Annotated in this window: 51 protein-coding genes (2 of these 51 cut by a window edge); 31 read left to right on the top strand and 20 right to left on the bottom strand. The window is 56.8% G+C overall.

The features are described from left to right. A protein-coding gene (locus SIAM614_RS26320; protein WP_006939243.1) for an extracellular solute-binding protein crosses the window boundary here: on the bottom strand, positions 1 to 359 show its beginning. Its footprint begins 895 nt before the window's first position; only the first 359 of its 1,254 coding nucleotides appear in the window; it begins with the start codon at positions 357 to 359; its stop codon lies off the left edge, out of view. A 169-nt stretch (positions 360 to 528) separates the two neighbouring features. Here SIAM614_RS26320 and SIAM614_RS26315 point away from each other — a divergent pair, with 169 nt between their 5' ends. After that, on the top strand, positions 529 to 1,671 hold the full coding sequence (locus SIAM614_RS26315; protein ID WP_006939242.1) for an ROK family protein: 1,143 nt from the start codon (positions 529 to 531) through the stop codon (positions 1,669 to 1,671). A gap of 140 nt (positions 1,672 to 1,811) precedes the next feature. On the opposite strand, the gene SIAM614_RS26310 is transcribed toward SIAM614_RS26315, so the two are convergent. The 3 genes from SIAM614_RS26310 to SIAM614_RS26300 all read right to left on the bottom strand — a co-directional run bounded on the left by SIAM614_RS26310 (position 1,812) and on the right by SIAM614_RS26300 (position 5,559). Next, positions 1,812 to 3,713: a PhoX family protein gene (locus SIAM614_RS26310; protein ID WP_006939241.1), complete on the bottom strand. Its 1,902-nt coding sequence runs from the start codon at positions 3,711 to 3,713 to the stop codon at positions 1,812 to 1,814. A gap of 331 nt (positions 3,714 to 4,044) precedes the next feature. Next, positions 4,045 to 4,596 (bottom strand): hypothetical protein, encoded by a 552-nt coding sequence (locus SIAM614_RS26305; RefSeq protein WP_040441173.1) that lies wholly within the window; start codon positions 4,594 to 4,596, stop codon positions 4,045 to 4,047. Positions 4,597 to 4,683: 87 nt separating this feature from the next. Beyond that, positions 4,684 to 5,559 carry a M48 family metalloprotease gene (locus tag SIAM614_RS26300; protein ID WP_081455358.1) on the bottom strand — a complete coding sequence of 292 codons (876 nt, stop codon included), beginning with the start codon at positions 5,557 to 5,559 and terminating at the stop codon, positions 4,684 to 4,686. Positions 5,560 to 6,096: 537 nt separating this feature from the next. Here SIAM614_RS26300 and repC point away from each other — a divergent pair. The 3 genes from repC (at position 6,097) to SIAM614_RS26285 (ending at position 8,817) form a co-directional block, all read left to right on the top strand. Continuing rightward, positions 6,097 to 7,449, top strand: coding sequence for a replication initiation protein RepC (gene repC / locus SIAM614_RS26295; RefSeq protein ID WP_040441172.1), 1,353 nt, complete (start codon positions 6,097 to 6,099; stop codon positions 7,447 to 7,449). Positions 7,450 to 7,581: 132 nt separating this feature from the next. Then, positions 7,582 to 8,025, top strand: coding sequence for a hypothetical protein (locus SIAM614_RS26290; protein WP_006939237.1), 444 nt, complete (start codon positions 7,582 to 7,584; stop codon positions 8,023 to 8,025). Positions 8,026 to 8,052: 27 nt separating this feature from the next. Continuing rightward, positions 8,053 to 8,817 (top strand): LEM-3-like GIY-YIG domain-containing protein, encoded by a 765-nt coding sequence (locus SIAM614_RS26285; RefSeq protein WP_157140101.1) that lies wholly within the window; start codon positions 8,053 to 8,055, stop codon positions 8,815 to 8,817. 7 nt (positions 8,818 to 8,824) lie between these two features. Here the strand turns inward: SIAM614_RS26285 and SIAM614_RS26280 are convergent, their stop codons facing one another. From SIAM614_RS26280 to SIAM614_RS26265, 6 genes are all read right to left on the bottom strand, one after another. Continuing rightward, positions 8,825 to 9,766: a helix-turn-helix transcriptional regulator gene (locus SIAM614_RS26280; protein ID WP_006939235.1), complete on the bottom strand. Its 942-nt coding sequence runs from the start codon at positions 9,764 to 9,766 to the stop codon at positions 8,825 to 8,827. Between the two features lie 369 nt (positions 9,767 to 10,135). Further along, positions 10,136 to 10,696 carry a hypothetical protein gene (locus SIAM614_RS32250; RefSeq protein WP_157140100.1) on the bottom strand — a complete coding sequence of 187 codons (561 nt, stop codon included), beginning with the start codon at positions 10,694 to 10,696 and terminating at the stop codon, positions 10,136 to 10,138. 31 nt (positions 10,697 to 10,727) lie between these two features. Further along, positions 10,728 to 11,117, bottom strand: a complete 390-nt coding sequence (locus SIAM614_RS33600) for a DUF6636 domain-containing protein (protein WP_407636316.1) — start codon at positions 11,115 to 11,117, stop codon at positions 10,728 to 10,730. Between the two features lie 27 nt (positions 11,118 to 11,144). Further along, on the bottom strand, positions 11,145 to 11,594 hold the full coding sequence (locus tag SIAM614_RS26275; protein ID WP_006939233.1) for a hypothetical protein: 450 nt from the start codon (positions 11,592 to 11,594) through the stop codon (positions 11,145 to 11,147). Between the two features lie 147 nt (positions 11,595 to 11,741). Next, complete coding sequence (locus tag SIAM614_RS26270) at positions 11,742 to 12,689, bottom strand: hypothetical protein (RefSeq protein ID WP_006939232.1); 948 nt, start codon at positions 12,687 to 12,689, stop codon at positions 11,742 to 11,744. Between the two features lie 881 nt (positions 12,690 to 13,570). Beyond that, positions 13,571 to 13,948 carry a MerR family transcriptional regulator gene (locus SIAM614_RS26265; protein WP_006939231.1) on the bottom strand — a complete coding sequence of 126 codons (378 nt, stop codon included), beginning with the start codon at positions 13,946 to 13,948 and terminating at the stop codon, positions 13,571 to 13,573. 86 nt (positions 13,949 to 14,034) lie between these two features. Between SIAM614_RS26265 and SIAM614_RS26260 the strand changes: the two genes are divergently transcribed. Then, a complete protein-coding gene (locus SIAM614_RS26260) occupies positions 14,035 to 14,823 on the top strand; it encodes an alpha/beta fold hydrolase (protein WP_040441210.1) in 789 nt (262 codons plus the stop codon). 396 nt (positions 14,824 to 15,219) lie between these two features. Here SIAM614_RS26260 and SIAM614_RS26255 read toward each other — a convergent pair whose 3' ends face one another. Further along, positions 15,220 to 16,101 carry an NmrA family NAD(P)-binding protein gene (locus SIAM614_RS26255; protein ID WP_006939229.1) on the bottom strand — a complete coding sequence of 294 codons (882 nt, stop codon included), beginning with the start codon at positions 16,099 to 16,101 and terminating at the stop codon, positions 15,220 to 15,222. Positions 16,102 to 16,318: 217 nt separating this feature from the next. Here SIAM614_RS26255 and SIAM614_RS26250 point away from each other — a divergent pair, with 217 nt between their 5' ends. After that, positions 16,319 to 17,269 (top strand): AraC family transcriptional regulator, encoded by a 951-nt coding sequence (locus SIAM614_RS26250; RefSeq protein WP_006939228.1) that lies wholly within the window; start codon positions 16,319 to 16,321, stop codon positions 17,267 to 17,269. Between the two features lie 787 nt (positions 17,270 to 18,056). Here the strand turns inward: SIAM614_RS26250 and SIAM614_RS26245 are convergent. After that, entirely contained in the window at positions 18,057 to 20,348 is a 2,292-nt protein-coding gene (locus SIAM614_RS26245) for an AAA family ATPase (protein WP_006939227.1), read from the bottom strand. Between the two features lie 282 nt (positions 20,349 to 20,630). Here SIAM614_RS26245 and SIAM614_RS26240 point away from each other — a divergent pair, with 282 nt between their 5' ends. The 3 genes from SIAM614_RS26240 to SIAM614_RS26230 all read left to right on the top strand — a co-directional run bounded on the left by SIAM614_RS26240 (position 20,631) and on the right by SIAM614_RS26230 (position 26,033). Beyond that, positions 20,631 to 21,809 (top strand): metallophosphoesterase family protein, encoded by a 1,179-nt coding sequence (locus SIAM614_RS26240; protein WP_006939226.1) that lies wholly within the window; start codon positions 20,631 to 20,633, stop codon positions 21,807 to 21,809. After that, the gene (locus SIAM614_RS26235; RefSeq protein ID WP_006939225.1) at positions 21,806 to 25,210 is read left to right on the top strand and encodes an AAA family ATPase; all 3,405 of its coding nucleotides are present in this window, start codon (positions 21,806 to 21,808) and stop codon (positions 25,208 to 25,210) included. The genes SIAM614_RS26240 and SIAM614_RS26235 overlap by 4 nt, the downstream gene beginning before the upstream one ends. A gap of 418 nt (positions 25,211 to 25,628) precedes the next feature. After that, positions 25,629 to 26,033 carry a hypothetical protein gene (locus SIAM614_RS26230; RefSeq protein ID WP_006939224.1) on the top strand — a complete coding sequence of 135 codons (405 nt, stop codon included), beginning with the start codon at positions 25,629 to 25,631 and terminating at the stop codon, positions 26,031 to 26,033. A gap of 166 nt (positions 26,034 to 26,199) precedes the next feature. Here SIAM614_RS26230 and SIAM614_RS32245 read toward each other — a convergent pair whose 3' ends face one another. Further along, positions 26,200 to 26,901, bottom strand: coding sequence for a helix-turn-helix transcriptional regulator (locus SIAM614_RS32245; protein ID WP_006939223.1), 702 nt, complete (start codon positions 26,899 to 26,901; stop codon positions 26,200 to 26,202). Between the two features lie 136 nt (positions 26,902 to 27,037). On the opposite strand from SIAM614_RS32245, the gene SIAM614_RS30895 reads away from it, so the two are divergent. Next, complete coding sequence (locus SIAM614_RS30895) at positions 27,038 to 29,614, top strand: vWA domain-containing protein (protein ID WP_006939221.1); 2,577 nt, start codon at positions 27,038 to 27,040, stop codon at positions 29,612 to 29,614. A gap of 323 nt (positions 29,615 to 29,937) precedes the next feature. On the opposite strand, the gene SIAM614_RS26215 is transcribed toward SIAM614_RS30895, so the two are convergent. The 6 genes from SIAM614_RS26215 to SIAM614_RS33595 form a co-directional block, all read right to left on the bottom strand. After that, positions 29,938 to 30,471, bottom strand: a complete 534-nt coding sequence (locus tag SIAM614_RS26215; protein WP_006939220.1) for a hypothetical protein — start codon at positions 30,469 to 30,471, stop codon at positions 29,938 to 29,940. 85 nt (positions 30,472 to 30,556) lie between these two features. Continuing rightward, on the bottom strand, positions 30,557 to 31,375 hold the full coding sequence (locus tag SIAM614_RS26210) for a hypothetical protein (RefSeq protein WP_006939219.1): 819 nt from the start codon (positions 31,373 to 31,375) through the stop codon (positions 30,557 to 30,559). A 113-nt stretch (positions 31,376 to 31,488) separates the two neighbouring features. Then, complete coding sequence (locus SIAM614_RS26205) at positions 31,489 to 32,280, bottom strand: transporter (protein WP_006939218.1); 792 nt, start codon at positions 32,278 to 32,280, stop codon at positions 31,489 to 31,491. A gap of 238 nt (positions 32,281 to 32,518) precedes the next feature. Next, entirely contained in the window at positions 32,519 to 33,958 is a 1,440-nt protein-coding gene (locus SIAM614_RS26200; RefSeq protein WP_040441195.1) for a DUF1254 domain-containing protein, read from the bottom strand. 228 nt (positions 33,959 to 34,186) lie between these two features. After that, on the bottom strand, positions 34,187 to 35,800 hold the full coding sequence (locus SIAM614_RS26195; protein ID WP_006939216.1) for a DUF1254 domain-containing protein: 1,614 nt from the start codon (positions 35,798 to 35,800) through the stop codon (positions 34,187 to 34,189). A gap of 64 nt (positions 35,801 to 35,864) precedes the next feature. After that, a complete protein-coding gene (locus SIAM614_RS33595; RefSeq protein WP_006939215.1) occupies positions 35,865 to 36,260 on the bottom strand; it encodes a helix-turn-helix domain-containing protein in 396 nt (131 codons plus the stop codon). A gap of 87 nt (positions 36,261 to 36,347) precedes the next feature. Between SIAM614_RS33595 and SIAM614_RS26185 the strand changes: the two genes are divergently transcribed. The 21 genes from SIAM614_RS26185 to traI all read left to right on the top strand — a co-directional run bounded on the left by SIAM614_RS26185 (position 36,348) and on the right by traI (position 56,859). Further along, positions 36,348 to 37,370, top strand: a complete 1,023-nt coding sequence (locus SIAM614_RS26185) for an AraC family transcriptional regulator (RefSeq protein WP_006939214.1) — start codon at positions 36,348 to 36,350, stop codon at positions 37,368 to 37,370. 1,516 nt (positions 37,371 to 38,886) lie between these two features. After that, complete coding sequence (locus SIAM614_RS26180) at positions 38,887 to 39,132, top strand: hypothetical protein (protein ID WP_157140098.1); 246 nt, start codon at positions 38,887 to 38,889, stop codon at positions 39,130 to 39,132. Continuing rightward, on the top strand, positions 39,126 to 39,884 hold the full coding sequence (locus SIAM614_RS26175) for a nucleotide-binding protein (protein WP_006939211.1): 759 nt from the start codon (positions 39,126 to 39,128) through the stop codon (positions 39,882 to 39,884). Before SIAM614_RS26180 ends, SIAM614_RS26175 begins: the two co-directional genes overlap by 7 nt. Beyond that, on the top strand, positions 39,881 to 40,342 hold the full coding sequence (locus tag SIAM614_RS26170) for a hypothetical protein (protein ID WP_006939210.1): 462 nt from the start codon (positions 39,881 to 39,883) through the stop codon (positions 40,340 to 40,342). Before SIAM614_RS26175 ends, SIAM614_RS26170 begins: the two co-directional genes overlap by 4 nt. A 12-nt stretch (positions 40,343 to 40,354) precedes the next feature. Beyond that, the gene (locus SIAM614_RS26165; RefSeq protein WP_006939209.1) at positions 40,355 to 40,693 is read left to right on the top strand and encodes a TrbC/VirB2 family protein; all 339 of its coding nucleotides are present in this window, start codon (positions 40,355 to 40,357) and stop codon (positions 40,691 to 40,693) included. A gap of 14 nt (positions 40,694 to 40,707) precedes the next feature. Beyond that, positions 40,708 to 41,031 (top strand): hypothetical protein, encoded by a 324-nt coding sequence (locus SIAM614_RS26160; RefSeq protein ID WP_006939208.1) that lies wholly within the window; start codon positions 40,708 to 40,710, stop codon positions 41,029 to 41,031. Then, complete coding sequence (locus SIAM614_RS26155; RefSeq protein ID WP_006939207.1) at positions 41,031 to 43,382, top strand: VirB4 family type IV secretion system protein; 2,352 nt, start codon at positions 41,031 to 41,033, stop codon at positions 43,380 to 43,382. Before SIAM614_RS26160 ends, SIAM614_RS26155 begins: the two co-directional genes overlap by 1 nt. Then, a complete protein-coding gene (locus SIAM614_RS26150) occupies positions 43,364 to 44,185 on the top strand; it encodes a hypothetical protein (protein ID WP_157140096.1) in 822 nt (273 codons plus the stop codon). The genes SIAM614_RS26155 and SIAM614_RS26150 overlap by 19 nt, the downstream gene beginning before the upstream one ends. Before the next feature lie 2 nt (positions 44,186 to 44,187). Next, positions 44,188 to 45,207: a type IV secretion system protein gene (locus SIAM614_RS26145; protein ID WP_040441170.1), complete on the top strand. Its 1,020-nt coding sequence runs from the start codon at positions 44,188 to 44,190 to the stop codon at positions 45,205 to 45,207. Between the two features lie 52 nt (positions 45,208 to 45,259). Further along, complete coding sequence (locus tag SIAM614_RS32240; RefSeq protein ID WP_006939204.1) at positions 45,260 to 45,427, top strand: hypothetical protein; 168 nt, start codon at positions 45,260 to 45,262, stop codon at positions 45,425 to 45,427. After that, entirely contained in the window at positions 45,427 to 46,146 is a 720-nt protein-coding gene (locus SIAM614_RS26140; protein WP_157140095.1) for a VirB8/TrbF family protein, read from the top strand. Before SIAM614_RS32240 ends, SIAM614_RS26140 begins: the two co-directional genes overlap by 1 nt. Continuing rightward, complete coding sequence (locus SIAM614_RS26135; RefSeq protein WP_006939202.1) at positions 46,143 to 47,129, top strand: TrbG/VirB9 family P-type conjugative transfer protein; 987 nt, start codon at positions 46,143 to 46,145, stop codon at positions 47,127 to 47,129. Before SIAM614_RS26140 ends, SIAM614_RS26135 begins: the two co-directional genes overlap by 4 nt. Before the next feature lie 2 nt (positions 47,130 to 47,131). Then, positions 47,132 to 47,470 (top strand): hypothetical protein, encoded by a 339-nt coding sequence (locus SIAM614_RS26130; protein ID WP_040441169.1) that lies wholly within the window; start codon positions 47,132 to 47,134, stop codon positions 47,468 to 47,470. Positions 47,471 to 47,472: 2 nt separating this feature from the next. Next, on the top strand, positions 47,473 to 48,573 hold the full coding sequence (locus tag SIAM614_RS26125; protein WP_006939200.1) for a TrbI/VirB10 family protein: 1,101 nt from the start codon (positions 47,473 to 47,475) through the stop codon (positions 48,571 to 48,573). A gap of 10 nt (positions 48,574 to 48,583) precedes the next feature. Beyond that, positions 48,584 to 51,049 (top strand): hypothetical protein, encoded by a 2,466-nt coding sequence (locus SIAM614_RS26120; RefSeq protein ID WP_157140094.1) that lies wholly within the window; start codon positions 48,584 to 48,586, stop codon positions 51,047 to 51,049. A 111-nt stretch (positions 51,050 to 51,160) separates the two neighbouring features. Then, positions 51,161 to 52,117: an ATPase, T2SS/T4P/T4SS family gene (locus SIAM614_RS26115; protein WP_006939197.1), complete on the top strand. Its 957-nt coding sequence runs from the start codon at positions 51,161 to 51,163 to the stop codon at positions 52,115 to 52,117. A 6-nt stretch (positions 52,118 to 52,123) separates the two neighbouring features. Further along, positions 52,124 to 53,989 (top strand): type IV secretory system conjugative DNA transfer family protein, encoded by a 1,866-nt coding sequence (locus SIAM614_RS26110; RefSeq protein ID WP_006939195.1) that lies wholly within the window; start codon positions 52,124 to 52,126, stop codon positions 53,987 to 53,989. Continuing rightward, the gene (locus SIAM614_RS26105; RefSeq protein WP_006939194.1) at positions 53,986 to 54,186 is read left to right on the top strand and encodes a hypothetical protein; all 201 of its coding nucleotides are present in this window, start codon (positions 53,986 to 53,988) and stop codon (positions 54,184 to 54,186) included. Before SIAM614_RS26110 ends, SIAM614_RS26105 begins: the two co-directional genes overlap by 4 nt. 53 nt (positions 54,187 to 54,239) lie before the next feature. Beyond that, positions 54,240 to 55,451 carry a DUF5710 domain-containing protein gene (locus SIAM614_RS26100; protein WP_006939193.1) on the top strand — a complete coding sequence of 404 codons (1,212 nt, stop codon included), beginning with the start codon at positions 54,240 to 54,242 and terminating at the stop codon, positions 55,449 to 55,451. Further along, positions 55,448 to 55,780, top strand: a complete 333-nt coding sequence (locus SIAM614_RS26095; protein ID WP_006939192.1) for a hypothetical protein — start codon at positions 55,448 to 55,450, stop codon at positions 55,778 to 55,780. Before SIAM614_RS26100 ends, SIAM614_RS26095 begins: the two co-directional genes overlap by 4 nt. Then, positions 55,777 to 56,859, top strand: a complete 1,083-nt coding sequence (gene traI / locus SIAM614_RS26090; protein WP_006939191.1) for a TraI/MobA(P) family conjugative relaxase — start codon at positions 55,777 to 55,779, stop codon at positions 56,857 to 56,859. Before SIAM614_RS26095 ends, traI begins: the two co-directional genes overlap by 4 nt. A 154-nt stretch (positions 56,860 to 57,013) precedes the next feature. On the opposite strand, the gene SIAM614_RS26085 is transcribed toward traI, so the two are convergent. Further along, positions 57,014 to 57,671 carry the 3' portion of a GntR family transcriptional regulator gene (locus tag SIAM614_RS26085; protein WP_006939190.1) on the bottom strand. The gene runs 17 nt beyond the window's last position, so the window shows 658 of its 675 coding nt (coding positions 18–675); its start codon lies beyond the right edge, outside the window — the gene reads right to left on this strand; the stop codon is at positions 57,014 to 57,016.

The raw sequence follows: 57,671 nt of genomic DNA, 5'->3' as shown, positions 1-57,671 counted from the left end.
GGAGACGGCTTGCCTTCCTTGTAGGCGGCATCCAGCTGAGGCAGGCCGACGTTGGTCTCGACCGAGTTGAAATGGACCTTGATACCGTACTTCTTCTCAAAAGCCGGAATGATCTGGTTCTGGAAGACCACCAGCGGCGCAGGCGGCCAGTAGCTGTAGAAGGTCATTTCGCCGTCCTTCTTGGCCAAAGGCACCAGGACGTCGTAGAAATTTTCACGGGTGAGCTGGCTCAGATCAACCGATGTGTCGGTGACATTGAAAGTGTCGCCAAACGCCGGGCCGGTCACATCTGCGGCGTGGGCCGCTCCCGTCATGGCAGCAATCACCGCGGCAGAGGCGGCAAGACATTTCAGTTGCATTCTGGGCTCCTTGAGCAAGGTCGGTGGGCTTCCTGATTGCGGAATGGCCACAGGGATAGACCCGGTCAATGACAATTACATTACATAAAGAAAATTAGTGAAGCGGTTGTATTCCGCGTCTTCCGCTGCCAGAAAGGATGATCTGAATCGCCCGTCCCTGAGAGACGCCATGCTGACGCCGAAGTTTTCGCTTGGTCACAATCACCGCAGAATTCTCGACACGCTTCGGCTGAACGGGCCCCTGTCACGCATCGATGTCGCCGAGATCACCGATTTGCAGCCGGCAACCCTGACACGGCTGAGCCAGGACCTGATCGACTGGGGCATGCTTGAGGACGCGAGCCACGAGAGCGTCGCGCAGACACGTTCGGCGGCAAAGCGCAAGACGAGACTGCTGCGCCTCGACAATTCCAAGCTCCGCACGGCAGGCATTGCCTTCACCGTGGACCGGATCGCCTTTTCCCTCAGCTCCCTCACCGGCGAGATTATCGCCGAACAGATGGTGGACACTGAGATCCGGGATCCGCAGGATGTGGCCGCCCTGACCAAGGCGACGCTGGAGAATCTGCTTAAAACCGCAGGCGTGAACAGGAGCCAGTTGCTGGCAGCGGGCATCTCGCTGCCCATCAATTTCAGCGACAACAAGGACCGTTTCTTTACACCGTCCGAGTGGCCGCTTTGGCGCAAGTCCCGGCCCCGGGAGCTATTCGAGCAGGTCCTGGGCGTTCCGACCTGGGTCGAGAACGATGCCCATGCGGCCGCTCTTGCCGAAGCCTACTTTGGTGCAGGCGCAGGCATGGAGAATTTTACGCTTTTTTATTTTGCCTACGGGCTCGGCGGAGGCAACATCATCCATCGCCGGCTTTATCGCGGCTCTTTTGGAAATGCCGCCGCCTTGGGCGGGCTCTTCCCTCAGAACATGCCGCGCCCAAGCGGCAGGGATTTGATGACATTCCTCGCCGATCTCGGAGAAACCCATCAGAGCCTTTTCGACCTTGACGAAGACCTGGGCGACGATCCGCGCATCGCGCCCTGGATTTCACGCGCCTGCGACCAGATCGCTCCGCTGGTACGCCATGCCCAGCTCTTTCTGGACAGTGAAGCAATCGTACTTGGCGGACTGCTGCCACAAAGCGTGTTCAAGGCGATGGTGAAGAAGCTGAACCAGATCGCTTCCGGGTTTATCTCCGATACGCAGATCCTCGTCTCCACCATCGACCGTGCCTGCTTCCATATCGGCGCTGCCAGCATTCCCCAATATGAGGTAACAGCTCCTCACAAGTACAATGGCAGGGTGGTGAAAGGGTTTTGAGGTCAAGTCGGGGGCAGTTCCGGTTGGAGCCGAAGTGACACCTTGTGCAAATCTCAAGGCGGAGTGGACGCGACGAACTGTCCGCCACTTTGAGGAAACGCCTCCGGACGCAGGTCCGGAGGCATCTCTGTGTATAGGCGTCAGCCGATTAGGCCGTTGTCCGAACGCTTGATTGCGATCACGGAGGAGCGTGTCAGCTTGCCTCCGTCCGGCCAGTTGGAGCCCGGATGCTGGATGCCGACAAACATTGTGCGCCGGTCGGCCGACCAGCAAAGTCCGGTCACTTCACAGCCGTTCGGGCCGGTCATGAAGCGAGCGATCTCGCCGGTCACCGGGTCGCCGGCGAGCATCTGGTTGTTGCCCATGCCGGCGAAGTCGCCCTCGTTGCTGTCGTCGCCGTCGGTCTGGATCCAGACGATGCCGCTGGAGTCGAAGGCCATGCCGTCCGGTGAGTTGAAGAGGTTGCCCTCGTTCACGTTTTCTGATCCCGCATAGGCATCCTTGTGGACGGTCGGGTTGCCAGCCATCACATAGAGATCCCAATCGAAGGTCGTCGAACCATGATCGTCCTCGCGGGGGAACCAGCGGACGATCTGGCCGTAGTTATTGGTTTCGCGCGGGTTCGGTCCGCCGACCGGCGTTTCATCGCCACCGGCGTTGGTCTTGACGCCGCGGTTCTTGTTGTTCGTCAGGCAGCAATAGGCTTCGACCGCATGTGGATTGGCAGCCACCCACTCAGGCCGGTCCATGGTCGTCGCGCCGACCTTGGACGCTGCGATGCGCGAATAGACGAGGATTTCGGCAAGGGGCATGCCGGTGGTGTCCGGCGTCAGCGCCAGCCACTCGCCGGACTGATCGTCGTTAAACTTCGCGACATAAAGCGTGCCGTCGTCGAGCAGGCCTTCGGTCGGACCGCCCGGCACATAGCTGCCGTTGGAGACGAACTTGTAGAGGAACTCGCCGCGCTCGTCGTCGCCAAGGTAGACAACCACACGGCCATCGCGGGAGAGAACGACTTCGGCGTTCTCATGCTTGAAACGGCCAAGGGCGGTGCGCTTGACAGGCGTGTTGTTCGGGTCGGTCGGATCGATCTCCACAATCCAGCCGAAGCGGTTCGGTTCGTTCGGATTTTTGGAGAAATCGAACCGCGGGTCGAATTTCTCGTAGCCGTAGCGGCCTTCGTTGGCGATGCCGTAGCGGTCGTAACCGAAGGGGCGTTCAATCGGCTTCTGGTCCTGAGAGGCTTCGGTGGTGCCGAAGTAGGTGTTGAAGTTCTCTTCACAGGTCAAATAGGTGCCCCAGGGCGTCTTGCCCGAGCCGCAGTTGTTCATGGTGCCGAGAGCAGACGTTCCGGACGGATCGGCTTCGGTCTTCAAGAGGTCGTGGCCGGCAGCCGGACCGGAGATCTTCATCGGCGTGTTCTGGTGGATGCGGCGGTTGAACGGGCTGTCGACCACGATCGACCAGCCGGAATCGTCTTCCGCGATCTCGATGACCGAGACACCCTGCATATTCTGCAGTTTCAGCGCATCTTCCGCAGTCTCGGTCTCGCCACCGGTCAGCGGCAGATTGATCTTCGGATTGACGTATTCGTGGTTGATGGCCAGGAGCTGGTGGCCATTGTAGACAAAGCTCTCCATGCCGTCGGTGTTTTCGCCGAAGACCTTGTCGGAAGCCTCCAGGGAAACGCCGGTTTCCGGATCGAAGGCATCGACGCCGGAGAAATAGGGATCGCCCCAGCGGGCCAGCAGCTTCCAATCGTAGCCTTCCGGCACATGCACGGTGCCGTCTGTCTGGGCCGCGATCGGCGTGAAGGCAAAGCGAGAAGCCGCCTGAGCCTGTGCCGAGGTGCTATCCAAAAGCCCGGTTCCCATAACGGCCGCGCCTGAACCAAAGGCGAGCACGCCGCCCAGGAAGCCGCGGCGGGAAATCGCGCGTTCGACGACGCGGTCGAACTCGTTTTCTTCTGCGCGGGGGAAATTGTGCTCGTCCAGTTCGTCGAACGACAGATCGGAGAGGTCGGTTTGGCGATTTCCTGTCATGGTGGCTCCTTGTGGCTTCCGGATAATCATCCTTTCGTCCGGTCAGGCCAGCCTGAGGAGGCTGCCCGCACGGCGGCTCTCCTCAAGTAATGTTATTAAATCACAGATTGATGAACTTCTGACGTATTCCAGCGCACCATATCCAATGTCGGCCTTAGGCGTGCTACTGCCGGGCTTGAATAGCTGAATGGTATCCTTGTCCGGCGTCAGCACCTATGGCCCAGATTTGGGTTTGTGATTTAAGGAGGATTTGGGTTTCGTCGTAGTGACGAAGGAACGAAGATGAAGCTCAAATCTGGCAGTTCGTCGTGGAGGTGTGACGTCGGGCGGCTCAGTCGGAAAAGCCTGGAATGATCCACTGTGGCACCCGAAACAGGAGCACGCTGCTTGTCCGGAAATAATGCGGCTGCAAGCTGGAATCCGTGACCCTCAAGAACGGCTGGCCTAGGCTGTCTGCATCGTCCAGATCGATCATTGCGGTTCGAACCGGCTCCCTTTCACCGCCTTCCTTTTCCGCCACACACCAAAGTTGGATTGGTCCGGCCAGGTTGGCGCAGTGAACCGAGACCGGCGCCGGTTCGTCCTCATCTTCTTCTCGTCGTTCCGCGTACTCAACGATGCTGAGTTCTTCCATATCGGGTGTCCAATGCGTCAAGCGTCGGGCATTGAGCGCAACAACCTCTTCGACAGTCTGGAAGATGACGAACTGCCTCTCATTGTCTTCGGACCAAAGGCGGTTTTCCAAATACTGGACCGACTTTTCAGCCAGGCGAAGGGAGAGTTCGGTGCCGTCATCGAAGACGAAGTTTACCGGCACACACCAAGTTTTCGTTTCAGGGGTCTTGGGGCGTTTCGGGCGGCGCGGAAAGGCAGTGATATTCATTGTTTTCGCTTTGAGTCAGTAATGGGGACGGGGCACGGCGAGAGAAGGTCAACGTGCTGTGAAAGATCCAGAATGTGGGGGGAGCAGTTACCGGGCTTCGCGCGTCAGTTCGTCGTGTCGGAGCTCGGTCGGCGGATGGGTGCGCATGAGCCAGTCGGAGAACTTGTCGCCCGGCAGTTCGCTCATGTGCGAAATGTCCTCCAGAAATTCCGATATTCCGACGCCGTTCATCAGCTTTCCCGCAAACCTGTCGGCCTGGTACTCCTGAAACTGTGACGTGGACCCGTTCAGGAAGTGCGCGATGTCGCATGGAAGCCTGAAGACGACCGTTACCAGAGTAAAGAGCAGCCCAATGAACGGAATTCGGTTGATGGTGGTGTTGGCGAGGCCAATTCCGAAATTCACCGGCAAGGTCATGTAATGCAGGAGCATGTTGATCCTGGTATCCCAATTTCGCAGGTGCCCGATCTCATGGGCCGCAACACCGGCCAGGCGCTCGATGCCCGCCTGGGTGTCGCCGTACTTGTGCAGGATGCCCTTGCTGAAGCACACCCGGTTATGCGCGTAGGCCATGGCATTGATTTCCCCAATGTCCTGAACCCGCCAAACGATCTGGGGCAGTTTGATCCCGCTCTTTTTTGCACAGTCTTCGAGAACGGCTTCGACCTTGGCGACGAGTTCTTTTTCGCGCTGAGACAGTCTGCGTGTCGAAAAACGAATGTCGAAGGCGCTGGCGGCGAAAGACGGAACGTAGGCAACGAAAACGGCCGGCGCCACAGCGATAGCCGCGGCAATAGCTGTTAATAGCCACTCCTCAATCGGCAAAGGGCCATAAAAGAGAGAGTAGGGAACATTGAGCAGTGAAATTGAAAATGCGGTGAGCAGAAAGGCTGATGCGGCCCCTGCTGCAAGGGCGATTAGACGCGTCACCTCAATAACTGCAACCCTGAATACGGGGCTCATCTTTTGGCTCTCCTTTTGACTAGAGAGATTCTATCAATGATTGCAACTGCTAACAAGTATTTGTTGATTGATTTTTGCTGAAATGGTGACCACTAATAGAAATATATTACGAACGGTAAATAAGTAAAATTTGTTGGGTCGTATACGGGTTATCGTAAGTTAATAGTAGCTAGTAAAATTTAAGATTACTTCACAGAAAAGTTGCGAAAAAAGCTCCGCCGTTCTCAAACAAAATTGAAAGTTGCTCTCACTATTGCCAGTCAAATGAACGCAAGGTTGCTGAGCTGATTCGCTGCAATTCAGCGAGTCAATCTGGTGACTTTGAATGGAAATAGGACACAAAAGACCCCGTTCAGGGGGCTGAAATGGAAACCCCCAGACCCGACAAGTCGGATCCAGGGGGAGAGCATTACCGAGGTATGTCTAGAACGCTGGTTTTGTAGCTCTCCCCGGACAATTTAACAAGCTTGGCCGCAATTTTTGCGGGCGGACTTCTATTGTCTATCCACAACCGTAGGGTAGGGGGCGGAGCTGGACTTGAGCAATTTGGAATACCCTACGCATCCGGACTGGATCGACGCGGCAGAAGCTGCAAAACATCGCCCCGCGTTTTCATCCGGAATACTCATTCCCTCAATCGGTCTGCCAAAAGGCAAGACCAAAATCGACGTGGTCAAGGCTCTCAAACGGGCGCGTTGTGCGCTCGATCTAAAGCCGGCCGTTTTTGCGTACCTTGAGCACCAAATTTGCATGACGCAGGCCGAGGACTGGGAGCAGGGGAGAGCACCGGTTGCCTTCTCCCAGGTCAAGACCCTTGCCGCTTACTTCGGTGTTGAGGAGCGGACGATCCGAAATTACGAGGCCAGTCTTGCCCGGAAAGGCCTGATCTTCTGGAACGATTCTGGAAACCGTCGGCGATATGCCAAGCGCGACGAGACCGGGAAACTCGTGGACGCTTACGGCATCGTGCTCACGCCGCTCATCGAACGGTTTGCGGACATCGAAAAGATGGGCGAGGCGGAAGATTATGACCTCAAACTGCGCACTTCCGAAATCGGCCGCATCAGATCCTTGCGCCGTGTGTTGAGCTATCTGGCGCAACAGGCTCATGCGCATGACTGCAGCGCCGATCTCATCAGATCGGCCGAAATCCTCCTTGGCAGGATCCCCGGGCGGAGCTTCAGCAAGAAGGCCTGGCCGACGATTGCCGTGTGTTCACTCCGGTTGGAACTGGAGGACGAGATTGCGCGCCTGAAACAAGCTTTGACCTCGGTTCTCGATCAAGAAATTTCCGCCCAGGCGGAACAGGATTTCCGGCACCAATATACGGAAGATACAAGGCAAAATCCCGTAGGGACTTGTAGTGGCGAACGGACATCGCCGGACGGCGATGAAGTTATCCTGCAAACGGAGCCCGCTAACGCGGGCGGCATGGAAGAAGGGAGTAGGGGGCAGACGCACCGCGAAAATATGCCCACTGGTGCGAAGGCGAGGCCGAAGGCCGGTATTACCAGCACCGGGATCGAACACATCCGGCTCGATCAGGTGATGAATGTTGCCAGCCCGCTCATGCAGGACATGATCCAACTAGAGGCCGGAGAGAGGGAGGCAAACTGGACGGCCCTGGACAGGGCCGCCGCGAAAGCGGCCGGCTATCTGGGTCTTAGTCCGGCGCTCTGGACAAGCTTGCGCCGCGAAACAGGTCCGGCCGCCGCGTCCGTTTGCATCGTCGTCACCGAACGCCGCCTCTCCGACCCGAACAACCCCGTCGCCAATCCAGGCGGGTTCGTGTCCGGAATGCTGACACGTGCCCGCCAAGGCAAGCTCTACCTTCACAAATCCGTCTTCGGGCTCTTGAAACAGCCCCAGCCGGAAAGCGGACTGACCTGATGGTCAGGCTGATATCCGGTGCGCGGCGGACTGGCGTTCCGCCAGACAAATTGCAAGGGAAGGGGGCTCGCCCCCACGTTCCGGCGACGGAACAATTGAAATCCAGCTCCCCAACACGAGGACCGCAAACTTATGAGAAAATTCCTGATCGCATCATGCGCGGCTGCCTTCCTGGCGGCATGTCAGACCACCGATGGCGGTACCACCGCCTTCTCCCAGGCAAACAAGCCCACCGTCGTAACATCCAAGAACTTGGCGTCCGCCAAAGCCGCCTCAAAGGCCATTTTCACGCGGCCGACCCTTGGCTTCAAGGTTGCCCGTGAAACGGACAGCAAGGTGCTGTTCAACAAGACGCTCCCGGCCAACGTCAACGACAATAACCCGCTGAAGGACCGGACCAAGGGGGCGCCGGTTTCGTTCCTTGAACTCACGTTCCAGGCCGAGGGCGGCACAACCCGAGTGACCGGTGACAACTGGCTTGTGCTGAACCCGAAAGAGGCAAACAAGGACGTGTTCAATTTGCTCGCGACGCCGGACGGTGCCCGCCTGCAGAACAAGCTCAACGAGTTGCGTTGACAGGCTGCTTGATGATGGAGACAGATGATGCGGTTTACGGAAGAAGTTTGCGAAAAGCTCGGGAACTATGTCTATCGATTGATCGATCCAAGGAATGGCGAGACGTTTTATGTTGGCAAGGGACGAAACAATCGCGTTTTCGATCATGCGGCCGGCCGGCCGGGAATGTCCTCAGAGAGTAATGAGACACTTGGCGCTAAACTCGATCGAATTCGCGCCATCCAAAATGCTGGCCTTGATGTGATCCACGTGATCCACCGCCATGAAATCCCGAATGATGCCGTTTTCGAGGTTGAAGCAGCACTCATCGATGCATATCCGGGCCTTACAAACGTTCAGGGTGGGCACGCCAGCAGCGACCGGGGGCCAATGAACCACCTGGAGCTGATCACCAAATATGACCTTCCAGAACTACCGGTTGACCCGGAGCACAGTTTGATACTCATCAACATAAACAAGCTTGAAAATCGCAGTAATCGAAAGGCGATTTACAATCTCGTTCGCTACTGTTGGCGCATTTCTCGGCAACGTGCTGAAGCGGCCGAATATGTTCTCGCCGTTGTGCGTGGCGTCGTGGTTGGGGCATTTCGTCCGGAACGCTGGATGCCGGCCACCCCGGAGAATTTCCCGGACATCCCGTATGCCGACGGGTCAGAGGCCCACCGCGTTGGCTTCGTCGGCACGGAAGCTCCCACCGAAGTCTGGGAACTATACGTGGGGCAAAATGGAAAACGCGTGGTACAATCGGAGCTGAAGCACATCCAGAATCCAGTTCGGTTCTGGAAATGCTGATTGCTTTCTAGCGATTTTCCAGTTGTTGCGCTTCGTTTTCGTACTCTTCCAACATGCTCTTGTGCACATCGATGATGTCGAGCAATGGCAAGTCAATCAGTGCGATATTCGCGGCCGGGAAGAACGATTCAAACTCACCGAATTGATGGGATAATTCAAATGCGGCCGGGGGCTCTCCCTCGCCCGCGTCAATTGCGTTTATCGCATCGTAGGCATTTTGCTCGTCCACCCAATAGGAGGTTTCGTGGCCGCCGATGTCGTAGATGTGGGCGCTATGGACAAGGTCTAGCGCACTCTCTTGGTCCAGATTTTTTTCAGAGACAAAGGCGGCAATGGCAGAGCGGTACTTCTTGGAGGTGCCTTTCTGCCAGGCTTTTTCGTCGTCGCATGAAGCCCATTCACTAAGGCCGCGGTACAGTTCGAGAGGCCATCCCGTGATCGCGTCGCCGACGTCCACAAAATCTCTGTTCTCTGGTTCGTCGTGTTCTTCTGCAAGCAGCCAGATCCGGCGCATAGCTTTAGGGTTCACGATCAGGGCGCGATTGTTGAGCGTTGTGACAGTGAACCACTTCACTTGCGTCTGAAGGATTTCGCCGTTCAGGGCGTCTCTGATCTCGTCGCGCTGCGAGGCAGAAATCGGATACCATTTGATATGTTTCCGGTCCCTCATTTTGAGACCCAGGTTCCCCCAACAGCCGTCGAACTCTTCGGCCAGCGCGTCTGCATGTGAAATTGAAACGGTGAGCTTGTTGCTCGGGCTTATCCCTTCAAGCCCGAGAATGTCGTCAACGCTGCAACCGAAAATCATTGCCATGTCGCGCAGGGCCTCGATGCCGGGCTCTGTCGCTCCGCTCTCCCACCTGGACACAGTCTGTTGTGTCCTGCTGAGCAGTTTCGCCAACTCGCCTTGGCTCCAGTTCATCTTCTCACGCAGCTCTTTGATTTTCATGTCCGCCTCACGCAAATTTAGTGTGTATGGACACGGTTAGCGTGTTTTAAGGCGTTACGCAATATTCGTGTTCCAAACGCGTTTTTGTTGTTTTCTACCGTGGCGACGACCTGCGGCTATGAATGTCGGGCCCAAACATGCGGTCTCGCGCGTACCACGAAGCGAGCGTTCGTTGTACGGCGAGCAAAGGTCTTTAGTGGGCGGGGAGCGGTTATTCGCTGTGGTCGGAATGAATGTCAGCTCCGGCTATGCAGCAGTGATACAATTCGAAAAAGGTGATCTAGATGTAGGCTTTCAATAGGTTGTCCATGAGGATCAGTGCGAGAAGACTGAAGTTACCAACACTTCAAATCAACCACGCCCTCTACCTCATTCGGCAGGACGAACAGCATGAACCTCAAAATAGAAACTGCCAACATCATCGACACGAACCTGGGTGGATACATTTTGACTATCAAAAACACCCGCGAGAGAAGTCCGGTTCGCTGTTGAATAATATCGTTTCAGATCGTTTGACATTCCTGTTTCATTCGGAAAATCGATAACACCGCCAACTTGCTGAACATCGGGAAGAGTTGAAAGATGTCGCGAAATCGTCTCGGATAACTCCGATCTTTCTGAAACTACAGAGAGTGAGCAGTGTAGAAAATCATTCTCTACGCCTGCATGCCTTATCGCCGTAAATTGCTTTTTCCCTCCAGGAGAAACGGAGAAATACTCAAAGAAACCGGTGTTTACTTCCTCGCGGATAATCCATTCCCAACTTGGAATATTTCTGTTCGATCGATCTAAAAACTCAGCAGGATTATCGAGAAACTGCTGACATTTTTGAGTGAACAAGTCCCATGCCGTTTCAACTTGCCCGGCTTGGGCACTGCTAGCTAGAATAGATGTCGCAACCATCACGGAGGCGGCGTACAAGGTTTTCATCGTATTCAAATCCCCAAATAATATTTTGCAATCAAAATACGAGTTGTTTACGGCGGGACAAAAAGAACCCGTGGCCGTCAGCATTGGTACATGTGAACCCGGTTTTTTCCGAGCGGCAGTTCACACTTCCGAATTCCCCTGACACTCCGTAGTGAGCGATGTCTGTGTAGTCCACGGTTTCAGGTCGTTGGCTACAAATCATTTTCACTCGGCCGAATGCCTCTATGTAGAACTCGTGTCCCCAGTATCCATTGCATGAAGCGGGCTTCGGAAGAGGTGTGGGGCCGCTGCGATTGATAATCGTGCAGTACAAATGACCGCCGCCAGTTACTCCTCCGTTACAGAAAATATTTTTCGAGGGTGTCATGAAGCCCAACCCGTCGGCCTGGACATTGGTTGGAACAAGAACGCAAAGAGCCAAAAGAATGTTTCTCAAAACGTCTACTCCTCAATCAACCTTGGTTACATACATATTGAAAATCGTCGCGTAGTTTTTCTTGATGTCTACAATAGAGATTATTTGAGGATCCTCGAAAACGCCATAAACGTTGAAAGACAGCGCCACCCCGCAACCTGTAAAATTCTCAATCTTCTGGGGAGTGTCTGACAGGTACTGCATCTGACCACCGTCGACAGTAAGGCGCTCATTGATTGCAATGTGTTCTTTCAGCTTTGCCGCCTCCAAGGCGGGATCAATATTTGATTGGCTGTAGGTTATCCCGACTGTACAACTCACAGACATCAATTCAGGGCCGAAAGAAACTTCCACTGCTCCCGACTCCGTGTAGTCCGAGGATGCCCAGCCATACGCAAGCCTAGTTCCAGCTTCTGATATGCCGAGCACATGCCCTGGCTCTTTGATTGGAAAATCCGCAAGCATGGCCTCTTTGCTGGTCATTAGGCTTCCGCAATTCTTTAGATATCGCTCCCAAAGATCAGTAATCCCGGTCCCTGCTTGCGAATTCAGAACAGATCCGAATAGAACGGGTATTGCGATTGAAACAGAATAAGCAACTTGTCGAAAATGCATAAAAACCTCAATAATTCATTCTGAAGACATGCAGCCAATGACATAGGCGGTTGACCTGTAGCTATGGGTTCTTCCACTGGCATCCAGAAGCTCACCTCGTACGATGCCGTGCCCAAGTAGCTGCTCACCGCCGGATCCCAGAACATGTCCGCGAAAATGAACAATTTCGCCGTAGATCTGAACCATTTCGTTGGCTTCATGGCCCTTGAGGCGCTGGTTCTTGGCAGTGAAAGAACCGCTGATCGTGAACTCACCATTACCAGACAACTTGACAGACAGTTCGCCCCGAGCTTCTCCGTAGTTGTGTCCAGCGCCTTCGATTAGGGATACTGAGCCATCGGTGCCAGTGAAAGACGCGTCACCGTAAATGTCCCCAAAGCCGTTTGTGATGAGTCCATCGGGGAACGTGTTCGAACCGGTGTCTGCTTGCGTTATGTTCCGAATCCCAAACAAGAGTTTGGCTGTCGGCTTCATCGGGGCCGGACTTGTCACAGGAATGGTGTACCCATTGATCCAGGCAGTTCGTTGGCCTGGCACCTGTTTCACCGAAGAACCGTTTGCCCAGAACTGGAAACTTTCAACGTTGTCTTGAGTGCAATTCGGCGCATTTTGATCTCCAGTGATCTCAATCCGATCCCTCTGATACTCATTTGCACCGGAGGCTAGGTCTTCGAACTTACGGCCGTTTCTGCTCTTAGCGGTCAACTCAAGGTTATACAAAGTCTCGGCAGCAACGGCTGTTCCGGTTTCCTCATTCAGACAGAGATCGCTAAGACGCGGTATTCCGGAGGGCTCATATCTGAGCCATCCAAAGCCTCTTGTGCCTTCACAGTTGTCTATCTGATAATCGATCAGCGGATCGCCGGAAACGGGAGCGATGGGACTTGCAGTTTGCGAAACGGCCGGAAACTGGAAACCAACGAAAAACAAAAGAAAAGAGATCAGCGCTTTTGTAATTTCCATGTTTTCTCCAAGAAAGGCATATTCTGAAAAATAAAATCGATATTGCCGTATGTTCCGACAACGGAAAACAAGAATATCTGTTCGTCTTCAGGCGTACATCAACGCTTTGAAAATTATATCTCGTGGACGAACGTACTTTATGTGGCCTGCATCACATGATTGGCTTTAATGTCACCGTTGTAGAACATCAACTGGCCGAGATACCAATAGATGTTCGAATTTGTTCATTTGGAAACCAAATATGCGAAAAATCATTTTGTTAGCAACTCTTGTTATCGCAACCTCGGTGCAAGCCGAGGAAATCGCTAAATGCAACGAGCACGGAGCATTGGTTACGCTGACGGACTGTACAGTTCTGTATTTGGGAAAACAATGCGATGCCACCAGAGAAGGCGGTGGTCCGGCGACTGGTGGAATGCAACATCTTTCCTTGGGGTGGAAATCGACGGAGAAGCATACATGGTTGCTGAGAGCAGAGGTATAGATTTTCTGCCATTTTGCAGTCTTCCAGATTGACAATGAAGCAGCCTTACGGCATCAAAAAAATATGTCCCTGATAATCGCAAATGTTTCATTCTTCGTCGTCGGGGTTTAACTCCGTGCGAATCTCATTTGGCAAGTTCGACAGACTATAAACAGCCGACTCGAGGCACGATACGGACATTCGTTGACGAGTATGGCAATGACCGCTTCGGGCCGGAAGCAACGTCAGCGAAGTCGTTCGGATACGGCAGGCCTGCGGCGCTGCCGCATGGCTGCTTCGAGCCCTCTTTGATCAATGCTGCGCAAGGCAAGAAGGGCGGCTCTGACAGCGCTTCTTGCCATTCATAGCCACTGTTCAGCGAGGCTGTCTTGAAAATAATGGCTACGGTGCAAATGCCTTAGTCCTGAGGCATGGCGGCGGGGGCATCCACCGGCAGATCAGCTAAATAGCCGACAATCTGGGACCGGGACCGCTCCATATCCGCCAGCCTCTGGTCGAGTTTCGCCACTTCACCTTCAAGCCGGGCGCGCAAGCGGTCACAGGGGTGGAACGTCGGTTTCGGGCTGATGATGCAGGGCAAAAGGTCGTGCATAGCCTCGACCGTCAGGCCGGCATCCGCCAACTGTTTTATGCGCTTCGCCTCTTGGAGGTCGGTTTCAGAATAGTCGCGATAGCCGCTGCCGGTTCGGTGCGGCTGGAGCAAGCCTTCGGCCTCGTAGTAGCGCAACATCCGGACGGTGATACCACTGCGCTGAGAAATTTCTCCGATCTGCATTGATATATCTCCATTTTTCATTTGACGCTGACAGCGCTGTCAGCGTGCATGACGAAAGCCGACACATCAAGTCGGAGAACAGATTCATGTCGAAAATCGAATATTTGCAGCATGACGGTGCCCGCGTTGGTTATCGTGACGACGGTGAGGGGCGGCCTCTGGTGCTGGTGCATGGGACAGGAGGGGACGGTGAGGCGAACTTTTCCGGCTTGATGCCCTACCTTTCTGCCCGAAGGGTAATCCGACCAGATTACGCAGGGGCCGGGCTGACCGATGATCCCGCCACGGCCCTAACACTGGACCGGCTGGCCGGACAAGTGCTGGCTGCGGTGGACCATTCCGGCGTCGAAAGCTTCGATCTGTTGGGCTTCTCCCTCGGTGCTGCTGTCGCAGCTCGGCTTGCGGTACGCCAGCCAGCCAGGATCGAACGGCTCATCCTAGTCGGTGGCTTTGTCTCTGGAGCTGATCCTCGGTCGCAGTTGCAGTTTCAGCACTGGGCGGATCTTGCACGGCGGGATCCGGCATCGCTCGCACGGCTAATGCTGTTGACAGGCTTCAGCCGCGCCTTCCTCGCAGGAGTAGACGATATGGAGTCGGTCGTTGCCGAAATGGTGGCGAGCAGCAACTGGCAAGGTATCGCGCGGCAGGCAGAACTCGATCTCCAAGTCGATGTCTCAAGCGATCTGGCAGATATTCGCGCTCATACGTTGGTACTTGGCAATCAGCAGGATCAGATGGTTGACCCCAAAGCCTCGATCGCTCTGGCGGATGGCATCGGCCGCACCACACTCGACTGGATTGACGGGCCACACCTGGCTTTGATGGAAACACCGAAGCTGATTGTAGAGTTGCTAACGCGGTTTTTTCACGACTGACGCCACGCACAAGGTGGCAACTGGGTTTCCTTTAGCACGGAACAACCACCGGGGCGCCACTTCTCACAAGTAGAAACGCGATCCAAGGCCGTCCTTCGCACCTCAACAGCGAAGGGCGACTTCGTCCCGCGCTGCCGCCATTCATTGAGACGGTGCCCTATGAATGCTCTGGGCCGTTTGCGTCGACCAGGAACCAGCCAAGGTTAGGATCGGGATGCCGTGGCGCCGCAAGTCCGCTTGGAGCCCACTTTACCAAACTTCTGCATCGCAGCCAAAGTCGGGTCTCAAGTTAGCAACACAGAGACACGACAAAATTCAACAGAGTTTCGCGTGTTGCTCGTAGTTCAAGGTTTTTGAAAGGGTCTTCTTTCTATGTGCATAGCGTAAGCTGAAAAATTAGGTATCAACCAACGCAGGTTTCAGCTCGTTCTCGCACCACTGTCGGAACGTCGTCGGTGTGTTCGTGCGCGGGGCGTCCGGCAGCATATGGTCCATGCCTTCGTTTTTCGCGATCATCATGTTGGCGTAGTCGCGCACCATGCCCTCGCTCGTCCCAATCGACTGCATCGTTCCTTCGAACTGTTCGATGGGCATGGATTGGAAAGTGATCTCGCGCCCCAGCACGTTCGACATGACGCGGCCCATCTCCTCGAAGGTGATGTCCTCGGGTCCAAGCAGCGAAACGTCCTCGAAGCCCTGCCAGTCCCGCGAGGTCAGTAAGCCCACGGCGACGTCGGCCACGTCGGACTTCGCGACATGCGGCAGCTTCAGGTCGCTGGGGTGGGGCGCGTAGAATGTACCTGCCTCCCGGATCGGTTCCAACTGACGCAGCTGGTTGTCCATCAGCGATGCGCAGGCAAGCGCGCGGTAAGCAACGCCGGTGTTCGCGATCGCCTCGTCCATCGCCAGGCTGGCCGACACGAGGCCCGCAGGCTTTTCCCATCCCCTTCCTAGCGCGGAAACACCGACGACGTTCTTGACGCACGAAGCCGGTAGCGCCCGAACGAAAGCCTCGGAAAACTCGACATAGCCCGCATGTGCGTTTGTGTCGGTAGGGCTGCCGGGCGGGAGCCAGAACACGGCATCCACCCCGTAAAGAGCACTGCATATAACGGCCTCATCAGCGTGCGATCCCACGACGACATCGACAGCCCCTTTCACGTCGTCGGAGAGTTTAGAGGAGTCTCGGGTGATCACGCGCACATCTTCTTTGGCTTCCAGAAGTTTCGTCAGGACACGCGAACCGATGTCGCCGGTTGGGGTTGTCACGAGGATCATAGCGGTACTTCCAGTTTATTTCGGTTTCATGGCAGCTCAGCAGGCGAGAAGCTCGCGCCGACCTATGCATTCCGGACAGGATCCTGGTCGGAGGGTCCGAAATTGACAGTACATTCACGATTGCCCGTGCCGTTGCCTCGACCCTGAATATTGTGTACGTTTCGAATGATCTATATGCCATCATTCCAAAAGCCGTCGCAATCGTTCGGAATTCCGCATGGACCCATTGTCAGACATCCTGTCGCTTCTGCGTCCGCACGATTGCGTCGCAGCCGGTCTTGTCGCGGGCGGGACCTGGTCGATCTACTTCGAAGCGCACGAGGGATTGAAGTGCAACGGCATCGTGGAGGGTAGTTGCAGTCTGTCCGTGAACGACGGCCCCACTGTCGCTCTCACGGCGGGGGATTGCGTTATCTTGCCCCACGGACTGCCCTTCGTGGTGTGGTCGGGCGCAGCGACCCGTCCCGCTGACGCGAGGTCGATCTACGCACCGTCACGCCACGGCGGAACTGCCCGGTACGGGAAGGGCGAAGACTTCTACATGACGGGCGCGCGGTTCCTGCTCGCAGGGCCGAACGCGCGGATGCTGTTAGGCACACTGCCCCCTGTTCTGGTGCTTCGGCACGGTGCGGACGACGGGATCGTCCCGTGGTTTCTGTCGCGCCTCGCCGCCGAGTTACGCAATCCGCAGATCGGCGGTGCCCTGACCATCACGCATCTGTCGCACGTCCTTCTGGTGCATGTGATCCGTAGCGCCCTGGCGCAAGGCGACATCGAACAGACCGGATGGCTCTCGTCCCTAACGAACCCCAAGATCATGCCCGCGATCGCCGCGATCCACGCCGATCCCGCGCGGGCGTGGACGGTCGAAGACCTTGCCGCGGTAGCCGCACAGTCGCGAACGACCTTCGCGGTCAGGTTTCGCGCTGTCGTGGGTCAGTCCCCCATTGAGTACCTTACGAAGTGGCGCATGTTACTGGCGGTGGAACGGCTGCGCGTCCCGGGCTCGTCCGTCGCAACGGTCGCGACCGAAGTCGGATACGGCTCGGAAAGTGCGTTCGCTGCTGCTTTCCGAAGAACCATGGGAGCGGCCCCGAGAACTTATCTACGTCAGATCGAAATAGAACCGTTAGAAGAAAATTCGCATAGAACACAATTGGAGGTTTAGTGCTGCTTTGTGACTGATCCGGTCTTGTGAAGATGCGTTCGAATGGGAAGCGCGCAATGCATCACCATATTCCCTCGCAGAGTTTGAGAAATTAATCCAAAGAGTACTCGCCAAGGATGCGTCCCGTTCGCACCTTTCTTGGAAAGCGGTCACTAAGTCTGCTGAAGCGAACGGCGGCTTCGTCCGCATTGCCGTCATCTAGTGGCAACCCGCCTTCGCAGATGCAATGAATGGAGACTTGAGTAAGCGATTTTCCAGAATCGGAAATTTGACCACATGATCAAAAATTGTTCCATAATAAACATTACGCGTTTTTTATAAGATATTGAAAATAAACAAGTTTTAAATTTTTTAGCCAGGTGAATAGCTTTTCTGTTCAAGGTTGCTGCCGCCAGTTCCACCTGACTGCGCACCGCCCTGTCATGAAACGGCTCTTATGGGCTGTGACCGGACTGGCGCCTAGTGTGCTCCGTTTGACGTTAGCTGACATTCGTCAGCCCTGAATGCGTCGACGCTTCCGGCCCGAGCCGACTTTCGTTCAAACCGCAGTGAACGTCCGCTTTGCGGCCCCAAAGACTACTAATGAGAGTACCGATTGACCAGTCGTCTCTCCAGCGTGCGCATTAGCATATTCGGAACTTGCTTGGTCTCAGGTAAGAGAATGAGAACGGGGCTCCCCGTCGTTGCATACGACGTGCCAGAGCACGGGTGGTAGTCGTCACCGCCCTTGCTTTAGACAAGCGTAAAATTGGCAATTTGATAGGCGTATCTAACCAAGCGGCTTTCCTCACGTGGCCTTACACTGTTTGCGGATCGCTGCGGTGTGATCGGGATCGGCAGCCGCCATCAGCTCGAGAAGGGCGGCGTTCGCGTCACGCGTCTCCTCAATCGTCATAGAGGAATGCGAGACAAGATCATCAAGGCTGTCTGAGTGTGACTCCACCTGGATCAAGCGGTCCAAGGCCTTGATACGGACATCGTCGATATCAGGGTACTTCTTCGTCAGTGTTTCGAGCTTCTGCCCCAGTGAATGGCTTCCCGGAACCTTGAAGGCGAGAAAAACGTCCAGAACCCGCCGGATTACATTCGGCATCATGAACCAGTAATCAGAATATCCGACGCCGGCCGCTTCGAATTGAAGCATCTTGTGGCACAGGAAGTGGTATTCGGAGTCATAAGCCGATAGTTGTGAGGGCAGGTTAACAATGCGGGCGCTCCTGGCGTCGGAGCCCTCGGGCATTGAAACATCGAGGAAAAGCAGCGCGGCTGTCGGAGGATCGGCCTTGGCTTGGTTCCGCCAAGCTTTCTTGAACTCGTTCATGCAGTGCTGATTGTGGGTTAGTATGAAAAGCTGAACTGCCCCGGTCAGACGCGAGCGAATTAGTGAGCAGGCATAATTCATGGCCTTGGTGTCGAGGCTTGAGATGGGATCGTCGACGACCAGGATAAGGTCGTTAAGCGCTCGTCCGTCGGCCTCCAGGGATGAGATGAAATAGCAAAGCGCGATAGCGGTCTTCTCGCCTTCGCTAGGTGCTCCTTTGACAATCTTGTTGTGGCGGTGCAGCTCATATCCCTCTTCGGCTGCGAATATCGTCAACTCGCCGTGGCCGAGGTAGGCACGCACAAGCTTCGTAATCTGGTCGGCTGCAGGGCCATGGGTTCGCACCTTGGCGCTTAGTTCAGCAATATGGCCTTCCAGCTCACCGAGCTCTTCTGTCAAAGAGCCGACTCGTCCATTCGCTTCCTCAAGCGTCTTCGTGAGCGCGGTGTACTCGTCGTGCCCGTCGGCTAGATAGTGCTTCTTGATTGCCTCGCGGGCATCGTCCTGGCGTTTGGAAAAATTCGTGGACGCTTCGTTATGCTCGCGGATAACGGCATTTTGGACTTCGACGGCCTCTTCCACGGCTTTGCACTCTGCAGTGATCTCGTCGGGGCCGAGCAGATTATGCGTCACAGTGATGGTTGGCTGCTCCAAGCGGGCGGATAAAATTCGGGACGTTTCCTCGATAAGAGGGACAAGTTTTTTCAGGGAGCTGTCAGTGTGCCGGCGAGCATCAGCATATCGTTCTTGAAGCTGAAGTTCGAGTTCCGCCGTCTTGGGCCAGCTGCCCGCAGCGGATCTGATTCCGGTCAGAAGAGTCGATGCCCTCACGTTCGCGTCTTTCAAGTCTGAAAGCAGCTTCGAGAGGCGGTCGTCCAGCGCCTGAGCGAGTTTCTGCTTCCGAGCATCGCTGATCGGGTTGCCGCAAAGCAGACAGGTCTCAAGACTGTTCGCGCTATGATAATCTAGGCCGGTCTTCAGCCAGGGAACCATCGAAGGGTGATTTTCCATCTCGTCCAGCACCACCGTCCCGATACTCAGTTCCGCGAAGTGCCGGGCGCCTTCCACCGTTTTGCGAACACCATCAACGTCGATGGCGATGGCTTCCAGTTGAGGTGGCGGCGCCGAAAGGCCGGTTACTTTCTCAAGCGCATCAAGGGCTTCTTTCTCCAACCTTGAACTCTTGTCATATGGCAGCTTTTCATAATCCTTCACCAGCTGTCCGGCCTCGTACCTGCGGTTGCCCAGATTTAGCGATCTTGCTATCAATTTGGCTCGCTCGGTGCGGAAGGTCTTCAGCGACTTTTCACGCTCGCTAGCAATCTTTTTTTCTGCCTCCAGTGACCGTTGCTTTTCAGCGAGTGTCTGCTGGGTCGTACGGCGTTCGGCCGCAAGATCTGACTGCGCTTCACTGATATAGAAGATCGAAGATGCGCGGCCCTCCTGCCATCGCAGATTCCGCGCGATGAAGTCCTCATTGAAGACGCAGATGCGGTTCTCAAGGCCGGTTAGCGTGTTTGGTGCCTTGAACGTTACGCCGTCATCAAGCGCAATCTCGAAGCTGCAACCTGAAGGCAGGTCTTCTTGATGTTTGCCCGCCTCTAGGCAGGCAAAGACCCTCGACAACGTGCTCTTGCCAGCCCCATTAAAACCGTAAACGAGATTAAATCGGCGAAATGGCGGCATGTCTTCTTTGGCATTCTTGTCAGCCAGGACCCCAACGCCGGTTAGCGACTTTATCGTTTCGATTATAGCCATTCCCTAGCGCCTCATCCACATTTACGCGTGTGCCTTCCCCTTGCGCTCGAGTATACTAAATGCCATCGCGGTTGAAATACCGATACAGCACAATCTAAAAATTACTATCTTTGGTTTTCCCTTGCCGGTCGGGGCGACGATAGTTAGTTAGCGGAATTTCACGATAATCTGGTATTAGTAGTTTACTAAATTTCGCGTGGACAAGAACTGATCTGCACCCTATCGCTGCTTGCGAAAGACCAGTAGCCTGCAGAAAGACTTTCGGGAGAAAATCAGAGTTTTATGCGCCTTCTCGCCTCAGCTGACATTCATCTTGGTTCGCCTATCCGCTCTGCAGCGATGCGCAACCCCGAGCTGGGCGACCGGCTGAAGCAGGCAACCCGTAACGCTTTTATCCGCACGGTCGACTTGGCCATATCGGAGAGTGTGGATGCACTCGTTCTTGCCGGGGACATTTTCGACAAAGACCAGCCAGACCTGAAAACCTGCGCTTTTCTCCTGGCACAGCTGACGCGGGCCGCTGATGCCAATATTCCTACGATGCTGATCCGTGGAAACCACGATGCACTCTTGGATCACGGTGCCCATGGCGACCTTGGCCCCATGATCCATCTGCTGCACAAGGGATCACCGAGCGTAGAGATCAGAGACGTATGGTTCCATGGTCTGTCATTCGACGCAGCGCACGTTTCAAAAAGTTTCCTGCCGGATTATCCCGCGCCAGTACAGGGTCGGAAAAACATCGGGTTGATGCACACTTCACTTGATGGCTCGCCCGGACACGACCCCTACGCGCCTTGCTCCGAAAAGGATCTAATGGCTCACGGCTATGATCTTTGGTGCCTCGGACATATCCATGCGCCCTTCGAGCACACATCAGATTCGGTTCTTGCGGTTATGCCGGGCATACCTCAGCCACGCCATTTCGGCGAACGGACGGGTGGTACCGTCGCGCTTGTCGAGCTGGGGGACGACGCGCCCACAATCGAAAGGTACGAGGTCGGGAAACTGGCGTTCGCGGAATGCCCGCTGGACCTGAACGAATGCTCCGATGTTCCGGAAGTCCTGCGGGAACTGCGAACGGGACTTCAAGGTTTGCAACATCCCGAACATGATACCGCTGTACGCCTGCGTGTGACCACAGGGCACCATACAACCGAAGAGCTAACCTCTCTGGCCGATGAGGTACTGGAGAACATCGACCGCGTCTTTCTGGACAAGGTAAAAGTGGCTCCCCCAGAGCTAAAGGACAACTCAAAGGCGGATGACCTGGTGCGCCTGATGCGGGAAGAGCTGAACGAACCGGGTTTCCAGCTTGCCAGCAAACAAGCCCTTGAGGAACTCAGGACCGCATTGCCTCGCGAGATCACTGACGAGCTAACAGAGAAAGCTCTGGATGCTCTTCTGGAAGAGGCCATCAATGAAGTCACGCTGTCTCTTCACGCGGGAGCCGCGGAATGAGACTGAACCGGCTTAATCTCATCCGCTACGGCCGCTTTGACGGTGCAGAGATCGTGCTTCCTCGCCCCGCCGAGGGAAATCCGGACGTGACCGTGATCTATGGACCAAATGAATCGGGAAAATCGACGGCATTCCACGGATTCCTGGAACTTCTCTTCGGTATGAAGGCGGGCGCACACCCGTATGCTTTCAAATTCGAACGCAACGATCTTCTGGTGGGCGCGGAGCTGGGCATACCGGGGCGCGGGGCGACGATCTTGCGCCGAAACGGCAAACGTACCCAATCTCTACTCGACGATCAGGATCGTCCGGTGGAAGACGCCATTCTGTCGAGCGCACTCCACGGACTGGGGTTGGATGACTATGTCGAACGCTTTTCACTGAACGACAAAGGGCTCCGTGAAGGCGGTGAACGGATCGCGGGTGCGAAGGGCGACCTGGGACAGCTCTTGCACGCTGGCGTTTCGGGGCTGACCAATATGGCAGATACCCTCAGGGAAATGACTGCGCGCGCCGAGCAGTTTCACAAAAAAGGGGGGCGAAGCACCTCCCTCAAAACGGGTAAGGACCGATTGGCGGAGATCGGACGCGCGATGCGAGTTGATCGCCTGACACCGGAGCGAGAGCGCGCGCTTCGGAAAGACCGGGATACAGCTCAAAAGGCATACAACGATGCGGATGCCGCTCTCGCTCAAGCCCGAAAACGACAGGCTGCAGGTAAGGCGGCCCAAGTCTGGTATGACCGGACTGAAGATATGCGCGAGACGGACGAAGCGCTTAGCCGATTTCCTGATGGACCCGATCTGAAGCCAGGAACGCTCGAACAGATCGCGGCTCTTGTTACGACCATATCGGAAAAGACCTCCCGCATCGAAGAAGCCGACGGGAGGATCGCCCGGCATGTAGAGGTGATCGCTGCCAACGAAGCCGATCCTGTTGCTGCAAATCTTGCGGTGGAACTGGCAAAGCTGGACCAGGTGAAAATTGACGGAGCCTCCCTGACCTCGCGCGCTGACACGGCCAGATCCGACCTGGAAAAGCGAACCGGCGAGCGGGATGACGTAGTCCGCCAGATGGAAAAGGCCCAAGCAACGTTACGGGTCCCTGATGTGCCCGCTGCATCGTTGGCATTACCCACCGAAGACCTGGAATCTCTGGCGAATGCGGCGCAGGCCTGCCAAACCACCGAAGCTGAGTTGAAGGCAGCGAGGGACGTCCTGAAAACGGCTCGTGAGCAACTGGGTGACGCGCCACCTGAGCCGCAGGACTTATCTGAGCTGCAGGTGGCGTTTGGTGCCTGGCAGAAGGTCGCAGATCTATCTCTGTCAGAACAAGCCCTTGAAGCGGAAAACGCCCGGCTTGCGAAAGCGGTGTCCGGTCTGCCCACCTCCTGGCCGAAGCTTATCGAAAACGGTCTTCCCGCTCGCGAAACACTCGATGACATTTTGCGGGAATGGAGCACCCTAACCTCTGACATTGCCTCTGCCTCAGCGGATTTCGAGACCCGCGAAGCCGAATACAAAGCTGCCCGCGCAAAGCGGGAAGCAGACGAAGGTGAACCCTCGTCAATTGATGCTGCTGCGACCGAAGAGACACGTCGCCTGCGCGACGCCGCCTGGCAGTCGCATCGCAGCGCTCTCTCCGACGAAACGGCAAACCGTTTCGAGGACGCCATGTACGCCGATGATGGCGCCCGCACGAATTTTCTGATGGGCACAGAGGCACGCCAGAAACTGGCCAACTCCCGCGCGCTTGAAAACACAACACGAGCCGTACGCGACACCACAAAGGCCAAGCTCGAAAAGCTGATCGAGAAACGCGATACCTTGTCGAAGCGGATTGCCTCAAACACTGAAGCCCTAGGCCTTTCGCCGGATGCCGGACCGGCTTCCTTTACCGAGAGATATTCCACCCTTCTGACAGCCTCTGAGATCGCGGCTGAGGTTGCGAATGCCGAGAAGGCAGTGGCTGCGCTTTCAAAACGTCAAAAGGAAGCCCTCAAGGATCTGTCAGTTGCCGCACGACTGGTCGAGATCAAAGGCGAAGAAAGTGACCTTCCGGCACGGGTCCATAAAGCTCTCGCCCTTCAGGACAGTGTACGCCAGGCATGGGAGAAATGGCGTCGAGGCGAACAAGGCATTTCCGAGTACGAAAAAGCCGTCTCGCAAGCCGAGACGAAAAAGAACGCAGCGATAACCCGACTGGAAACTCTCACCGCCGCTTTACCCCTGCCTGATCGTACGGCCTCCGGCATAAAGACGGCATTGTCGCACCTGCGCACACTGCAGCAGCTTCACACAGAGTATAAAAGCCTGGCAGGACGCGTCGAAGCGCTTGAACGCGCAGTGCAGACCCTGGGCCAGAGTACGACCCGACTGGCTGAAACTCTTCAAGAGTCCCTCGATCCGGAAGACAACCCGCTTCTCATAATCGATCGTGCCCGAACACGCGTGTCCAAAGCCGCTGAAGCTGATCGTCTGAGAGGACGTGAAGAAGAACGCCTTGCAGAGGAGAGCCAAAGCCGGAAGCGTGCCATTGACGCGCGCGATGAGGCGCAAAGCCAGTTGGACAAACTGTTTGAGGGGCAAGGTGGTACCGACCTGCTTCCGATGGAGCGGGCTTCACTTCTATCCAAACGCGATGGTTTGCGAGCTAAGCACAGCGATGCGGATAAGCATCGAAACGAAACCCGCGACAGTGTTGACGGAGAGCTCTTCGACGAGGAGTTGACCCGCCTACCGGATGCGACGCGAGAAGCAGAACTTCAGCAGGAGCTTGACGACGCGCAAGAAGCCCGCGACCGGGCTCGCGACGAGTCCTTTGAAAAAGACCGCCTCTATCGCGAGGCCTACAATGCCGCTGACAACAGCGATTTTATCACAGAACAGGCCACAATCCTCGAAGAGTTGCGAAACGGAGCGCGCCGGGCGGCCGTCGCACAGCTCGGAGTTTTGGCGGCGCGCGGTGCATTGAAACGCCTGGCCGCCGAACGACGCAGCACAATGCTTCAGGATGTAGAGGAAGCCTTTGTAGCAATGACGTCTCAGGACTGGGAAAAAGTGGAGGTCTGGAGTCAGACCGAGGGTGAAAAGCTGGTCGGCGTCAAAACGGATGGCAATGCTGTTCCGGTCGAGAGTATGTCTACCGGAACCATGGGTCAGCTGTATTTTGCCTTGCGCCTTGCCGGGTATCGCAGCTTTGCACGCGATCCGGGTCCCCTGCCTATGATCCTGGACGATATCCTTGAAACCTTTGATGACACCCGCGCTGCCGCTGCATTGCATCTCTGTGCCGAAATCGGGCGCAGCGGGCAGGCGATCATCTTTACCCACCACGTACATCTGGTGGAACTCGCTCGCAAAAGTATTCCGGGGGTTTCCATCGTGGACATGCCCAACTGAAAAGGCGGTCGATTTTTAATGAAGCCGCGGGAGCCGAGGCCTTCTTATTGAACTACCAATTTCATATCGGTGAAGCTGTGGGTCGACACTAAATGCAGGGAAATAGACATTTGCCCAACAAGTGGACTTTACCAGGTCTGCCATCTCGCATTGAAGGTCAAGACTGATCTTCGCCCCCCTAATACATAACACCAATGGTTACCTCATCTGATCATTGATGCTGCGTTGCCACGTGTGTCCGCTTTCACAATTGAAGTGTCCGGAAGCGGAAACAGTTGCCAGGTCAGCTTTGACGGGGATTGATGGGAAGCAGCCACTACGATATCGCGGTGGTTGACATCTTCGGCAGCCGGCGATGATCATTCGGTGTCATCCATGATGCGGCCCTATATATGAGCGGCGAACGGGAGGGGTGACCATGGAATGTTTCCGGATCGACGAAAGCGGCTACACTGGGTTCGACCTACTCATCCCTCAGCAGCGTCTCCAAGGTGCCGCAGCGATCGCGATTAGCGACGAGGACGCCGCCCTCCTGATCAAGGAACACTTTCCGCGCCGCCAAGCCCCGGAGTTGAAATACCGTGCACTGTCGCGGCGCCCTAACAACCGACCGCATCTGCTGGCGCTGTTGCGCGATCTGCTGCAGAGCTACAAGTGCGTCACCCACGTCATGGACAAGCGCTACATGCTGATCCTAATGTTCTGCGACTACGCCGTGGAGCCCTGGTACTATGAGCGCGGGGCCAACTTCTATGTCGACGGCCAGAACTATGCGATGGGATCGTTGCTGAGCGTCGTGGGGTCAACATTCAATGCCGATTGACAGTTAAGGCGACGCCACCAACAGGTCTCCACAACAAGCTTTCCGTCCGTGTAAGGTACATTGTGCAGGCAGGGAAGAAATGGGAAAAATTTTGGAGTATGAGCGATTTTCCGGCACCATCAACCTGGGTCGGAGGTTTCATACATTTCCAGAAAACACCCATGGGTCAGCGGCTGCCGAACGCAAGCGCCACGGCGTGTTCTCGGGTGGCGGCGCCTAGTTTTTTGCGGGCGTTGCCGAGATGCAATTCGACGGTAACCGGCTGAATTCCAAGCTCTGCCGCGATTGCCTTGACGCGCAGGCCACTGGCTATGAGCGACAGGCACTCCAGCTCGCGGGGTGTGAGACTAGCCCGGACGGCTTCAGGGCCATCAAGCCGGTTCTGCACCGCCACCAGCGCCAGTCGGATCAGCGGTTCTCGCTCCTGCCGAATACGCTCGACCTCGGCACGTCTCAGCGACGAGCCGATGTTCCAGCCAAGCGCGCGCCTTTGTTCCGGCACTGGAGCGACAACTGAAAAGCCCGCCCGGAAGCCATCCTCTGCGGCGCTCAGGATGAGCCGCCGGCTGCGCTCGTTCAGATAGTCATAGCGATCGAGATAGTCAGCACCCGTGGCAACAGCCACCGGCGAGGTCATGCAATGTCTGAGAAATGGGTCATCCTTCTGATACCCGTTCTCCCAGTAAAAGGTCTGAAAGCCGTCGCTGAGCGTTGTCCGGACCGTGACGCCGGATACTCCGGCGCGTACCCGCAACACCTTGTCGAAACCCGCATCGGCGAGGAAGGCAAGCGTCGACTGCCAGAGCGCGTCCGGAGCAACCTCCCTGCTGATGGTTTCGACGAAATCCTCAAGCGCTGCTGCATGCACGGCGCAAACCTTACCTATGGAAATCAATAGATTGAAAGATATATCCGAACACGGAAAAGTCGACACTGTCTTTAAGCAAAGCGATTTTCAACACATCACCCTGTTTCAAAGCCCTATCACAGTTCCGGAGTGCACGATGCCCCTGTCCCTGCCGCGCCTCGCGGTTGCCACCTCTTTGCTAGTTGCAAGTTCCGCTTTTTCTCTCGTCCCGTCTTCAGCCCAGGCAGCGGACCGGGCGACCATCCTCATTCTCGATGCCTCCGGGTCCATGTGGGCGCAGCTGCCCGAGGGTCGCAGCCGCATCGAGGTTGCCCGCGACGTTCTCGGAGATTACCTGCGCAGCCGCGATGGCAGCCGCCCGCTCGGCGTCATCGCCTATGGCCACAATCGCAAGGGCGACTGTCAGGACATCGAGACCATTTCTCCGGTGGGTGTTCAGGATCCGGCCTCGCTTGGCAGCCGCCTGAATGGGCTCAGCCCGCGCGGCAAGACTCCGCTGGCGGGTTCGCTGCGCCGCGCCGCAACATTGATCCCCAAGACATCCGAAGAGGCCGACATCGTTCTGGTCACCGACGGGCTTGAGACCTGCGGCCTTGATCCTTGCGCAGTGGCCGCAAGCCTTGCGCAGGAAGGCATTCCGGTCCGCGCCCATGTGGTCGGCTTCGGGCTCACCGAGGGCGAGGTGCGCCAGATTTCCTGCATCGCCGAGACCACCGGCGGCATGGTGCTGGCGCCGCAATCGGGAGCAGAGCTTGCCGATGCGCTGGTCCGCGTTACCGAACCGGTAACTCGCGAAGCCGAGGCCCCGGGCAAAGCTGCCATCAACCTGACAATTGCTGCTGACATTTCCGGTCGGCCGAACAAGGTTGCCTTTCGCGGTATACATACGACCAGTGGCCAAAACGTCGAGTTCGGTGAACTTGACTTTGAAAGTGACAGTGCCCTTCCCGTTGAACTTGCAGAAGGCGCCTGGCTGCTGACGGCCGATGCCGGAGACAAGGGCAATGGTGAGATGGAAGCCACCATCGTCGCCGGAGACAATCGCACGCTTTATGTCCCTTTCACCGGGCCGATGCCGAGCGTCGTCCTGCCGCCGCGCGGGCCTTATCTTGCCGGATCGCAGGCAGCCTTTCCCTATGAAATCACCAACGAGGGACTGGCGGTCGGCGGGGCCGATTTCGTGTTGTCGCTCCTTCCCGCAGGAACAACGGATCTCAATCAGGCGCTGACTTGGTCGATGCAGGATGGCAGCAAGGGCGCGCGCGTCGGCCAGCTCAACCTGCCGCCGGATGCGGGCAGCTATGTCGTTGCCTTCCATCGATATGGTGAGAGCGACCTTGCCAGCGCGCTGCAAAGTTTTGCGTTCAGCACCCAGTTGCAACCTGCCGTGACCTTGAATGCCCCGGAGACGGCAGAACCTGGCGCGATGCTCCCGGTCACCATGACCGGCGGCCTTGGAACCAATGACCGGGTCGAGATCTGGAAGGACGGCGCCCTTTATAGCTGGGACCAGAGCCGCTATGTCCGCGACCTCTTTGACAACGAGTATGGCAAGGCCAATCCGATCGCCGCACCGGGCGAGCCGGGCGCCTATGAGATCGTCTACCTGGTAGCCGACCGAGACGGCGATAGCGCCATCGCCACCCGCATGCCGCTGACAGTCGGCGCCGGTGCAGGCAGCTATGAAGAAGGCGCTGCGACACCGGGCGGACAGGTGCAACCGGTAGGCCAGCAGAATGCAGCTACACAGCACCAGACACCTGCCTCGCCGATCCCGCTGGCGGGAGATCCCGATCCGACCCATGGACCGGACCAGGTGCTTTCGGAAAGCGACATCGGCTACTTCTGCGAGGGGCCCTTCCCCTGCCCTATTACAGATCCGGTGACAGGCCTCGCATTCGTGTTGCCAGTTGGCTGGTACACGGACAAACCGGCCTTCGGCGGTACGTTGGGCGGTGCGCAGAACGGAACGCCAGTGATCACCTTCTTCAGCCCGATGGAAGTGCCGGACACCTATGTCCTCAACCCCTCGCAATGGCTGGAGAGCAACGGCCCCTGCCAGGACGTCAAGGCTGGCCGTTTCTGCCGGTTCCTCACCGGCACCGATGCGCCAGAAGCTGACGTCGCCATGATTACCAAGTCGCTGGTCCACATTCCCGGCCTTGCAACGCAATCAGCGGCCGCAACTGGCACCGCTTCTGCACCGGATCTGCCTGCGGCCCTGCGCGGCCAAGCGGGCTTACTCGCAGCACAAGACCCGGCAGCAGCTGAGGCGATGAAGGGCCTAAGCACGATCTTGCAGAAGACAGCGGAGAACGGCGGCGAAATCGTTCCGGCGGAAATCATTCACGCCTTGACTCAGGGCAAAGGCCTTCCGGAAATTGGCGCGTCGCTTGCAGCGTCAGGATCAGCCAGCATTCCGCCGATGACGCCATGCGAGACCCAGATGCCCTGCCCGTTCGAGGTTTCAACGCCGAAACTCTCCGGCACCTTGCCCTTCGGCTGGCGGATTTCCCAACCGGGCATGACTCCGCAAGGCAAGATCAATGCCTGGTTCACCGCCTTCGATCCAGCCGGCAACATGAAAAAGCTCGGCCTCAACCAGGACGGCGGCGAGGCCTGTGTGCCAACGGCAGCGGGCGAGCTCTGCGAGCACACGCCCTATATCTCGACCGACGAAGTGTCGCTCATCGCCGGTAGTTTGACTCGGTAGGTCTGGCCCGGTGATGACTTTCTGGCAGGCGGGCAAGCGTCCCTTCAGCTAGTCTGCCTGCCAGACCGGCGTCACGACTTGCGTGTCGTGACGGCATTGCCAACTTGTAGCTACCGCGTGGACTTGGTAGGTCGTTGAGATGTTTGAGCGTCTCGATTTGCCGCGCCTTAAGGGCTTCCGTTTTCCCAGGTGAAGGTGAAATGGCCACGCCGGCAAATCTAAGAAGTGTACTCATTGAACTTTCCATTGGGATGTTTTTGATTTGGTTATTTGCTGACAAGACAAACTTTGCCGACAATCGAACCCAACGCCTCTGCCAGCCGCTATCGCCACATGATCCGTCTTGCGGTTCTGCGCCCAGTCCTGCGTGCAACACCTGCGTAAGACAGGGGCGTAAGTGGTGCTCCAATCAGGTCAATGAAGAGTGATGCCCAGGAGCCTGAAACTTCTGTCGGCCCATCCAGGACCTCTACCTCGTAAACCAGGTTGCTGCCCTCTAGCGTCGGATTCTTGAGCACCAGCGTTACCTCGACCGCATCTCCGCCATTTTCTGCGGTCAAAACCGCATTGGGTGGGTCCTGCTTGAAGCTGTCGTCTCCGGTTGCCCAGTGATCGACAAATTCCTTTGTCGTCACACGCCCAACGATGCGTTCCGGACGGTCGGAAAAATACAGGGTTTTTGCACTTGTGCCCGTAAGGGTCAGCTTACCGGCTGACAATTTGACACCGCCACTATTCTGTACAAAAAGCAGTTCGGCTTCTTCCTCGGCGGCGATTGCCGGCGACATCGCCGAACTCGCAGCGACGAGCCCAGTCGCAAGGATGGCTTCGCGTCTGTTTAACTTGCCGATACCCATGCTTCACTCCTCCTCATATGACGCAGAGCTTCGAAAGCGGCCAGCTTCCCAACCCGGCGCAGGTGAAAGTTTTATATCCCATCAATCAAAAATGGATGCCGAGGCTCATGAACGGGCCGTGCAGCGTTCCTTCGTAGTCGAACGTGCTCGATCCCTTACCGGACTCGTAATTGGTGTAGATGGCCCGATAGCCGAGCGCGGTAGAAACCTTGTCGTTCCAATTGTAGCTGGCGGCAAGAAATCCCTGGGCGGTAAGTTGTGATCCAACCCCGAAACCGCCGATATCGGTCAGTCCATTGATTTGCCAGCGATTGTTGATGTCGTATTGCAGCGCCAGACCGAAAATCGGATCGATCCAGTCTTCCGTGCGGTCGCGGTTGGCGCTGATCGGGAACGTTCCTGACTGCAATGTCGTCTGTGAAGACAGCTGCTGATAGCGCACGCCGGCCGTGACACTCAAATCAAGTACGTCGATATTCAGCGGCAGTTCGTAGCCGCCAATGGCGGACAGGATCAGGAGCTGTTGATCGTATTTCAGCGTCGGCGAATTGGCGACATTCAAACTCACCTTGTCGGAGAGGTTCGCCCAGACGATGTCGCCCAGAAACATCCATTCGCCTTTGCGAACGAGAATGTCACCCATGACTGCCCCGTCAAGGTTTTGCAGGATGTCGGAAAAAGTAACATCGAGATTGGCGTCTGGCAGATTGCCAATACCCAGCGATCCTTCAAGCGCGGTCGCCCAGAGATAAAGCGTTGTCTGGACTTCCCAATTGCTACCCTCGGTGACTTGAGAAGGCTTTACCGCATCTGTGGTATCGGCAATGTCGGCAGCTTGAACTTCCAGTGGGCTGGTGTAGACCGCAATTGCGAGTGTAAACGCCCTGATCCGATCAATCCGCATTCGCGATTTTCCTTACGTTTTGAATTAAATCGATTGAGCCATGAGCCATGAGCCATTTGCGTATTTGCGGACTTTGGCAGGAGTGCACACTGCGCCAGCTCTAAAACAACCGACTATTTGGGGAAGAGGAACGTCACCGCTGCCCGAGCCCCTAGTCCCTCGGGTCCATTGCTCGAACTTGCTGCGTAGTAGCGAACCCCCGCCTGAAAGCTGATCGGCTGCTTGTCGATCGTGACGAGTTTTGAAACCATTGCGTTGATGGGGATCGACCATTCATCGGAAACCCAATCGTAGGTGGACTCCGAATTCAAGGTGAATGTCCAGGCGTCCTTGGTGGTGTAAGACACAAAGGGCTGGATGAAGGTCGAATTCACATCGCTCCGGTTTTCATCACCTGCAAACGACCAGACGTGATTGGCGAGAGCACCAACTGTCCATGGGCCACTTTGGTGAAGCACGACGCCCGTAGGACCTGCGCCCCATTTCTTCGAGCTCAGCAAGTCGTCGGTGCCAGTCGGTAGCAACAAAACCGGCCCCACGCCCCAAATAAGGCCGCCGGGGCCGGGAGCCTGAGGAGAAACGAACAGGCTTTGTGTGGTATCGCCCAATCCGAACTGGGTACCCGAGTTACCCGCAATATCATGCTGCCAGGCCACCGGAACGATCGTTCGGGAAATAAGGTTCCAATGTTCGTTCAGCGTAATCGGGATGACCGGCTGGATGTTCAACGTCATCTTGTTGCCATCCGATGGACCGATCCCCTGGTCGTAATTCCATTGCAACGGCACACTGATCAGTGCCGCAACGGGGTTGGAAAGCTTCTTGGCCAGATCGACATCTTCAGCGGAGCCCGAAGCTGATGAGCCAACAAGAATTGCGGTCGCAATCAAAACGCGTGTCAACATGTCTTCACCAGATCTATAGCTTCAGTGGTCGAAACGAGAAAACGTTGTCTTACTCTGTGAGTTGGATCTCGCCTGGCTTCCAGGACGTGTCGAACCAAGATTCCAAAGGTCCGTAGAGGCGCAGGACGACGTTCCAGCCTTTTCCGGGAACCGTCTGAACCCGATTGTTCTCATGGCCTGTTCATCAGTGTGCTCGTGGCGCTTTATTCAGCGCCACGTTTCGACATATTCACAGCCGCTATTGCGCCACTTCGAGCGCCGGCGGCTGCCAGGTGCCTTTGCCGACCGGCAGAATGGATGGGTCCTCGGTGTTCGGCCAGTACATGCGCAATGCCAGATAGATTGGCCCGTCCGGCGCCGGCAGCCAGTTCGGCTCCTTCTCCGTTCCGGGCGAGTCTTTCTGAATGTAGAGGGTCAACGACCCATCAGCATTCTTCTTCATGCCCGACAGCATCGGCGAGTTGATGAGGTAGCGGTTGATCGGGTTCTCGATCAGAAGCTGGGTCTTGCCGTCATACATCGTCACCGACCAGAACGAGTTGACCGGCGGCAACGCGCCGGCGGCAAATGTCAGCGTGTAGTCGTGCTTGCTGCCGTCGAGCTCGTCGCCATTGGCGGTGTTCCTTCCGAGGATATAGACCGCTTCAGCCGCATCGTTCCCGTATATGCCCGCTGAAGCACCGGCTGCGCGCTTGATCCAATCGCCATCGATAAAGGCGGCGTCCCCCCACAAATCGCTCACCGACCAGCCATTCGCCTTGAAAAGCTTCTGCCCGAGATATTCCTTCACCTTTTCGGCGCCATCGCGCATGCCAAGCGCGATTTCGATCCTGTGACCAAGCGGCAGATCCTTGAACTGGAACGACTTGCCCGGTCCGACACCGATCCTGGCGAGCTTGGCGCGAATTTCTGCCTCGGCGGGAGTGGCAGGGGAGAATTGCAGGACAAAATCCAGATACTCGAAGAAGTTGGTCTTGACGAGCTCCTTGTCCACCTTCGGAAAATCGAGGGCCGGGGCTGCCGCCGGGGCCGGCTTGCCCTGGTATGCCGAGAGCGTGCTCACCTTGTAGCCGGCCTGAACCTTTTCGACATTTGGCATGTCATCGGGACCAAAAAGCTGGGTGCGATAGATAACGAAAGAGAATTGCGTCGACGACCGGAACACCTTCTTGATGCCGGCGGGCGTCTCCCCCGTCCAATCCGGACCGACGACCATGTAGTCGCCGGCGTCATTGCCCGTCGCGCGGCTGCCGATGTAGCCGTAGTTGTAGGTGTTGCCGTCGATCAGTTGGACTGAGTAATAGCGATTTCTCTCGACCGCAGGTACCGAAAGGACAACTGGCTCAGCGCGCAGATCGAGCGACGCGACCGAGTACGGCGTGTCGCTGTTAGGGCTTATGATCGTCGTATCCTTGTAGGTATAGACACGAGCTTCATTCTTAATCTGATTGAAGGGTGCTTTAAACTGCCCGGATTCCCGATCGATCGCATAATCGTACATGATCGCATAATTCATGACGATCGGCAGGCCGTAGACATAACCCTCTTCGGCGATTGATTTGGTCTCCAGTACCCCTGGCCAATCCTCAGCCATTGCGGGTGCGGTCACCGCTACCAATGTCGCGAGGGCCAGTGAGCCGCTCGCCTGCTTCAACAAATAATCAAACCGCATTAGAATTCTCCACATTTGTCGCTCCAATGGCCAGCCCCCAGCGTCCGTCAACTTTGATTGGGTACGCGTGAGCAATGGCACCAGCTTGCCGATGGGTACGAGCCGGCTAACTGCAAGGTGTTGAAGTCGTTCCAAAGGGTTCATCTTTAATTTTATTGATCAGCGGCGCGGTCGGAATTTGGCGCGCCGCCGATCTGGGCCGATATTATTCTGTATTACTGGCAGCGATATCCGTCACTGCACCAATTCGACCTCGCCGGGCTGCCAGGACTTGTCGAAGAACGAGGGCAAAGGGCTGTAGAGGCGCAGGATATTGAACCATCCCTTCTCCGGGTCGGTCTGGATCCAGTTGCCGCGATCCACGCCGTCCGGCTGTTCGGGGCTGAAATAGACCGTCGTCGAGCCGTCCTCGGCAGCCTCGGCGGCCGGCGAGGGGTAGCTCTGGCTGCCGGCGCGCGGGTACTTCTGCGGCGTCTGCAGCATCGAACGGGTCTGGTTGTCGTAGAGCGTGAAGGACCAGAACAATTCGGCCGGAATGTCCTTGGGCAGCGTCACCTTGTAGGTCTTGGCCCCGTCGAAGAGGTCGCCGTCGGCATCGCGGAAGGCGATCACATACTGCGAGCCGACGCCGGGGATGTTCATGATCATCGCCGGGCTGTCGAGCGTGTAGGCGTAGTAGAAGGCCGTGCGGCTGTCGAGCGTGCGCGCGCCGGTGGGCGGCAGCGGCGTGAACACGCCGTCCTTGAAGGCCGGCGGCGGCGTCTCGAAGAACGCGCCGCCCTCCCAGAGCATCAAGGCCCATTGCGAGTCCTCGTAACGGGCCCATTCGGGATGCGCGTCGGCGAAGTTCCACTGGAGCGCACGGCCGACCCCCTGGCCGACGGCGGCGGCGTCGGTCAGGATCTTCTTCATCCGCTCGTCGGGGGCGAAGTCCTTGCCCTTGACGATGCCGATGGCGGAGAGCTGGCCGGCCAGTTCGAGATCATAGCTCGTCGCCGGCTCGTTCTGCACGTTCTCGTTGATCATCTCGAAGAAGCCGTAATCGCTGGGCGGGATGGTGTTGAACGACTTTCCGCTGCCATTGATGAACTTCATCTCGGGGATCTTCGGCTCGCCGGCGAGCTTGACCTCGCCTTTCAGCGCTTCGGCGATAGACGTTCCGTAGCTGCCGGGCGCGTAGGGATAGATCTTTATGTTCGCCTTGATGTTCTCGACCGTGGGCTTGGGGTCGTTGCCGTCCTTGATGAAGGCGCGGTCGGCGTAGAGAACGGTGTTGGTGCTGGAATGCGCGACGAAATAGCCGCCCTCGGGCAGCGGGCCGTCATAGCCGGGTCCGACGATCAGGTATTTGCCGCCGAGGCCACGGTCCGGACCCGGCCTGCCGACGTCGATGACCCAGGAAAACCACATGTCGTTGATCGTGCCGAGGCCGTCGGTCGGCTGTTCGATCACCACGGGTCCGTCCGACAGGTCAATGTAACTGAGATAGTAGACGGTGTCGGCATTCCCGGTCAGGAATAGCGAGCTTGCGTCTAGAAGCTCCTCGAAGATGATCACGTCGCCGCTACCGGCGCCCAATTCTTTGAAACCCTTGACCAGCCCCAGCGCCGAGGCGCCGCGGAAACTGTTGTTATAGACGGTAAGCGCGTTGGTGAAATCGAGTGTGTCGAAGACCTTTTTGGCGGTCTCGGCGCTCGGTACGCCATCTTTGAAGTCGAGAGTGCCGATGCTGGTCTCAACGCTTGCCGGGGCGGACAGCTTTTCGAGGGTATTCTGGCTCACATCAGCCCATGTCGGGCTGAAAGAGGCGCTGAGCGCCAGACAGCTGATGAGTGGAAAACGAAACATTCTCAAATTCCTTTACAAAATAAAGGGTGCGACGCCTAAGTCGGCCGACAAGAAGCGTAAGTTTTTAGGAACACTCTGTCCGCCCATTTCGCGCCACCTGGTTTCTATTCTTGGTTGGCATCCCAAATTTTCTCCGAAAGATCCGGGGTGCGCAGCCCGCCCATCGGGCAAAGGCGCGTGAAAAGCCGCTGGGCGTGCTGTAGCCGCTCCTTGCCGCAATCTCCTGCACGTCCAGGTCGGTCTTGCAAAGCAGGACCCGGGCAATTTCAAGCCGGCTTTCTTCAATGATCGCGCGCAAGCTTACGCCCTGGTCCGCCAACTGGCGTTGAAGCGTCCTGGAACTGGCACCGAGTTGGGCAGCAATCTGACCGACCGAGACGGGACCCGATAGAGCAAGTGTCGCCGCGACGGCTCTTACCCGAAGGGGATCAGCGAAAGATTCTTTCTCACGTAAGGGCATGCATGTTAAAACCAATGAACGCATCCAGAAGGTGACACATTGCGACGGTTCACTCTGCCCATTTAACGCCAACCGAGTAACAAGTTGATGGAAATTGCGATCGTCAGGGCAGCGCATTTGCACCTTTATTTCGAGGAACTCAAAGAGATCGGTGTGTCTGTCGAAAGCGAGCTAGCGCGCTCGCGCCTGCCACACTGGACCCTCGACGATCCTGATGCTTATGTCAGTTTTGCACTTTGCTTAGAATGGCTCGCTAGTTGTAGCCGCGACTTCGAGCTGATGGATTTCGGTTTCCTGTCAGCCAGACGCGCAACTCTGGGGTCGCTGAGCCCGCCATTCTTGCGTGCGATCCTCGACGCGCCAACCGGGTTCGCGCGTTTCAACGCATTCCTCCGCTGCGCGTCCCTTGAGGACAACGTTCTGTCAATTCGAATGCAGCCCGAGGGCGACCAGGTCCGGGTAATCAGTACAATGGAAGGGTTCCAGAACAATCCATTCATCGGTCTAGCCGAATGGGTAGACCTCCAGGCGATGATCTCGATCGTTCGAAGCGTTGCCGGACCTTCCTGGTGCCCGCAGGAGATGACTTTCGTTTCGCGTCAGCGTCCGACACCCATTGTACAGGAAGCATTTCCGAACACGCATATTCTAGTGGGCAAACCTTGCACGTCGATCCTGGTCAGCAAGGATTTGCTTGCTCGACCATGCACGCGTGACTTTGGTGTTACGGCGGACGACGCAAACCTCCAAACCAGAGCAATTCCGGACGTAGACGTAGTGGAATGGAATTTTGCAAAGGCTCTACGGGAAGTCGTTCGGCCCTATCTGCCCGGCGGATATCCCGCACTCCGCGAAATGGCAGAAGCGTTGCAGATAAGCGAACGAACGCTCCAGCGGCGGCTGCAGCACAGCGGTCGATCCTATTCAGACATTGTGCAGGAGGCACGTTTCGATCTTGCGCGCGCACTGCTCGTTGATCCGTCGACGAGGATTATCGACGTAGCGCTGGCTGTGGGCTACGAGAACCAACAGCATTTTGCTCGGGCATTCCGGCGGATCGCAGGCGTCTCCCCTACTAGCTTCCGTAAGTCAATCGCCGAAATGGGTTGAAGACCCTTGGCCAGAGCCACTTTGTTCCTATGGCGAAACTGCACCTTGCCTCCGTCCGCCATCTGGTTCACTGGATGGTGACGGGTCAAGTCGCGCCGAACAATCCGGCGCATTCGGTAGGTGGACCGTCCTATTCGATGAAGAACGGCAAGATGCTATTCAGAGGCAGCAAGCGAGCTTAGAACAGAACAAGAACCACATTTTTCCCCTCCACACCATGACACCTATCGCTATGGAAACCATCGAAGACATAAAACAAAGCGGAAGGTGGCTCGTTGTGCAGTGCCGTTCTTGCGGACGCTCGATACAATTTCCGCCGGCATGTTTTCCTTCCAAGCTGGTTACGGATCTGCCGGTCAGCCAGGCAGCGGCCTATTTCCGATGCTCCCGGTGCCACAGCAAACAGCTTGAAAGTTTGTCGCTCGACCGTGACACGATGAACAATCACCGGACACCTGGCAGTGATCGCTGACCGTCGTTGTCGGCCGGACTAAAAGTGGCGCTCCGAAACCCTCCCTTTCCCCGCCGTCGATTCAACCAAAGGTTCATGTCCGGTTTTCGAATTGCGGCGCGTCGAACCTTTCTGAACTCGCGTCCAGTTCACGATTCAAGATTCGTGTGTTTGTCAATATCCTAACGCAGGGTGTCTTGAGCGTTTGCGTTTCTAGTATTCATGCGCCTTTTCTACTGTTATCCCCGTCTACAGCCTTTTAACGGCTGATAAGGACGAAAAATATAATAAAAGCAGATGGGTAATGATCCTTCGTTTTCCGCTTGCACACATTGAAAGGTGTTTTTCTGTCACCTTGAGGGATAGTTTCTCTTAAAATCTATTATTCTCCCGTACCGGCTTTCAAATTCCAGCTAAATACAGCAAAGACCAATAACGCCTTTTATTGCGTGTTTATGCGGTTTAACGAACGTAAGAGAATGAGGGCAAGATAGAGAAAGTGAGGCACTTTCTAAACGAACGCTTCGCATGTCGATCCTTCGGAACTCATTCGAATCTTTGGCTTATTCGCACAAGTGCTCAACGTTTCCGCTGATACGCAGCGGCATTAAGGGTTTGTTGACCGCAAAAATACGATGTGTGGAAAAGGCGCGGTGAGCAGTATTTAAAAGGATATACAAGCCCAATCATAGGCTGTAGAAATGGACCTGTTAGCGGCTCGGACGATCTAAACGCCAATAAAGATCGCCCGAGCCTAGCGAACACCAAAACTGTCCTTTGATGCTCGCATAGGGGGTACCAACACTCACCATACTGTTCGTATTGGTCGCATTTCTTGCGCCGTCTATGCGGCGTAGCCGTACGTGAATCGCGCTTAGCAGTGCGACCAATACAGCATCTTATCCACATTCAATAGTCAATATCAGAAGGGCGCTCTGCTTCGCGGGGCGTAGTAATCGCATGTCGTCTGTGAAACCACGACGGGCGCCAAGGGGTCAATCGCGCCTTGAGTTCAGGTCCCAGAAAGAAAAAATTGCCGCGACCGCGAAGGAATGCCCGAACCTTTTGCAGTTGTGGACGCGGCTAAAGGCGGAAGGTGTCGTTACCATCGGCTATTCCACCTTCTGCAACGTCTATCGCGAGGCTTTTCCCGAGGAATACGCGGCCATGCGGTCAGCTCGCAAGCAGGAGGAGACGGCAGCGCCCGCGCAGGTAAAGCCACAGCCACAGACCAAGGCCCGCAAGCCTCTCCCGGAGATCAGCAAGTTTACCGTTCCGACCGGCTCTGATGCAGTGAGGGACCAGTGGTGAAGACCGTTCATATCGTCATGCAGGGCAAGGGCGGCGCAGGCAAAAGCCTCACGTCTTCAATGCTGGTGCAATATCTGCGTTACGCAGATCACAACGTCCAGGCCATCGACCTCGACCCGACCACGCCCACGCTTTCCGCCATCAAGGGGCTGAAAGCAGTGCCGATCCAGATCATGGACGGCGATGACATTAACCCGCGCCTCTTCGATCATCTGATGACGCGGATTTTTGAAAGCGAGAGCGAAACGCACACTGTCATTGACACCGGCACCTCTTCTTTCATCGCCACCTGTTCGTACCTTGCTGAGAACAATGCGTTTGAGTTGCTGCAAGGGTTTGATGTTCGTGTCTTCATTCATTGCCCAATCTGCGGCGGTGCGGCCCTGGATGATACATTCAATAGCCTGCTTGCCATTCTCGGTCATTTCCCGGGCGTGCCGGTAGTTGTCTGGCTTAACGAGTTTTTTGGGCCGGTTGCCAGCGCTGGCCGAGCCTTCGAAGACAGCAAGCTCTATCAGGAAAACGCCGACCGCATTGCGGCAGTCATGTGCCACCCCAAGGTCCAGCCGGGAACGTTCGGCGAAGATATCCGGGCCATGATGGGCGCAAAGCTGACCTTCGAAGAGGCGATGCAGTCGAGCGATTTCAATGTGATGTCCCGCCAGCGGCTCAAGATCTACTGGACCAAGGCGATTGAGCGCCTGGACAGCGCGAGCTTCCTTGAAGCAGCACCGCAGGAGGCCGCCGAATGAGCGCCGCAGCGGCTCAGAAGGTTGACGCTGTTTCCGTCGAGCAGTGGAAACAGATGACGCTCGATGAAGCCATTGAGGCAGCCCATCGGGAAACCGGGATTTCCTTCCAGAAGGACGATCCGGTGCTTGCCGTGGTCGCGATCCTGAACGCCTTCGGCGAACGTCTCAAGGCCCTCATGGAAGATGAGCGCAATCGCGTGTCGCTCCAATTCAAGAACGACGTGTCCGGGGTGAATGAAGCTATCGACCACAAGGTCGATGACGTTGCCTCGACCATCCAGAAACTTGCCGGTTCTCTCGGCAACGAGAGCATCCAGACGGTGATTTCCGCCGTCGCACAACACGCCGTGGAGAGCGACAAGATACGCCGCTCGATCCGCTGGAACTTCATGGCCTGCGCATCGCTGGCCACCTTCAACTGGCTGGCAGTCGCCACCTTCTATCTCATCCTGAAATAAGGGTTTTTGAAAATGAACATCCTGAAGAGACTCGGACTCTGCCCGCATGCTCCCGTTAAGGTAGATTTTGAGAAAGCTGCAATCAAAGCGATTGCATCCGCTTCGATGCTGTTTCCGGCGCAGGCGATGGCACAGGACTGGTCCGCACCCGCGACCAGCATGCTGCAATCCCTGGAAAGCGGGTTGGTCAGTGTTGCCGCTCCGGTCATCGGTGTTGGCGTTATCATCTATGGCATCTGGGCCATGGTCACCGGCCGCATCGACATCATGCGGCTTGCTCAGCTCGTCGGTGCCGGAGCGCTGGTGATCTTCGGCCCGACCGCGCTTCGCGCCCTTCTCTCGGCAGCTTGAGGAGGGGCGAAGCCATGAAAGCGCAAAGCCCTATCGCACTCCACATTCAGGAGCCGATGAAGATCCTCGGCATGCCCCCGCTCCATGCTGCCCTGGTGATGATCGGTGAACTCTTACTCGCAACCACTGGCGGGTTTCTGGCTGGGAATGCGGCGGGCTTTGCGCTTGTCGTCCTGACGACACCGCCAGCCATCGCGTGGATCATTCTGCTTCGCCGGCGAGAGCCGCACTGTGAATCTCTGCTGCTGCATCCGGCCGCGTTCTTCCAGGCGAAGAAGGTGCGCCGCCTGATCGCCGGTTTTCCGCTCAAAACCTCCAAAAAGAAGGCTGCACAATAATGCTGCTTGGCACCTTTTTGACAGGCGCCGCCGCCGTTGGCGCTGCCGCTCTGGTGAGTTCCAGAGGCCGCAAGTACCTGCTTGGCGAAGTCGAGCAGGACTGGCTTGCGAACGAACTGGAATTTGACCAGTTGCTTGCCGACAATCAGACCGTCTCTCTCAAAGACGGGTCTTTCGTCCGCGTCTTTTCCCTGTCCGGTCTCTCCTATGAGACACGCAACATCTCCGAGCAGGAGGCGCTTGCAAGGGGCCGCGCCAGCACGTTCCATCAGTTCTTGAGTGCCGGTTCATCGCTGCGTGTGTTTGGCATCAAGCGCCGCCGCGATGTGAGCTTCCAGGCTGACTGGCCGTCCGTGACTTTGAAAGAAGTCGGGGAAGCCGAGCAGCGGCTTTACCAGAATGCCTATTCGCTTGTCTGGTACATGGTTCTCACAACGAAGACCTCCGCGGAACTGGAAAAAACGTCTCGTGGCCTGTTGAGCGGGTTCACGGATTATAACATCCGGCCGGTCCCTGCCGCCCAGGAGCACAATCAACCGTGCGAGCTGACACGTGTTCTGAATTATCTGGTTTGCGGTGAGCTGAAACCCGAGATTGCGCGTCTTAGCGCCGGGATCAGCGCCAACCTGCCCGCCTCTGACATTCACGTATCGACAGACGGCGCGATTGATACGTTTACGCCGCACCAGACGCTCAACCGCGTGATTGCCGTTCGCGGCTGGCCGGAAACAGTGTCCGGAATGCTGGTGTCCCGTCTGCTGGCACTCAGCGGTGAGCTGGAAGTCTGCCAGATCGTCAAGCCGCTCGACAGCACCAAGCAAATCGCCCTTTTCACCCGTCAAATCACCGAGCAGAAGCACAACTATTTCGGGACGGGTGCTGTTCTGGCCGAGCTGGAAGCGGTCAACGAAGACCTCTTGAACAACTCCGGGCAGCTTCAGGAAACGCAATTCCAGATCACCGTGCGGGCTCGCAACGAGGCCGAGCTGACCTCCCTCATCGATCAGGTTACGTCCCTCCTCGATAATGCGCGGATCCGGTATTGCTGCGAGACAGTCGGCGCGGCAACCGCATGGTTCAACCGCATGCCCGGCCGGGACAAGCTGCTGCGGCCACTCAAGATCACCGAGAGCAATGTCGCGGCTCTGTGGCCGTTCCAGTTTTCGCCAATCGGTCTGTGGTCAAGCCCGTTCGGCGACCGGCCGGTGCGTCTGTTCAAGACGCCCACGGGCCAGAACTACGCCTTCCAGTTCCATGTTTCTGACAAGCCGCAATCGCCGGGCAACTACCTCATGTTCGCCCCGACCGGTGGCGGTAAGTCTACCTTGATCCTTCACCTTCTTGGCGGACTTGCAAAGTTCCACGGTGTGCGGAACTACGTCTTCGATTCCAAGGACGGCGCGCGCTTCATGATTGAGGCGTTCGGCGGGATCTATCAGGGCTATCAGGACTTAGCTCTCAATCCTCTCGATATCGATCTCACCGACAAATCCGCCCGGCACCGGGTGCGGTTGATCCTGCAAGCCATGCTTGGCGAAGCGTTCGATGAGGATATGGACGACTATCTTCATGCCGCGCTCGACATGGCCGCCGAGCTGGAACCGGGCTTGCGCACGCTGGATAACATCTATGGTGCGGCCTTCCCGGCTCAGTCGGAGATCCGCCGCGCTTTTGCCAAGTGGGTGAACGGCGAGGACGGAGCAGAAGGCCAGTTCAGCCACGTCTTCAACGCCCCGCGCGATCAGATCACCGGGTTTCTGCAAAAGTCGTTTCTTGTTGGCATCAACATGAACGAAGCCCTGATGGACCCGGTTCTGGGTCCGCCTGTGGTCGCGCATATCTCTGCTGCGATTTCCGCAGCCGCGAAACACGGCGAAGGCGGTTTTTCCATCTTCATCGATGAGGCGGCGAACCTCCTACGCAACAACGGTTTCCGCTCTGTCGTGCGGGAAATGTATCAGGAATACCGCAAGCTCAACGGGCTAGTCGGCCTTGCCTTCCAGGAACCAGGTGCGCTGCTGGAGTTCGACGGTGCATCGGCCATGATCGAAAACGCGCAGACCTTGTTCTTTCTGCCGAACTCTCAAGCTAGGCCCGAGAACCTTCAACCCTTCAATCTGTCGAATGAGCAAATCGCCTTCATCAAAGGCGAAGGCGACATGAAGGGCGGGCGTCAGGTGCTCGTGGTGAAGCGCTTCGAGGCCGCGAATTTCAACGAAAGCACGATTTTGGACGTGGACCTGTCGGGCCTGGGCGACGCCTTGCGCTTCTACCGGTCAGGGCCTTCCGCGGTCAAGGAACTGGAAAAAACCAAACAGGAATGGGGTGACCAATGGCTTGCAAAACTCTGATGAGGCTCGTTGCCGGTCTGATGCTGGCGACGTCGATCAATGCGCCGGCGCATGCCGCTATGGCTGTCATCGATGTGAAGAACATCGCCGAAGCGCAAAAGCAGCTCACGACGCTCAAAGAACAGCTCAGCACCGTCAAGGACCAGCTTGCGACCGCGAAGGAAAGTCTTTCGGTCATCACAGACCAGCTCGATACGCTTAGGCAAGTTCAGGGCATTGCAGGCGATACTTTGTCATCCATCGGTGAGATCGGAAATCTCTCCATTCCGTCCCTGAACTTCCAGTCGCTTGCGTCCAGTGTGTCGGGAGACATGGCCTGTCTCATTCCTGACTACAAGCAGCTCATGCCGACCATCAAATTTGATGAGGTGGACTTCGGCTCGATCTGCGAGCGGGGCAACGCCTACAAGTCCGGCCTGGTCGCCACTCCGGAATCGCTCACTGCGGGAACCTGGGAAGAAAAAGCCAGCATTCAGAAATCCGTTCATGAAAACCGGATTGCGACGATCACGGACGCGACGGTCAAGGGGCTGGCGCAGTCGGACGAAGCCCATGAGACGGCTGTCAAAACCCTTGAGACGGCCCAGGAATACAAGAACGCAGGCCAGAGCGCCGAGACCGTCAATGCGCGCCTGCAGGTTCTGATCGAGCTGGAAGTCGCTCAGCTCGTCGCAACCGCTCAGACCAATCAAATCCTCGCACAGATGCTGAAGATCAACGCGTCTCAGGCCCTCAACAACGGCGTCCCGATCATTAGCGAGGTCGCCGAGGAACGTAAATACAATGAAGAAGGAAGCGAATAACCATGGCGGCTTCCTCCTGCAATATCTGCGAGATTTTCTCTGCGTATCAGTCCCATGCCGATAGCACCCTCGGGACCCTCGTTAACGCGGTTCATGGGCCGTTTCAGGGGATCATCTTGAGCCTTGTCGGTGCTTGGGTCCTCTGGGCTGGCATTCAGGTCTTTTTGGGGACGCTCGACTTCGCGGGCGCGCTCAAACAAGCCATCTTCATGGTGCTTGGCTTCGGCGTCTATAAGGGTGTCGATGGTGGCTTGATCGGTGACGTGTTCGACGCGTGCGTCAATGTCATGGGCGGACTGTCCAGCGCGCTAATGGATGGCGGCGGTGGCGGCGGACTTAGCGGGCTCGATGCACTGCTGCTGGCCGTTGAGACCGGGATTGGTGGCGTCTTCAACATTGCCACAACAATCATGGGATCGGGAAGCTGGGGCGATCAAATCGTAAACACCTTCTACGGTGTGGCGCTTCTGCTGCCCTACGTCATTCTGCTTGTTCTGTTTCTCGCGCACACGTCGGTCTCTCTTTTCCGGCTCACGCTCATAATGGGCGTGTCGCCCTTTCTCATTGGCATGGCTGCCTTCCCGTTCGGCCGCAATTTGATCGGCGCCGGCGTGCGGACAATCATCGGTTCTATCGTCACCATGCTCTGCGTCACGATGGTTTTTTCGCTGGTCATCGCCAGCGTCAAAGGTCTTGGCGTTACCGCTGATGCCGAGGTTGACCCAGAAGCCTACATCGACCTGACTAGCGGCAAATTTCTGCTTGCCATGATTATGGGTTGGCTTGGTGCTGCCTTGATGTCCGAGGCGGTCAATATCGCCGGTCAGGTGTCGAGCGCGATGCTTGGAACCGTGTCAGCCGGGATCATGTCTGCCGGTGCCATTCGCGGCGCTGCCATCGGTGCCTCTGCCGGTCGAACAGCGGCGGGGGCTGCCGGTCGCGTCGGTGGCTTCATGCATAGAAAAACCTGGGAATCCTCGCGTTCGGCTCCAGGCGGGATCATCGACTCCGGCAACTCGTAAGTAACGCCCTCTCCTCCTTTTCTTCTCTCTTCGCTCCAAAGGTTGTTCGCTCATGAAACACCTCAGACTCGTCTTGTGCCTTGGTTGGCTGGTTTCCGGCTGCGCACAGTTGGAAATGCCGATTGAACCGGACGGCATCGACAAGATGCGCAAGTCGCCCTGCGCCTGCGCGGAAATCGAATTTGAGCCGAGTTCCTTTGAATGGGTGGAGGCCGCCTGATGGCTTTCATTTCTCGTTCCAAGCCCCATGCGGCGACGGTTCCGGAGGTCAAGCCGGAGCCGAAGCACGCCAACATCCTTCAAGCGGATCCGTTTGCCTACAAAACCGCTCACCGGCGCATGGCCTGGCTGTTGCGCCTGTCGGTTGGAACGAATGTCGCGCTGGCAATCTGTGTGGTGGCAAGCCTCCAGGCCCTTGTGTCGCTGGTACCGCTCAAGGAGACCGAAATCGCGCTTCTGCGTGCCGATCTGAGCGATGACCGGATCTATCGTGTCGAACCGATTTCCATGGAAGTCGATGGCTTCGAGCTGATGCTCGAAAAGCTTGCCCGGCGCTATGTGCACCAGATCCTCACCATTGACGACACCACCCAGAACACCCGTTTCAAGGAAGTCCGCACGTACTCCGATCCGGACTTCTTCAATGATTATGTGAAGACCAACAAAACAGTCATCGAAGAAGCGATCAAAGACGGCCTCAACCGCTCGATCACGATCAAGGGTGCCTATCAGGTCGATGCCTACGATGGCGTCTACCTCTATGTCGTCGAGTTTCTTCAGACAGACAGGATTGGCCGTGAACAGCCGAAGCGCCGCCATCTGCGCGCCTTCCTGGAAATGACCCCCCGTCCCCATGACGTCACGGCTGCTGAGCGGTTCGAGAACCCGCTTGGAATCCGCGTCCTCGACATGTCCATCAAGGAGCAAGCTTCCAAATGACTTTTCGATTTTTTGTTCTTTTCGTCGTTGTCACCGTCGCAGGCTCAGCCCACGCACAAACGCCTCTCGGTCAAGGTCCGGCTACGCCTGGCAGCGTCTCTACGAACACGACACCGACGCAGCGGGTTGCTGCGGCCAACTCGGTTGTCAACTCAACGCTTCCTGTCGGTTCCGTGCCGCAGGCGCAAGCCCAGGCGGCCGGAAACTTCGGTCCCCTCGCCCGCCCTGAAAGCATCGGCGGCCAGATTCAGGAGGCTTGGTCGCGCCCCGGCAAAAAGCAGGGCATCCACGTCCAGAATTTCTGTGGCGATTGCGTCTACAAAGTGCGTCTACGGCAATACATGGTCAGCGCAATCCAGTTGCCGAAAGGGGTCAAGATCAAGTCGGCCGATATGGGCGACAGTTCCCGTTTTGAGGTCAAGAAGAGGTCGGACAACACCCTTGCCGTAAAGCCGACCGGGGCCGGTGTCGATAGCTCCATGCTGGTCTACACCGACGACGGCGATGTGTACTCCTTCTACCTTCGCGCCGAAGGCATCAATTCTAAGTCCGTTCCGGATGTCTCTTTCCGGATCATTGGTCCGCAGAGCGCAGGAATGTCTTTCGTTGAGTTCGACGGCAAGGGCAACCCTGTCGGCGGTGGCGGGGAAACAGCCCTTGCCACGCACAACTCAAAGGACTTTCTGCAAACCGCGAAATTCGATCCGGGCGCGCTACGCGGATGGAACCAGTACAAGCTTTGGGGCGACAAGAAACTGCGGCCCGAGCAGGTCTTCCGGGACGATCATTTCACGTACATTCAGTTCGGCGACAAGTGGAACGACGTGGAGTTGCCGACCGCCTATGTCGTGGTCGATGGCATTGACGAGCTGGTCAATACCCGCGTCCAGGGCACCACCTTCATTGTCGAAAGCACTCACCGCCTGATCACGCTCAAGTCCGGCCAGTCCTTCATGTGCATCCAGTACAAGGGAGGCCAGTGATCATGGCCGTCTGCGAATTTCTCCTTTCTCTTGGTCTGGCCACCGGCAGCTGTTCCGGCGAAGGGGACCGAGAAGTCAAGGTGGTCACCATGCCCCCGGTGATCATCGAGAAGGAAGTCGAAAAGCCGGTAGTCGTTGTCAAAGATATCGCGCCGCCGAAAGCTCCTATCCCCGCTCTCTCTTCGCCTGGCAAGGCGTCCGGCTCTTCGGATTACGTGATCGATGTCGTTGACGGCCGGATGCGTGTCCGCTTCCGGGACACGACCTTCATTGTTGACGGCGCGAAGCCGCTGATCACGCTGAAGCCCGGTCACGTCTCCGTCCAGTACGGGGAGGACTGAGCATGGCCGTCTGCGAGATCTTGGCTGCGCTCGGCCTGACCTTCGGCGGTGCATGTGGGCCGGAGCCTGTTCATCCACGCGGTTTGCCCGCCAGTGATCCGGCAGTCTTCTCTTACGAAAAGCCCGAGCCGCCGAAACCGCCAGTTCAAGCGAAGGTGGTCACCATGCCCCCTGTGATCATCGAAAAAGAGGTCATTCGGGAAGTCGAAAAACCTGTTGTCGAGACGAAAGAAGTCATCCGAACACAGACTGTCACCAAGTACATCGAACCTCCGAAGGCAGTACCGCGTCAGCCGACCGAATACGAGCTGATGCTGCAAACCGCTCTCAGAGAGCGGGCCGCCATGCAGTCGGAGCTTGCTGGCGCCGACATCACCGGGGACTTTTCCGACGCCGGTAACCGCCCCGCCCCGATGAATGCGAACCTGCCCGGGTTTCCACCGCCAGAGGGGATCGATCCGGAGAACGACCGCTATTCAGCGCCGCCGCGCTATTCGACCGGCGCAGTCGACAACACCCGTATTCTGACGGCTGACCGCTACATCACGGGCATTCTGGAAAGCGGCATCAACAGCCAGCTTGCCAACAACGGCTCTGTTGTCGTTCAGGTGAGCCGGGACGTCTACGGCTATCACGGCCGGACCAAGCTCGTGCCGAAGGGGTCGCGGATGATCTGCGAGTATTCCTCGGTCGATAAGGTCGGGCAGACCCGTGTCGGGTTTTCCTGCAGCCGGATCCTGCTCGGAGAAAGCCGAGCCGAAATCTATCAGCTCAAGGCTCACATAGGCGACGCACAAGGGTATGCGGGCCTCTCCGGCGAAGTGAACAATCGCTTCTGGGAGAAATACGGCTCCGCCATTTTGACCACGGGCATCGGGACAGCCGTCGAGGCTGCCGTGTCCGGCTCCCAACAAATCGACAGTTCGAATTCCAATATTGTCGCCAATGGCCTGTCCGGTGCCAGCGAGAACATTGGAACCATCACTGCGGCCCTCCTTGAGGACACAGTGGATCTTAAACCAGTCATCCGGATTGCCCAGGGCACCCGCGTACAGGTGCGCCCGAAGTTTGACTGGTACCTCGCCGACCCTCCCCAAAATTAAGGAGACTGGAATGCGATACACTAGAATAGTGTCTTGCGGCCTTATGGCGCTCGTCCTGGCGTCATCTACCGCACTCACGCAGGCACAGACGGTGCCAGTGGTTAGCCCCTCCTCGGTCCAGACATCGGGTGCCGCAGCGGGAGAGGTTCTGATTAAGGAGAACCTCTTTACCGTGTCGCCTGCTCTGGAAACGGAGTTGTCTGCCGACAGCGCCGTGCCGGTCCAACTGCAATTCAATGCTCAGCCGAACACGACCGAGGCCGTTGATATCAGTGGGATCACTGCCGAGGGCTTCACCCGCAAGGTCAGCGTCAACGGTGAGGAAATCGCCCAGGTGGTTGTCACGCGGCTCAAGAAAGACGCCGACTTTGTCGATCTGGAAGCCGATAAATTCACAAGCCAGTTCGGTGTTGAAAGCAACCGCCTTCTCCCGACCACGGCGATTTCCGTCAATGGCGATGAAGCCGAGTTCGTTCAGGCGGTTGCCCGGTTATCTGCGAGCGAAGAAGAAGCCGCGCCGGAAGAGGAGCTTGAAGACAAGGAAAACACTGTCGAGGACGATTCGAGCGTTGATGAGGCCGGCGGCAGTGAGAACCCGATTGCAGAAGGTTATCAGACGCCCGAACGGCTGGCCCAGGAAGAAGAGCCGGAAGAAGAACGCGATCCGAACATGACGATCAACGTCTCGACTGATGGTTGCGAGCCGCAGATCGATCTTGGAAGCGGTATCGTGCGCCAGACCGCCAAGACGGAAACGCTTGAGGACGGTATTGTCACCGAGACGGATGCCTGCTCGCCAAACGGCATTGTCTGGAACATCCAGCGCAATTACGAAGCCTGCGAGGATCTGGTTGACGAGGCCGCACTCCTTGCCCGCCCGCAATACACGTCTTTCTACAATGACGATCGCGGTGCACGCTTCGACCTGGCCGCCTGTCAGCCGGATCAGTCAATCTCCTTTGCCATTTCGGAATCCAGCGACGATTGCAAACCCGATGTCGATATTGAGGGAGAGCGTGTCACGCTATTATCGCGCCTGACCTATCGGGATCGGACAGGCAAGGACGTTGCGGTCAGCGAGTGTGCGCCCTCAGAGACGGTGTTCGAAATGGAACGGGAATACGGCTCCTGTTCGGATGTGGTCGATCTGGAGGCCGGTATCGCCAATGCGCAATACACGCTCTCCTATACAGACGAGAAGGCAAGCCGGCTGAAGGTCAGCGAGTGTCTGCCTGATGAAGACAAAGCCTACACAATCGAGGAAAAACAGAACTGTACGTTCGATTTTGATCTTGAGAACGGCGAGGCCATCGTCAACACGTCGCTTGTCTATACGAAAGATGCCAAGGTGGAAGTCAGCGTGCGCGAATGCGCGCCATCCGAAACCATCGCTCCGATCAAGATGACGGCCGAGCCGAACGGTTGTTCCATGCAGCACGACTTTGGAACAGGCGTTTCCACGGAAATGGCGATGTGGACCTATGAGTACGAAGGTCAGCTCTTCCAGGCATCCCCGTGCATCACAACCGACACCACTTACACGCATAGTCGCGTGTTCGACAAAAACGGCATCGACGTCTGCACTCCGATTGTCGATCTGGCGAGCGGCAAGGCCGTCAGGCAGTACCGCACCGAAATTATCGTGAATGGCACTTCGGAAGTGATTGCGGGCTGTCAGCCGGACGAAGCGAACATGCTTGGCATCTTTTCGACGGTGAACGGTTGCGACGATCCTGCATCGTTCGATCATGATCTTGCCGCTGGTCTCTCCTACGGTTTGGAGCGCTACTATTATGACGTTCCCGGCCGCGGAAGAACCTATGTGACCGCATGCCAGCGGAATGATCAGAAATTCACGCACTCCGTTACCACGAACGGCTGGAAATACAACGATGCCAATCTGCGTGCGCAGCAGCTCGTGGACGTTTCCATCAATGTGAACGGCAAAGCCTACAAGATCGCAACGTCCTACCTGCAACCGGGTACGTCCGAGATTGCCTATACCTTCGTTCGCAACCAGGACAGCCCAGACTACTCCCGGAAGTACTATAACGGTTGCACCGAGATGGTTCCGACCAAACGGACCAAGATCTACACGCGTCCGGACGGGTCCAGCTATTCAAAGGCATCCGGGGACGGCACCACACTGAACAACGGTGACAAGTGTCAGCGAAGCACGGAAACGCGCAAGCTGAACGGCCACCGCGTCAACATCTCGGCGAAGGGCTACACCCTTGTCGTGCGGGACGGCAGCGGCAACTACACCACCGTTTCCGGCAACTGCGGCGGGTCTTCCAAGACCCTGACCGGCAATCCCGGCTATAGCCTCGTGCGGGCGAATGGACCGGTGAGCACCTGCCGCTACCCGGAATACAAGCTGACCTATTACAACCGGATCGATGAGCGCTCCAAGGTGGTCTATCCGACCGGCAAGGTGACCTATTCGTCCTGGAAAACGGTCCGCTGGGAAACCTGACGGTTTTCTGAAACTTGCAGGGACCTGGCCTGGCCCGGGTCCCTGCCCTTTCCCCATTCTCAAAATTTATCGCAACGCCCAAGCACTGGGCGGGCATCGGAGTGAACACCCATGTCTCAGGTTCTGTTGCAAAAAATCCTTGAGCCGCTGTCCAGGCACTATGCCACGAGCGATGTTGTCGAGGTCCGGACGAAGGCTCCGGGCAAGCTGATCGTGGAGCGCCGCGATCTGGAAAACCGCATTGCCGAAGTCGATGAACCGGCTTTGACCCTGCACCGGATCAAGACCATCTGCCGAGCTTTGGCGAATATGAAGGGTCTGGAATTTGACCCCACATCCAAACCGCAGCTTTCAACGGTTCTGCCGGGCGGTCACCGCTTCGAATGCCTGATCGGCAATTCGGTTGTCTCCGGCCTGTCGCTGGCAATCCGCTGCAAACATCCTCACAAGATCACGCTGGAAGACATGGGTCTGTCCGCCGGCATGATCGACTATCTCAAATCGGCCCTCGATCAGCAGCGCAACATTGCAATCTCCGGATCGACCAATACCGGCAAGACCACGCTGCTCAACAATCTCCTGTCCTATCTGCCTGATGACCGGCGCGTCGTCAGCGCGGAAGATACGCCCGAGCTTGAGGTCAGCCGGTTCTACAATGGCGTCTCGCTTCTGGCGGCCCGCGATACCGCGCAAGGCGCAGGCCTTCGGACATGGCAGCAGCTCTACGATCACAAGATGCGTATCTCTCCGGACAATATCCTGTTCGGTGAAATCTCCACGCAAAATGCCTTCGCTGCACTCAACGTCCTCAACACCGGCGCCCGCGGTTGGATGTGCACCGTGCATGCCGAAAGCGCCGAGCTGGTTCCCGCACGATTCCAGGAGAACATAAACGCGGCCGGTCAGACCTTGCCCGACGCAGAGACGTTCATGCGCCGTCTTGTCGATCTGGTGATCCACATCAAGCGCGACCCACGGGGTGGGCGTTTTATATCGGATATTTATGAGATGAAGATGGGTCGCTATGTGCTGCGCGACCGCCAGCCGGTAAGTGCCGAGGCAGCGTGATCGACCATGCATCTGATGCGTTTGTTTGCCGTTCTGGCTTGTAGTGCTCTCGTCGGCGTGACGCTGTCCGGTTGGCACTCTTTTCTGGGGTTCAATCCCTTGCAGCCCGATTGGTGGAAGTGGCTCAGAGCCTTCTGGCTTGAGACTGGCAGCTTCCCGCCTGAAATTCTGCATCCCGCTTATGGTGGCCTAGCGTCGTTTGTCACCTTGATGTTTGTTGGCGCCATTGTCGCTTCTGGTGCCAGGTCGGAAACGATCTTTGGCGGCCGGAAGCAGAAGGACATCCACGGCACAGCCCGATGGGCTGAAACCCGGGACGTGAAAGAAAGCGGCCTTCTGTCGGAATCCGGCGTCGTCGTTGGCGGCTGGCCGATGCGGCGCGGCGTCAAGATGCTTCGCCACGATGGCCCGGAGCATGTTTTGGCTTTTGCCCCTACCCGCTCAGGTAAGGGCGTCGGCCTGGTCCTTCCCACTCTGCTCTCCTGGGAAGAATCTGCGTTGGTGCTCGATATCAAGGGTGAGAACTACGCTCTGACTGCCGGCTGGCGGGCGGCGCAGGGGCAGAGAATTTTTCGCTTCGATCCCGCGGCCGATAAAGGCTCCGTCAAATACAATCCACTCGCAGAAATCCGGTTCGGAACGGACCACGAAATAGCTGACTGCCAGAACATCGCAATCATGATCATCGATCCGGACGGCACGGGCCTGAAGGATTTCTGGATGCAGGAGGGCTACGGCTGGCTCTGCACCGCAATCTTGCATGTCCTTTACCGGATCAAAAAATCAGAAAACCGCACCGCGACACTCGCAGACGTGCGCGCGTTCATGTCGATCGGTGACGACGAGGATTCAAAGTCCATCAGCCAACAGGCCGTGGCAGCGGCGGCAAAAGCTGCGTTCGGCCAGAAGGATGGCGAGCCAGATGACGGGGAAGACGACAGTTTTGACCGGCTCTTAAAAGATATGGAGCGCTATGAGCACGGCCGCGAAGTCGTCAATGACGAGGTGCGCCTGGGCGCTGCCCGTATGCGCAAACGGTCCAGCAACGAGCGATCCGGCGTTCACTCCACCGGCACGTCTCAGCTTGCGCTTTATAGTGACCCGATTGTGGCCCGCAACATATCGGAATCCGATTTCCGCATCACCGACCTGATGAACGGCGACAAGCCGGCGACCCTCTATATCGTCATCCCGCCATCCGACATCGCCCGGTTACGTCCGTTGGTGCGGATCCTGCTCAACCAGTTCCTCACCCGTCTTACCTCTCATATGGCGTTCGAGGGCGGCCGGTCCGTCAAGCATTACAAACACCGTATGCTCTTGATGCTCGACGAGTTTACGTCAGTCGGCAAGCTGGAGATTTTCGAGAAGGCGATTGCCTTCATGGCGGGCTACGGACTGAAAGCCTTTGTCATCGTTCAGGATCTCACGCAGCTCCAGAAAACTTACGGCCGCGAACAGTCGATTGTTTCCAACTGCCATGTCCGGATCGCCTACGCGCCGAACACGATGGAAACAGCCCGGGTTCTGTCGGACATGGCCGGTAAGACCACCCTGGTTCAGAAAAAGACCTCAGCCAGCCACACCACCGGGAAAATCGGGACGAATTATTCCGAAACATTGATGGAGGTGGCCCGGCCGCTTCTCACCCCGGACGAATGCATGTCGTTGCCGGGGATCCAGGTGGGTAGCAGCGGCAAGGTCACCCGTGCCGGTGACATGCTGATTTTTGTGGCCGGGCGTCCGGCCATCTATGGCCGCCAGGTTCTCTACTTCCAGAACGAAGACCTTCAGGCCCGGGCAAAAATCCCGCTCGCCTCCCCCACTTCAATTCCTTCTCTCCCGTCGTCCAACGCAAAGGCTTCCTCATGAAGATCAGCACAGCAATCGCGCGGCTTGAAGCCGTCCAGCGCCTTTACGGCGATATCGAAATTATCGGCGGCTACCTCACCGACAATTCCCCGCTTCGCAATATCACGGTCATCAACACCGATGGCGTTGAGCTCTGGCCGAAAGACACGAGCGCCTATGCCGGCCCTGCCGAGGTCGATGGCGTGTTCCTCGACTGACCGCCACAGCACATCAAGTTTCTTCCCCGCTTTCGTTCAAGGAGTTTTTCGCCATGGCTGACAAACAACCCATTCAAAAAACCTACCTGGCCGTTCCCTATGAGCAGCGCACGGTCGCAGATGAAGCCGGTGCTATCTGGGACAAGAAGGCCAAGGCCTGGTTCACAAAAGGCACAGAGGTTCCGGAGGCGCTGAAACAGTTTCTTCCGGAAAACCAGCAGGAGCGACCTCACGAGGATCCGCGCACTGCCTTCGGTAAGTTCCTGCGTGACAACGGCGCGGAGCTGCATGGTCTTCCGGAAATGGACGGGAAGTGGCACCGCATTGCGCTCACCGGCGATGGCAAGGAAACCAACGCCAGCTATCGCGGCTTTCTGGATGGTGTTCCTAACGGCCAGTTCAAGAACTTCAAGGGCGACGATGTACCCTTGCAGTGGATCTCCAAAGGGGACGGCCTGACACAGCAAGAAAAGCAACGCCTTGTCGCCGAAGCCGCGCAGAACCGCGAGAACCGCGAGCGCGTGAGAGCTACCGAACAGGAAGCGACAGCCAAACGGGCCTTTGGAATCTGGACGAACCTGAAGTCCTGGGCCACCCCCGAAAATTGCCCTTACCTCGCCCGGAAGAACGTTCGCGGCTATGGCGTGAAAGTGGCCGACGATGGCCGCATGGTCGTGCCGCTGCGCGACGAAAACGGCCGCATCTGGTCGCTGCAGTTTGTCGGCGAAGAAAAAATCTACCTGAAGCATGGCCGAAAAGAAGGGCTCTTTCACACGATTGACCCGAGCAAGGATCTGGAAAACGGCCGAGACAAAGGCGACAAACTGACCATCATAATCGGCGAGGGCTACGCAACCGGTGCGGATGTTCATAAGGCGACCAATCTGCCGACCGCCGTTGCCTTTGATGGTGACAACCTCGTTGCCACCGCGAAGGCCGTTCGAGAGAAGTTCCCGAAAGCAAATCTTCTGATCGCAGCCGATGACGATCATCATTTGCCGAACAGAAATCCGCCCCTGCCCAACAAGGGCCTGAAGTGCGCGCAACGCGCCGCCGAGGCGGTTGGCGGCAAGGTGCTGGCTCCGAGTTTTACGCCAGCCGAAAAGGAGCGCGGGGCAACTGACTGGAACGACCTGAAACAGATCCGCGGTGAAAAAGGCCTGCTCACGGCCCTGCGAGATTCCTTTGTGCAAATGCAGAGGGAGCACGCCCGCAGTTTAGGCAAGGACAAAGGATTAGGCCGTGAGCTGGAGATGTCCCGGTGAAAAAGCCCCGGCGAATCCAGCTCATTACTTACCTCAATCCGGAGATCCACGGGCGGATCACTAGCCACGCGAAACGGACAAACATGTCCGTTTCCAAGGTTGCCGAACGAATCCTGGAAAGCGGTAAGTTTCCGGATAAGTCGCTGGATCAGGCGATCTTGCGTCTCCTGGAAATCAACGCTGACCAGGCTCGGTTGGGCAACCTGTTGCTGAAGGGAATGAATGAGACTGCGGACGGCCATATGGTCCGACAGATGCAGTCGCTTCTGCGCGACGTTCGTCAGACGCAGCAACAGATCAAGGCTTGTGTTGCAGAGTTAAAGCCGTGATTGCCAAAAAAACGTCTCTCAAGAAATGTTCCAGCGCCAAAGCTCTCGCGAAATACATAGCCGGTGCAAAGGAGAAGGGCGAAAAGCTCGATCAGTTCTGGCTTTCCAACTGCAAGGCCGGCGACGGCATCGGTGACCTGGACACGGCCATTGCGGAGATCCGCGCGACGCAGGCCTTGAATGCTCGCAGCAAGTCAGATCCGAACTACCACTTGGTGGTATCATTTGCCAAAGGCGAAAAGCCCGACATCGATGTTCTGAAGGACATTGAGACTGAGTTCGCAATGGCTCTCGGCTTGGAAGATCATCAGCGCGTGGTTGGCACCCACATCAATACTGAAAACTTCCACATGCATATCCAGTTCAATCTTGTGCATCCGGAAACCTTCCGGATGCACACCCCGTTTCGCGATTTCCAGATCTTGCAGAAGACCGCGGCCGAGCTGGAAAAGAAACACGGATTGGAGGTGGTCCAGGGCCGTGGCCCGGATAAGGACCGTATTCAGGAGGAACGCGACAATCAGCGCGCTCGGGACAAGGAAGCGAATTCCTGGGAGCAATCGTTTTCCGGATACTTGAAGGAACACAAGACCGACTTGCTTGCGGTCCTTCGAGTAGCAGAAACCTGGGAGGAATTGCACGAGGGCTTTGCACTCTACGGCGTCGGGCTTCGCCGGCGTGGGGCCGGGTTCGTGTTCCGCGATATCGACACCGGCACCATGGAAAAAGCCAGCGCCGTTGATCGGCTGTTTTCCAAAAAGAACCTTGAAGACAAGTACGGCCCTTATCGCAAACAGGACCGGCTCTTTGATCAGACAAAGCCTAAAACCAAATACCGCCGCCGTCCGCTCGATCCACGCCTCGAACAACATCCTGCCTGGAAACGCATGACCGGAGGTCACACCGGCAAGCGGGTGTCCTGGCGCCGGTTTCTGGAGCAACAGGCCGGTGTCGATGCCGAGGCCCGCGAGGCCTTGGAGCTGCAGAAGTCATATCTGCAGATCATCTCCGGCCAAGAACCGAAGAAGATCCGCACTCGTCAGATTAGGTCTCGGAGATCCAAAGGGATGTCACGGTGAATGTAGTCCGGCAGGACCTAATTCGTTGATCAGATCGAGAGCGCGAAGCTCAAGAAGCTCCTGGCAGAGGCAGTGCTCGACAACGCCATGCTGAAGAACAGCGCTTCAAAAAATTTGCGACAACACCTCCTGCCCTCAGTGCTCCGCTAGGTTTTTATATTTGCAAAAGCCTGTGCCTCTTCAAGAGTTCGATCAGCACTTCGCGAGCGTGCTGCCGGTGGATATGGTGGCGCTCTCGAGCTGCCGCTGGGTCGCCTTTTCGGATTGCGTCGAAGACGGCGCGGTGGTCCTCGTTGGATTTGACCGGCAGCGGGCGAAAATAGAGTGTCATGGCGCGGGCCCGACGAACCTGGTTGGACATCATCGAAACGATGGACTGTATCCGTGAATTGCCGCCAAGGCGGACAAGCTCGGCGTGGAAGTCGTCGTCGGCGATGGCCCAGGCGTCCCGGTCTTCACGCTTCAACGCTTCTTCCATCGATTCGATCGACTGTTTGAGCGCGACCAGATCCTTTTCCGAATAGCCTTTTTCAGCGGCTTCTTCGGCAGCAAGGCTCTCCAGTTCGGTCAGGATCGCGTAGATTTCCTCCATGTCCTTTAACGACAAGGTGGCGATGCGAACACCCTTGCGAGGCCGTACCTCCAGAAGGCCTTGCTGGGCAAGCATCAATGTCGCCTCACGCACCGGTGTGCGGGACATGCCAAGCCGGTCGGCAAGTTCGCTTTCGAGATGATCGGAGCCTGCCGCCAGTTCACCGTCGAAAATGAGCTGGCGGATCTGTTCCATGGCCTGGGTGGTGATGGTCTTTTGT

Source organism: Roseibium aggregatum IAM 12614, from assembly GCF_000168975.1.
In the GTDB taxonomy this organism is placed as follows: domain Bacteria; phylum Pseudomonadota; class Alphaproteobacteria; order Rhizobiales; family Stappiaceae; genus Roseibium; species Roseibium aggregatum.
This window is presented reverse-complemented; position numbering and strand designations above follow the sequence as displayed.

Excerpts from the sequence above, each read along its gene's own strand:
- SIAM614_RS26315 (WP_006939242.1), top strand. The coding sequence starts at position 529 with ATGCTGACGCCGAAGTTTTCGCTTGGTCACAATCACCGCAGAATTCTC.
- SIAM614_RS26310 (WP_006939241.1), bottom strand. The coding sequence starts at position 3,713 with ATGACAGGAAATCGCCAAACCGACCTCTCCGATCTGTCGTTCGACGAA.
- SIAM614_RS26305 (WP_040441173.1), bottom strand. The coding sequence starts at position 4,596 with ATGAATATCACTGCCTTTCCGCGCCGCCCGAAACGCCCCAAGACCCCT.
- SIAM614_RS26300 (WP_081455358.1), bottom strand. The coding sequence starts at position 5,559 with ATGAGCCCCGTATTCAGGGTTGCAGTTATTGAGGTGACGCGTCTAATC.
- SIAM614_RS26290 (WP_006939237.1), top strand. The coding sequence starts at position 7,582 with ATGAGAAAATTCCTGATCGCATCATGCGCGGCTGCCTTCCTGGCGGCA.
- SIAM614_RS26285 (WP_157140101.1), top strand. The coding sequence starts at position 8,053 with ATGCGGTTTACGGAAGAAGTTTGCGAAAAGCTCGGGAACTATGTCTAT.
- SIAM614_RS26280 (WP_006939235.1), bottom strand. The coding sequence starts at position 9,766 with ATGAAAATCAAAGAGCTGCGTGAGAAGATGAACTGGAGCCAAGGCGAG.
- SIAM614_RS32250 (WP_157140100.1), bottom strand. The coding sequence starts at position 10,696 with ATGAAAACCTTGTACGCCGCCTCCGTGATGGTTGCGACATCTATTCTA.
- SIAM614_RS26275 (WP_006939233.1), bottom strand. The coding sequence starts at position 11,594 with ATGACCAGCAAAGAGGCCATGCTTGCGGATTTTCCAATCAAAGAGCCA.
- SIAM614_RS26270 (WP_006939232.1), bottom strand. The coding sequence starts at position 12,689 with ATGGAAATTACAAAAGCGCTGATCTCTTTTCTTTTGTTTTTCGTTGGT.
- SIAM614_RS26265 (WP_006939231.1), bottom strand. The coding sequence starts at position 13,948 with ATGCAGATCGGAGAAATTTCTCAGCGCAGTGGTATCACCGTCCGGATG.
- SIAM614_RS26260 (WP_040441210.1), top strand. The coding sequence starts at position 14,035 with ATGTCGAAAATCGAATATTTGCAGCATGACGGTGCCCGCGTTGGTTAT.
- SIAM614_RS26255 (WP_006939229.1), bottom strand. The coding sequence starts at position 16,101 with ATGATCCTCGTGACAACCCCAACCGGCGACATCGGTTCGCGTGTCCTG.
- SIAM614_RS26250 (WP_006939228.1), top strand. The coding sequence starts at position 16,319 with ATGGACCCATTGTCAGACATCCTGTCGCTTCTGCGTCCGCACGATTGC.
- SIAM614_RS26245 (WP_006939227.1), bottom strand. The coding sequence starts at position 20,348 with ATGGCTATAATCGAAACGATAAAGTCGCTAACCGGCGTTGGGGTCCTG.
- SIAM614_RS26240 (WP_006939226.1), top strand. The coding sequence starts at position 20,631 with ATGCGCCTTCTCGCCTCAGCTGACATTCATCTTGGTTCGCCTATCCGC.
- SIAM614_RS26235 (WP_006939225.1), top strand. The coding sequence starts at position 21,806 with ATGAGACTGAACCGGCTTAATCTCATCCGCTACGGCCGCTTTGACGGT.
- SIAM614_RS26230 (WP_006939224.1), top strand. The coding sequence starts at position 25,629 with ATGGAATGTTTCCGGATCGACGAAAGCGGCTACACTGGGTTCGACCTA.
- SIAM614_RS30895 (WP_006939221.1), top strand. The coding sequence starts at position 27,038 with ATGCCCCTGTCCCTGCCGCGCCTCGCGGTTGCCACCTCTTTGCTAGTT.
- SIAM614_RS26215 (WP_006939220.1), bottom strand. The coding sequence starts at position 30,471 with ATGGGTATCGGCAAGTTAAACAGACGCGAAGCCATCCTTGCGACTGGG.
- SIAM614_RS26210 (WP_006939219.1), bottom strand. The coding sequence starts at position 31,375 with ATGCGGATTGATCGGATCAGGGCGTTTACACTCGCAATTGCGGTCTAC.
- SIAM614_RS26205 (WP_006939218.1), bottom strand. The coding sequence starts at position 32,280 with ATGTTGACACGCGTTTTGATTGCGACCGCAATTCTTGTTGGCTCATCA.
- SIAM614_RS26195 (WP_006939216.1), bottom strand. The coding sequence starts at position 35,800 with ATGTTTCGTTTTCCACTCATCAGCTGTCTGGCGCTCAGCGCCTCTTTC.
- SIAM614_RS33595 (WP_006939215.1), bottom strand. The coding sequence starts at position 36,260 with ATGCCCTTACGTGAGAAAGAATCTTTCGCTGATCCCCTTCGGGTAAGA.
- SIAM614_RS26185 (WP_006939214.1), top strand. The coding sequence starts at position 36,348 with ATGGAAATTGCGATCGTCAGGGCAGCGCATTTGCACCTTTATTTCGAG.
- SIAM614_RS26170 (WP_006939210.1), top strand. The coding sequence starts at position 39,881 with ATGAGCGCCGCAGCGGCTCAGAAGGTTGACGCTGTTTCCGTCGAGCAG.
- SIAM614_RS26165 (WP_006939209.1), top strand. The coding sequence starts at position 40,355 with ATGAACATCCTGAAGAGACTCGGACTCTGCCCGCATGCTCCCGTTAAG.
- SIAM614_RS26160 (WP_006939208.1), top strand. The coding sequence starts at position 40,708 with ATGAAAGCGCAAAGCCCTATCGCACTCCACATTCAGGAGCCGATGAAG.
- SIAM614_RS26155 (WP_006939207.1), top strand. The coding sequence starts at position 41,031 with ATGCTGCTTGGCACCTTTTTGACAGGCGCCGCCGCCGTTGGCGCTGCC.
- SIAM614_RS26150 (WP_157140096.1), top strand. The coding sequence starts at position 43,364 with ATGGCTTGCAAAACTCTGATGAGGCTCGTTGCCGGTCTGATGCTGGCG.
- SIAM614_RS26145 (WP_040441170.1), top strand. The coding sequence starts at position 44,188 with ATGGCGGCTTCCTCCTGCAATATCTGCGAGATTTTCTCTGCGTATCAG.
- SIAM614_RS32240 (WP_006939204.1), top strand. The coding sequence starts at position 45,260 with ATGAAACACCTCAGACTCGTCTTGTGCCTTGGTTGGCTGGTTTCCGGC.
- SIAM614_RS26140 (WP_157140095.1), top strand. The coding sequence starts at position 45,427 with ATGGCTTTCATTTCTCGTTCCAAGCCCCATGCGGCGACGGTTCCGGAG.
- SIAM614_RS26135 (WP_006939202.1), top strand. The coding sequence starts at position 46,143 with ATGACTTTTCGATTTTTTGTTCTTTTCGTCGTTGTCACCGTCGCAGGC.
- SIAM614_RS26130 (WP_040441169.1), top strand. The coding sequence starts at position 47,132 with ATGGCCGTCTGCGAATTTCTCCTTTCTCTTGGTCTGGCCACCGGCAGC.
- SIAM614_RS26125 (WP_006939200.1), top strand. The coding sequence starts at position 47,473 with ATGGCCGTCTGCGAGATCTTGGCTGCGCTCGGCCTGACCTTCGGCGGT.
- SIAM614_RS26120 (WP_157140094.1), top strand. The coding sequence starts at position 48,584 with ATGCGATACACTAGAATAGTGTCTTGCGGCCTTATGGCGCTCGTCCTG.
- SIAM614_RS26115 (WP_006939197.1), top strand. The coding sequence starts at position 51,161 with ATGTCTCAGGTTCTGTTGCAAAAAATCCTTGAGCCGCTGTCCAGGCAC.
- SIAM614_RS26110 (WP_006939195.1), top strand. The coding sequence starts at position 52,124 with ATGCATCTGATGCGTTTGTTTGCCGTTCTGGCTTGTAGTGCTCTCGTC.
- SIAM614_RS26105 (WP_006939194.1), top strand. The coding sequence starts at position 53,986 with ATGAAGATCAGCACAGCAATCGCGCGGCTTGAAGCCGTCCAGCGCCTT.
- SIAM614_RS26100 (WP_006939193.1), top strand. The coding sequence starts at position 54,240 with ATGGCTGACAAACAACCCATTCAAAAAACCTACCTGGCCGTTCCCTAT.